The sequence below is a fragment of the Janibacter melonis genome (genome assembly GCF_003721155.3).
Classification (GTDB): domain Bacteria; phylum Actinomycetota; class Actinomycetes; order Actinomycetales; family Dermatophilaceae; genus Marihabitans; species Marihabitans melonis.
In genome coordinates, this window is the sequence record NZ_CP044548.2 from 2,312,141 (window position 1) to 2,366,092 (window position 53,952).

Consider the following 53,952-nt stretch of genomic DNA (forward strand, 5'->3'; position numbering starts at 1 on the left):
GACCTCGTCGAGCGCTGCGGCCGGCTGCCCCTCGCCGTGCGGGCGGTCGGTGGCCGGCTCGCGGCCCGTCCCGGGTGGTCAGTGCAGACCGCGCTCGACCGGCTCGTCGAGAACGACCGGCTCGTCGAGGGGATGCGGCTGGGCTCGCTCGACCTCAGCGCGTGCGTGGGGCGGGCCCTGAGACCCCTGACACCGGGCGCCCGCCGGCTGCACGCCCTGCTCGCCCTCGGCGGGCCGGCCGACCTGCCGGCCTGGGCGGCTGCCGCGCTCCTCGACGTCGCGCCGGCCGTGGCGGACGGGCATCTCGACGAGCTCGTCGACGCCCACCTGCTCACCACCTCGTGCGCCGAAGGCCGGCCGCGCTTCCGCCTCGACGACGTGCTGCTCCCCGATGCGGCGCAGCGGTGCGCCGGTCTGGGCGCCACGGTCGTCGACCCGGCCCTCGACCGGCTCCTCGCGACCTGGCTCGAGCTCGCCCGCCAGGCGACGCAGGCGCTGCCGCCGAACCCCTTCGCCCCGCCGAGAGGCGAGGACCTCGCCGAGGTCAGCACGCCCGCCGAGGCCATGGAGCAGGTCGCCGCGGGTGCGCTCGGCTGGTTCGACGCCGAGCGGGCCGGGCTCCTCGCCGCCGTGCGCACCGCGGCCCGGCACGACCGCCGGAGCACGTGCTGGCAGCTCGCCGTCGCGCTCGTGCCCTATCTCGACGCCCGGGCCCACCTCGTCGACTGGGCGCAGTGCCACGACGTCGCCGACGGTGTCACCGACGAGCCGCTCGGCCGGGCCGCTCTGCTGCGCTCGCGGGCCCAGCTGCACCTCTACCACTCGCGGATGCCCGAGGCGGCGCGCTGCGCGGACGAGGCGCTCGAGCTCTTCGAGTCCGTCGGGCACGAGCGGGGGGTCGCGATGGCCCTCGGCGCCCGGGCCGTGTGCCACCGCCTCACCGGACGACCCGATCTCGCGCTGCCCCTCCTGCGGCGCGCGGTGCGCATCGTCACCCCGACCGCGCCGGCCGCCGCCGCGCACCTGCGATGGGGCATCGCCCGGGCGCTCGCCGATCTCGGCGAGCTCGACGCCGCGGTCGCCGAGCTCGAGCGCGCACGACGCCTCGCCCGCGAGGTCGACGACAGCCACCGCGAGGCGGTCGTGCTGCGCGAGCTGGCCGTCGTGCACGGCCGGCAGGGGCGCCCCGCGCGGGCGCTCGCGGCGCTGGGCGAGGCCGAGCAGGTCTTCGAGGGGCTCGGCGACGAGCGCTGCCTCGCGCACGTGAGCCGGGTCCGGGGCCAGATCCTCTCCGAGCGCGCCGACCGCGACAGCGAGGACCTCGAGCACGCGGCCTTCGCGCTCGGGCGGGCGGCGAGCATCTTCGACCGCGGGTCGACCCGGCCCGACGCCGCCGAGTGCCTGCGCGGGCTGGCCCGGGTCGAGCTGGCCCGCGGGTCGGTCGCCGCGGCCCGGGCCCTGCAGGCGCGGGCCGACGAGCTGGACGCGCGGAGCGCCTGACCGCGGCGGCCTGCGCCGCACGCATCCCCCGTCGCCCCCCTCGCCTCTCCCACCCCGTCGCCTCTCCCCTTCGCCCCCCACTCACGACGACGGGCGCCCCGGCGATGCCGGGACGCCCGTCGCCGTGAGCCGTCAGCGGAAGCGGATGAAGGAGCTGAACTGGCTGTTCGCCGTCCCCACCGAGGTCGTGCGGTGGCTGTAGCGCGAGCCGCCGCCGTAGTTGTACTCGTCGACCTCGAAGGTGCCGTTCGCGTTGACCTTCGTGACGAAGGCGACGTGACCGAAGGTGCCGCCCTCGCGCACGGCGACGTCACCCGCCTTCGGCCGGGAGTAGACCGGCACCCCGACCGCACGGGCGGTGTTGTCCCAGTTCTTCGCGTGGCCCCAGCGGCTGGCGCCCTTGTACTGGTTGGTGAACTTCACGCCCATCCGCGAGTTGAGCGCCCAGGCCGCGAAGCTCGTGCACTCGCCCTTGTAGAAGTTCCACCGGTCGATGCCGCTGGACTGACCCTTGTACGGGTAGTCGTCGCCGGCCTTGACCCCGCCCGTGCTGCCGATGCGGTGCGAGGCGTTGTTGTTCTTCAGGGTCGCGTTGAGGTTGGCCTTGCCGCCCGCCGCGATCTTCTGCGTCGCACCGCCGTAGCCGGAGTTGTAGTAGACCGTCACGGTCTTGCTCGTGCGGTTCCACACGCTCGCGGCGTTGTTCTTCACGCACACGCCCTTGCCCGCCCCGGCGCCCTTGAAGTCGTAGCAGCCCGGCTGGCTCGTGCCGTAGTCACCGACCGAGGTCGTGAAGTCCGACACCGACCCGGCCTGGCCCGAGTTGTAGTAGTAGCAGAACTCCCCGCTCTGGCAGGTGCCGTCACGCCCCGCCGCCTGCGCCGTCGGGGCGGCGACGACCGGCGCGACGAGCAGCCCGAGGGCGGCGGCGCTCACCCCGGCCCGACGGGTCACGGCGCTCACGGGCACGAGCTCTTCCGCGCGAGGTTCTTGCTCCCGTAGTACACGGGGTTGCCGTCCTTGAAGGTCGCCTTCTTCACGACGCCGTTCTGCTTCTGCTCGTAGTGCAGGTGAGGTCCGGTGGAGCCGCCGGTGCTCCCGACGCGCCCGATCATCGTCTTCGCCGAGACGCTCTGGCCGACCGTGACGTTGAAGGACTGCAGGTGGGCGTAGAGCGTCTGCCAGCCACCGGAGTGGGTGATGACGACGTACTTGCCGTACGAGCTGCCGCCGAGGTCGCGCACCGTCGAGACGGTGCCCGGGGCGGAGGAGTAGACCTTCCAGCCCAGGTCGTCGGGGTAGTGGTTGAAGTCGACCGACAGCTGGGGGCTGTGGTTGGTCCGGGTGCCGGCCGCCCACGTCTCGCCGCAGGGGAAGGGCAGCAGGAAGCTGCCGGTGCCCGCCGGCGGGGAGCCGATGCGGTGCGAGGCGTTGTTGTTCTTCAGGGTCGCGTTGAGGTTGGCCTTGCCGCCCGCGGCGATCTTCTGCGTCGCACCGCCGTAGCTGGAGTTGTAGTAGACCGTCACCGTCTTGCTCGTGCGGTTCCACACGCTCGCGGCGTTGTTCTTCACGCACACGCCCTTGCCCGCCCCGGCGCCCTTGAAGTCGTAGCAGCCCGGCTGGCTCGTGCCGTAGTCACCGATCGAGGTCGTGAAGTCCGACACCGACCCGGCCTGGCCCGAGTTGTAGTAGTAGCAGAACTCCCCGCTCTGGCAGGTGCCGTCACGCCCCGCCGCCTGCGCCGGCGCGAGGGCGAGCGCCATCGGGGCCACGAGGGCTCCCGTCGCGGCGAGGACCGAGAGGTGTCGGGTGCGTGGTCGTCTCATCGTGCTGCCTTCCCTGGGTCTTCGGTGGTCCGCCGCCGGGCCTGTCCCGGCGACGAGGTGCGTGGGGTGTCACCGGGTGCGTCGGTACTGCTCCCAGGTGACCTTCGTGACGGCCGGGCCGTCGTCGGGGGCGTTGCTCGCCAGCCCGTTGCGGCCGAGGTAGTACCGGCCGACCTGGGTCTGGGCGGGCGTCGAGAGGTCGGTGTCGTTGATCGCGACCGCGTGGATGTGCAGCGGCCAGTCGCCCTGCGACGGGGTGCGCAGCCAGGCGGCGAAGCCCACACGGCGCAGGCTGCGCACGTGCCGGGTGCGCTGGGTCGCGGTGAGCGCCTCGGCGTCGAGGTCGACGGCACCGCCGCCGTCGTGGGTGCCCGCCGACGTCGGGTCGGTGCCGGGCGAGTACGAGCCCTGCTCGACACGCGGCTCGACCCCGGAGAGCCGGCTGGCCTCGACGAGCATCGCGACGGTGCGCGTGGCGAAGGGGTGGCCGTCGTACCTCGTGCGGGCGCCGGGCGAGATCTGCCGGGTCACCGTGAAGCGGCCGGACCCGAGGGCCACGAGCGAGGAGCGGCCGGGCAGGCCGTTGGCGCCGAGACCCGAGTGGCCCAGCGAGCGCTGCCACCGGGCGTACGCGGTGCGGGTCGCGGTGCCGAAGTGCCCGTCGACGTAGCTCGCGGCGAGCATCCCCTTCGCGAGGAGCGCCTGCTCGACGAGTCGCACGCTCGTCGCGGCGCCGGGCGTCAGCCCCGTCCCGGTCTTCACCGGGTCGAGCTGCGCGGCGAGGACGACCGCCTCCATGTCGACGGTGCCGGCGGCCGCGGCGGGCCCGACGGCGAGGGTGCCGAGGGCCCCGACGAGCGTCGTGCTCAGGACGGTGCGGCGTGCGATGTGCTCCATGGGTGGTCCTCCCCGGGGTCCGGCGGTGCTCGTGGGGACGACGCTGCCCGGTGGGGCTATCACCGGGCTGAAGCCTGGCTACACCCGCGTGCAGCCGTGCGACACACTGGCGCCGTGCCCCTCCCCCTCCCCTCGCCCGTCGGCGCGCTCGTCGTGCGTGACCGCCGCCCCGACGAGGACGGATGGGTCGCCCCCTTCGCCGCCCGGTATGACCTCGTGGCCGAGCGTGCCGGCGAGGTCGTCGGGTCGCTCGCGCTCGCCCTCGACGAGTCCCGCGCGACCGGCGAGCTGGCCTGGGCCTTCGCGGACGGGGTCGACGAGACCGAGGTGACCGGCGCCGTCGCGGACGTGCTCTCCCTCGCCCTGGACCACCACGGGCTGCACCGCGTCGTCGCGCGGACCGACCCGCGCGACGAGCGGGCGGGCCGCGTCGCCGAGGCGGTCGGCCTGAGGCGCGAAGGGGTGGCCCGTCACGACCGGTGGGTCGGCGGGCGGTGGCACGACAGCGTCGTCCACGCGGCGCTCGGCGCCGACGCGCCACGGCGGGCCGGTGCGATCGTCGTCAGCGCGGTGACCCTGCGCGACGCGGACGGCCAGGTCCTCACCGTGCGCAAGCGCGGCACCTCGCTCTTCATGCAGCCCGGCGGCAAGCCCGAGCCGGGCGAGAGCGCGCACGCGTGCGCGGTGCGCGAGGTCGAGGAGGAGCTCGGGCTGCGGCTCGACCCGGCGCTGCTGCGGCTCGTCGGCGTGCACCGGACCGCCGCCGCCAACGAGGCGGGTCGGGAGCTGCTCGCGACGGTCTTCGAGCACCCGGCGCTCGAGGGTCAGAGCGCCCCGGTCGTGCACCCGGCGGCCGAGATCGAGCAGGTCAGGTGGCTCGACCCACGAGACCCCCTGCCCGACGACCTGGCACCGCTGCTGCTCCTGCTCCTCGGGCGCTGACCGGGCCTGCCGTCAGGCGCTGACGGAGTCCGGGCGGGTGCCGATGAGCCGCAGCGAGGCCATGCCGCACGACGGGCACGGGTGGACGAGCGGGGCGTCGACCTCCGGCCAGATGACGCGGAAGGTCGTGTGCCGCCGGCAGCGGTAGGCGACGGCGCGGGCGGTGCGGAGCGATCGTGCGGAGCGTGTCCTGGCCATGCACGGGATCTCACACCCTCGGTGTTTCCCGTTGTGAGAGAACGTGTTTCGCGGGTGTTGCGTGATGACCGCCCAGGTCGGAGGCCGGAGAACCCCCGCGGGTGTGATGGGCTGGGTCCTGACCGACCCGCCCACCACCCGAGGTGACGACGATGACCCCTTCGAGCCGATCCGTGCGCTCCAGCCTCAGCGGCCCGGCCCGCACCGCCATCGGCACGAGCATCGCCGGCGGTGCGCTCGGCGCGCTGACCAACGGGCCGGGCCACCTCACCCACCTCTTCCGCGGCCGCTTCCCCACCGTCGCCGTCACCGGGATGACCGGTGTCGGCAAGACCCGCCTCGCCGACACCCTCGCCCGGCGCAGCCCGACCCTGGGCAGCGACGACGTCGGGTCGGCGACGATGGAGCGGCGCACCCGCAAGACGGCGAAGGGGCGTGGCTTCCGCTTCCGCGTCGTGCCCGGCGACAACGCGGCGACCCGGCTCAGCGCGCTCGACGAGGTCTTCCACGACGACCCCGTCGACGGGGTGCTCCACGTCGTCGCCTACGGGCACGCGACCCCGCGGCGCACCGGCGGCACCACCGGTGTCGCGCAGGCGACGCGCGAGGAGCTGCTCGCCGACGAGCTCGAGGACTGGTCGATCACCGCGCACCGCATCGCCTCGATGGCCGTGCGCCGCGACCGCCCGATCTGGCTCGTCGTCGTCGTGACGAAGACCGACCTCTTCGAGGACGAGCTCGACGAGGCGGTGCGCTACTACTCCCCCGGCAGCGGGTCCCCCTTCGCCCGGCGTCTCGACGAACTGCGCTCGCTCGCGGGCGGGGCGAAGCTGTCGATCGACGTGCTGCCGATGGCCGCGCCCGACGGGACGAAGCTCGGCAAGGGCTCGGCCGCCGAGCGCCAGCTGAGCGCCCTCGAGACGCGGATGGCGCAGCTGAGCGGGCACGTCTGAGCACACCCGCAGGGGTGGGGGCCGTGCGGCCCCACGCGCGGTCCGCGAGCGGTTGACTGACCTCATGGCGAAGTACCGCGTCCACGAGGCGGGGGTCGCACGCGCTCACGAGCGCATCGAGGCCCGCCAGTACGTCCTCGACAGCACCTGGACGGAGGTCCAGCCGGGTGCGGAGCGCCGCAACGCCTATCTCGAGCGGCACTCGTGGCAGGAGTACGCGCAGTGGCACCTCGGGCTGTGCGAGGGCGCGGGCGAGGAGACGAAGGGGAGGTACGCCTTCGCGTACGGCGACCTGCGTCGGGTGCACCGCTCGGCGCTCATCGCGTGCGTCTACCGGGCCTCCGAGTGGCACCACAAGTCCGTCGAGCTGGCCGCCCACGACCTCCTCCAGCACCTCGACGAGGTCGCCGGCATCGGCGACCACGAGTAGGGCTCTTCGCTGGTCGAGGTGCTGGGCGCCGGCCAGCCCCTTTCGCTGGTCGAGGTGCGAGCGCCGGCCAGCCCCTTTCGCTGGTCGAGGTGCGAGCGCCAGCGAGCCTCGAGACCACCACAGCCCCGTCAGTCGAGGCAGAACTCGTTGCCCTCGGGGTCCTGCATGACGACGAAGCCGGCCGACATCGGCGGTGCCGGCTCCTCGCGGCGCACGCGGGTCGCCCCGAGCGCGACGAGCCGCTCGCACTCGGTCTCGAGAGCCGCCATCCGCTGATCCCCCTCGAGCCCCGGCGCGGCCCGGACGTCGAGGTGCACGCGGTTCTTCACCGTCTTCGCCTCGGGGACCCGCTGGAAGAAGACCCGCGGACCGACCCCGTCGGGGTCCTCGACCGCCGACGCGTCACCCCAGCGAGCCTGCGGCACCCCGCGCGCCGCGAGGAAGGCGTGCCACGCCTCGAGCGGGTCCTCGCCCTCTGCGAGCTCGGGCCCGGGTGGCGGCGGGATCCGGTAGCCGAGGGCCTGCGCCCAGAAGCGGCTCAGCATCTCGGGGTCGGCGGCGTCGATCGTCACCTGGAGCGTCCTGGCCATCGACCGAGCCTGGCACGACGGCCGCGCGCTGACCAGACCTGGGCGAGCAGACCTGGCTACGGTGGCGGCATGCTCGTCGCCTTCTCCGTCGCCCCGTCCACCACGACCGACCCCGAGGGCTCGGTGAGCGAGGCCGTCGCCGCCGCCGTCCGGGTCGTGCGCGACTCGGGCCTGCCGCACCGCACCGACGCGATGTTCACGACCGTCGAGGGCGAGTGGCAGGAGTGCATGGACGTCGTGCGCCGCGCGTGCGAGGCCGTCCAGGCGCACAGCCCGCGCGTCTCGCTCGTGCTCAAGGCCGACATCCGCGAGGGCCACACCGGCATGCTCGACGCGAAGGTCCAGCGCGTCGAGGAGCACCTGCGCGACTGACCCGACCCGACCCGCTAGCACGCCCCCACCCGAGGAGATCCCCCATGGCTGCACCCCGCCGCGCTCTCGTCGTCATCGACGTCCAGCAGGAGTACTTCGAGGGTCTGCTGCAGATCCAGCACCCGCCGCGCGAGGAGTCGCGCGCCCGCGTCGTCGAGGCGATGACCGCCGCCGCGGACGCCGACGTGCCCGTCGTCGTCGTGCGGCACGCGGCACCTGCCGGCTCGCCGGTCTTCGACCCCGCGACCCCGACCTTCGAGCTCCACCCCGACGTCGCCGCCCTCGCGGAGGGCGCGACGCTCGAGATCACGAAGTCCTTCGCCAGCGTCTTCGCCGGCACCGGGCTCGAGGAGTGGCTGCGCGAGCGCGACCTCGACACCGTCACCCTCGTCGGCTACATGACGAACAACTGCGTCCTCGGGTCCGCGGCCGCCGCCGAGCCGCTCGGTCTGACCGTCGAGGTGATCTCGGACGCCACCGGCGCGATCGACATCGTCAACGCCGCCGGGTCGGCACCGGCGCGCCAGGTGCACGACACCCTCATGGCGCTGCTCGCCTCGAGCTGGGCTGCCGTGGCCACGACGCAGGAGTGGGTCGACGCGGTCCGCGCCGGCGCCACCCTGCCGGCGGACAACCTCGTCGAGTCGGCCGCGCGCGGGCGCGAGTCCCGCCCGGCGCAGGGGTAGCCGGAGGCGGCGAAGGGGGGACCGGTCCGGTCCCCCCTTCGCCCGCGCGGTCAGTCGACGCTGATCTCGCCCATGGGCTCCCAGCCGTCGCCGTCGACCTGCCGCGAGACGATGAGCGGGGTCGAGACGAGGTACTGGGGGAAGACCTCGCGCATCCTCGCGAAGTGCTCGGAGCGCACATGCGGCTCGGCGCCGTCGTCGTCGAAGGCCTCGAGCAGGACGTAGGTCGTCGGGTCCTCGACGCTGCGGGACCACTCGAACCACTTGTTGCCCGGCTCCGCGCGGGTCGCCTCGGTGAACTCGCGGCTGATCTGCGGCCACTCGTCGGCGTGCTCGGGCTTGATCGCGAACTTGACGTTGATGAGGATCATGGATCCCACGATGTCAGAGCGCGCAGGCCCGGGAGGCCGCGGCCCGGGGGTCTCGTCCCGACGATGGCACGCTGGCCCCATGCTCGACGTCCTCGTCGTCTCCGACACCCACGCCCCCCGCTTCTGGAAGGCGCTGCCAGGCCCCCTTCGCGCGCCGCTCGAGCGGGCCGACCTCGTCCTGCACGCGGGTGACGTGTGCACACCGGACGTCCTCGACACCCTCGCCGAGCACGCCCCGGTGCACGTCGTCCTCGGCAACAACGACGGTCCCGAGGTCGCCGCGTGGGGCGGCGGGGTGCCCGAGACCCTCGAGCTCGACCTCGACGGCTTACGGGTCGCGATGATCCACGACTCGGGGGCGAAGGGGGGTCGCGACCGCCGCATGCGGCGCCGCTTCGAGAGCGCCGACCTCGTCGTCTTCGGGCACTCGCACATCCCGATGGACGACGACACGGGCGCGGTGCACCTCTTCAACCCCGGCTCGCCGACGGACAAGCGCCGCCAGCCCCGCCCCACCTACGGGTGGCTGCGCGTCGAGGACGGGCGGCTCGTGAGCCACGAGGTCGTCGAGATCTGACCCCCGCGCCCCCCTCGCCGCGACCCTCGCCGCGACCCCAGCTACCACGCAGTACTGGTCGTGATCACGACCAGTACTGCGTGGTAGCTCGCGGGAGAGCCGGCCGGGTGGAGGTCAGCCGCGCAGCGCGCGCCCGAGCTCGGTGTACTGCTCGACGAGCCCGTCCATGTCGGCCTGCGTGTGCGCGAGCGAGACGAGCCACTGCTCGTCGAGCCCGGGCGGGGTGAGGACGCCGCGGTTGACGCCCCACAGCCAGGACAGCTCGGCGACGCCGAAGTCGGTCGCCTTGTAGTCGCGGTAGTTGCGCACCGGCCCGCTCGACCAGGTGACGCAGCCCTTGAGACCCATGCCGACGGTGTGCGCGGGCAGCTCGAGCTCGCGGATGACGTCGTCGATCCGGCCGAGCGTGCCGAGGTTGATGTCCTCGGCGGCCTGCAGCGCCTCGTGGGTGCACACCTCGTCGACGGCCTCGGCGGCCGCCATGACGAGCGGGTTGCCGTTGTACGTGCCGAAGTGGGCCATCCGGCCGTCGACGACGACCTGCATGACCTCCGCGGTGCCGCCGAAGGCCGCGAGCGGGAGCCCGCCGCCGATGCTCTTGGCGAGGGTGACGAGGTCGGGCTTGACCCCGATGCGCTGCGAGGCGCCGCCGTAGCCGGCGGTGAGCCCGGTCTTGACCTCGTCGAAGATCAGCAGGGTGCCGGCCGCGTCGCACGCGGCGCGCACGCCGGCGAGGTAGCCCTCGTCGGGCAGGACGATCGCGAGGTTCTCGACGACCGGCTCCATGACGACGGCCGCGACCTGGGAGCCGTGCTGCTCGAGGATGCGCTGCAGGTAGGGCAGGTCGTTGTAGGGCACGACGTGGACGGTGCCGGCCTCGACGTCGAAGGGGACCTCGGGCGTCGGCGCCTCGGCGGGACCGGCGTCGGCGAGGTCGGGCTTGACGGAGACCTGGAGGGCGTCGTACCCGCCGTGGTACCCCCCTTCGATCTTGATGATTGCCTTGCGCTCGGTGTACGCGCGGGCCGCGCGGACGGCGTACATGAGGGACTCGGTGCCCGACTGCGTGAAGCGCAGCATGTCGAGACCGAAGCGCTCCTGGTAGCGCTCGGCGACCCGCGTCGCCGTCGGCGACGGGGTGACGAAGAGCGTGCCGACCTCGGTGAGGGCGTGCTGGACGCGCTCGACGACGACGGGGTTGAGGTGGCCGACGAGCATCGCGCCGAAGCCCATCGACAGGTCGAGCAGCTGACGGCCGTCGACGTCGGTGAGGTGCGCCCCGCGCGCCGAGGTGATGGAGATCGGGTAGGGCTCCCAGTGCTGGAAGGACGAGGTGACGCCGAGCGGGAGCGACTTGCTCGCGCGGGCGTTGTGCTCACCGGACCCGGGGGTGTCCTTGGTGAAGCGCTCCCACTCCTGGACGAGCAGGGCCTGGACCCGGTCCTGGTCGAGCGGGGTGGAGCTGGACGGGAGCACCCGTCGAGCCGCCGGGTCCGCGGCCGGCCAGCTCGGGGTCGGGGTCGCGTCGGACATGTCATCGCCTCCTGACGGGGCGGCCGACGGCCGCCGTGGTGGGCTCATCATGACGCACGCGAGGACCCCGACGACGGGGGATCGAGCGCCCCCTGCGCGCCCGTCGCGGGCCGTCCCGCCGTCGGCGGGCGAGAAAAGAAGGTCACGGGCTGGTAAAGGCGGCGTCTCTGGCCTACTCTTCAGGCACCTCCTGACGACGGGAGGAAGGCCTCCAGGCACGCCGAGTCCCGCCAGCTCGGAGGTCCCCCTGATTTGCGATGGCGGGAGCGGGGGACCCAACTTCTACCGACCGGTCAGCCGGTCTCGGGGTGAAGCCGGGTCGTCCACCGTGACGACCGGCGGGGTGCATCTCCACCCTAATCCGACAGCTCACCTCGAAGGCGCTGGAGACACATGACCGCATATGCCGGCCGCCACCGCGCGCCCAAGAGCACCCCGTCCATCGCCCGTGCGGGCGCCACCGCCGCCACCTCCCTGGCCGCCGTCGCCGTCGCGGTCCCCGCCGCGGGCGCCGCGTCCGCCGCCCCTGCGAGCGTCGCCACCCCGGCCGCCACCGCCGCGTCGAGCACGAGCACCGCCACCATCCGCACGCTGTGGCAGGGCCACCGCGGCGGCCTCGTCAAGCAGGTCCAGCGCAAGGTCGGCGTGAGCGCCGACGGCGTCTTCGGCCCCCGCACGAAGTCCGCCGTCAAGAGCTGGCAGAAGCGTCACGGCCTCACCGCCGACGGTGTCGTCGGTCCGCGCACCGCCGCGAAGATGGGTCTGCGCGCCACGACCGCGAAGAAGAAGACCGCGTCGCGCACGAGCACCCGCACCTCGAGCATCGTCGCGACCGCCGCGCGCTACTACGGCACCCCCTACCGTTACGGCGGCACCTCGCCGTCGACCGGCTTCGACTGCTCCGGCTTCACCGGCTACGTCCTCAAGCAGCACGGCAAGTCGCTGCCGCGCACCGCCGAGGCCCAGCGCCGCGCCGCGTGGAAGACGAGCAACCCCCAGCCCGGCGACCTCGTCTTCTTCGGCGCCCCCGCCTACCACGTCGGCATCTACGCCGGCGCCGGCAAGATCATCGACTCGGGCCGCAGCGGCACGAGCGTGAGCAAGCGCGCCATCTGGACCAACCAGGTGAGCTACGGCCGCTTCTGAGCCGACCCACCGACGAAGGGGGACCCGTGGCGAGCGCCGCGGGTCCCCCTTCGTCGTCGGGGCCCCGGTGAGGCATCGTGGTCCCGTCAGCGAGCGAAGGGGTGTCACCGTGGGACGGTCGACGAGACGTGCAGGTGCGGGGGGCGCGCTGCGCCGGGCAGGGGCGCTCGGAGTGGTCGTCGGGGTGAGCCTGTCGGCCTGCTCGATGGTCTCGATCGGACGTGAGGAGCCCGAGGCCTCGGGCGAATCGGCGAGCTCGAGCGGCTCGTCGAGCCCGACGAGCTCCGCGGCCCTGCCGCAGGGCACCCAGAGCACGTCGTCGGTGACGACCTACCCGGTGACCGAGCCCGAGGGGCTCGAGTGGGTGGTGCTCGTCGACGACCCCGCCCAGACCCGTGCGGTCGCCGACCGCCTGCTCGGCGCCGGCGAGCCGGTCATCTCGGTCAACACCGCTGTCGGCATGGTCGCGGTGCGCACGAGCGACGAGGACTTCGAGGAGCGGGCCGCGCAGGTCGACGGCGTGAGCGCGGTCGCGACCGACCGCGACCCGGCGTGGCAGGGACCCGAGGAGGACGGCTCGGGCGCGATGTCGCTCCCGGCCGCCACCTCCGTGCCCGCCGTCCGGCGCGCGACCCCCGCCCCGGCCCGGCCGTCGGCTGCGTCGGCCGCGCCGAAGGCCGACCCCCTCGACGACCGGTTGTGGGGCATGAGCCTCATCGGGGCGCCGCAGGCCCAGGCCGCCGCGGGTGACGGCGACGAGGGCGTGACGGTCGCCGTCATCGACTCGGGCGTCGACGTCACCCACCCCGACCTGTCCGGTGTCGTCGACGTCGATCGGTCCCGCAACTTCGTCGTCGACCGGCCGGAGATCGACGGCGACTGCGAGCAGGACTCGTGCGTCGACCCTGTCGAGGAGGACCCGAGCGGTCACGGCACCCACGTCGCCGGCACCATCGCGGCCGCGCGCAACGGGCTCGGCGTCACGGGTGTCGCGCCCGGGGTGCGGCTGGTCAACCTGCGCGCCGGGTCCGACACCGGCATGTTCTACCTCGCGCCCACCGTCAACGCGATCACGGCCGCGGCCGACCTCGACGTCGACGTGGCGAACATGAGCTTCTACGTCGACCCGTGGCGCTACGCGTGCGCCGGTGGTGCCCCGGGCGACACCCCCGCGCAGGCCGCGATGCAGGACCTGACGATCGAGCTCGTCGGGCGTGCCCTCGCCGACGCCCACGACCGGGGCGTCACCCTCGTCGCGGCGGCCGGCAACGGGCGCGGCGACCACGGCGACCCGGGCACGGACACGACGAGCCCGAACTACGGCGCCGAGGCGCGCGAGCGCACCATCGACGCCGACGACTGCCTCAGCCTGCCCACGGAGGGCGAGCACGTCATCGCCGTGAGCTCCGTCGGCCCCGACCGCGAGCTCGCCGAGTACTCCGACATCACGGGCGACCCGAGCAGCGGCACCCTCGACCTCGCCGCCCCGGGCGGTCCCGCCACCGGCGGGCCGGACGCGGTGCTGTCGACCTACCCGGCAGCCGCGCTGCGCGACGGCGGTCTCGTCGACGGCGAGGGCCGGGTGACCGACGCCGGGGCCCAGATGGGCGTCGAGCGCTCCTGCCCGCGCGGCACCGGCGCCGACGACGCCGACCCCTCCGCCCGGTGCGGCTACTACCAGGGACTCGTCGGCACCTCGATGGCGAGCCCGCACGTCGCGGGCGCCGCGGCCCTCGTCATCAGCGCCGACCCCGACCTCACCCCCGACGAGGTGGCCGAGGTGCTCGGCGAGACCGCCCGCTCCCAGCGCTGCCCGGCGACCCCGAGCGCGGCCGGTCCGTGCGTCGGCGACCGTGACCTCAACGGCTACTTCGGTCGGGGGCTCGTCGACGCCGAGGCGGCGGTGGACGCCGCCGAGAAGCAGGCAGGCTGACGGTCGTGCGTGGGAGGGTTCGGGCATGAGCGACAGCGTCCGCCGAGCAGTGACCCGATACGCCGAGACCTACCCCGAGCTCGAGGTGCTCACCGGTGAGTGGGTCGCGCGCGTGACGGCGATGCTCGACGAGGCCGGGATCAACTACCTCACGGTGAGCGGTCGGGCGAAGGCGGTGGCGTCCTTCTCGGCCAAGGCGGCCCGGCGCCTGGACGGCGAGCTCGTCTACGACGACCCGCTCGTCGACATCACCGACCAGGTCGGGGTGCGGGTCATCACCTACGTCGCGAGCGACGTCGTCGCGGTGGCCGAGCTGCTCGCCGACCAGCTGACCGTCCTCGACGACCGCGACCTCGGTCTCGAGACGGCCGGCGAGGGCCGCTTCGGCTACGCGAGCCGGCACGTCCTCGTCACCCGTGACACCGGCGAGGGCGTGAGCTACGACCGGACCCGCTGCGCCTCGGTGCAGCTGCGCACCGTCCTGCAGCACGCGTGGGCCGAGTTCGAGCACGACATCCGCTACAAGGGCAGCGTCCCCGAGCAGCTCGTCGCCGACCTCGACCGCCGCTTCACCCTCGCCGCCGGGCTCATCGAGCTCGCCGACAAGGAGTTCTCGGCGATCCGCGACCGCCTCCAGCTCCAGCTCGGCTCGCAGCCGGCCGAGGCCGTCACCGACGACCCGCGCATCGGCGCCAGCGAGCTCACCGCCTTCCTCGCCGGCCGGTACTCGACCGCCGGCTGGTCGCGCACCGACCGCTACGCGTGGATCGGCGGGCTGCTCCTCGAGCTCGGCATCACCTCGCTCGACGAGCTGAGCGAGCTGCTCCAGGGCATCGACAGCGACGACGTCACCGCGCAGATGGGCTACCGCTACCCGCCGGGCGCCGTGCGCCGTCTCGACGACGACCTCCTCCACCACTTCGGCCGGCTCTACCTCGACCTGCCCGGCAACGCCCACCGCCGCGACGCCCTGTCCGCCCGGATGGCCAAGCTCACGACGCCCCCACCCCCCGAGGCCTGACCCCCTTCGCCCCCCCGTCCCTCGCCCCACCCGCCCCAGGTTTCTCGGGTCACCCGATAAACCCCCACTTCGCATGAGTCAGGTACTCGTGCGAAGCCGGGGTAAGTCTTGCTGAGCGGGGCGAAGGGGGGAGCCCGTCACCCCTTCGACGGGAGGGTGGGTACCCCTCGCCTAGGCCCAGACCCTCGCCCCGCCTCACCCGCCCCGGGTTTCTCGGGTCACCCGATAAACCCCCACTTCGCATGAGTCAGGTACTCGAGCGAAGCCGGGGCAACTCTTGCTGAGCGGGGCGAAGGGGGGAGCCCGTCACCCCTTCGGCGGGAGGGTGGCCACCCGGCGCAGGGCCATCTCGACGAGCTCGGCGAGGACGTCGTCGGCGATCTCCGCGCCGGCCGCCGTCTCGTACCAGCCGCTCATGGTGCGCCCACGCATCTGCATCGGGGCGAGCAGCGGGTGGGCGCCGTCGGTCTCGTCGGCTCGCACCATGAGCGCCCCGCGGCTGCCGGCGGCGACCGCCAGGTGCCCCTCGACCATGAAGCCCAGCCCGCCGAACATCGCCCGCTCGGTCGTGCCCGGCTGGTCCGCGAGCAGCTGTCTGATCCGTCGCGCGAGCACCTCGTCGTAGGCCACGGGGCCAGTCTGCCGAGAGGGCGCCGTCCCCGCCAGGGTCCGACTCAGCCCAGCGCGCCGGCGGCCAGGTAGAGCGCGAGGCCGATGCCGCAGATGCCGACGGCCCACCGCATCGGCGTCTCCGGCACGACCCGGACCACCGCGGGTCCGACGAAGGCGCCGATGACCGAGCCGACCATGACGGCGACGGCCGCGCGGTAGTCGACGGGGGCGAGCAGCACGTAGCCGATGGACCCGGCAGCGTTGGCGGCACCGGTCGCGACGTTCTTCACCGCGTTGGTCACCGCGAGCGGCTCGACCCGCTCGAGCGAGAGCAGCGCGAGCGCGATGACCCCGGCACCCGCCCCGAAGTACCCCCCGTAGATCCCCATCGCGAGCAGGGCGACGAACCACGCGCCGCGCCGACGCCGCGCGTGCGGGTCGGGCTGCAGCGAGTGCGGGTCGGAGTGTCGGGCCGACCACACCCGGATCCGGTCTCGAAGGAGCAGCAGCACCGCGCCGAGGAGCACCATCCACGGCACGACGAGCTCGAAGACCCCGGCCGGCGCAGACAGCAGGAGCGCCGCCCCGATCGCCCCGCCGACCGCCGTCACCGGGATGAGCCGGACGAGCCGGGCGCCCTGCCCGGCGAGCTCGCGCTGCGACCCGGCGACCGACCCGACCGTGATGCCGAAGAGCGAGACCGTGTTCGTCACGTTGGCGACGACCGGCGGTAGCCCGGCGGCAAGCAGGGCGGGATAGCTGATGAGCGAGGCCAGCCCGGTCATGGACCCGACGAGACCGGCACCGACGCCGGCCAGGACGAGCCACAGGAGGTCGGCGCTCACTCCCCCGTGGCCCAGGAGCCGCGGTCGCCGTACCAGCCACCGAAGCGTCCGCCGCCGAACCTGCCGTACCCGTCGTCCTCCGGGCCGAGGTTCGAGAAGCCTGTCCGCGAACGCAGGTAGGACCCGACGACGGCCGCGCCGAGGTCGTCGAGCTCGGGGGCGACGACCGAGCCGTCGACCCGCCGGGCCATGGAGTCGACGAAGCGTGCCAGGCCCGGGTCCTCGCCGAGGCGGAAGAAGGTCGTCTGCGCACCGAGGCGGCGCGACGTCTCGAGCTCGGTCACCGTCAGCGACAGGGTCAGCGGGTGCGGCGGGTAGTCGAAGAAGGGCTCGCCCTGGGGCATGAGGTGCGCGGTGGGCTCGCCGTCGGTGACGACCAGCAGCACCGGCTGGCTCGCCGGGTGCTTGCGGAAGAAGCGGTTCGCCAGGAGCAGCCCGTGGTGGAGGTTCGTGCCCTTGTCGTACATCGCGTCGAGACCGGTGAGCTCCTCGATCTCCATCGAGCGCGCGTACCGCCCGAAGCCGATGAGCTGCAGGTCGTCGCCGCGGAAGCGCGTGCTCACCAGCTGGTGCAGCGCGAGCGCGGTCCGCTTCATCGGCACCCAGCGCCCGTCCATCGCCATCGAGAAGGAGGTGTCGACGAGCAGGGCCACGGCCGAGCGGGTCCGTGCCTCGGTCTCGGTGACCTCGACGTCGCGGATGTCGATGCGAAGGGAGGTGAGGTCACCCCCTTCGCCCGCGGTGCGGCGCACGGCGTTGCCCACCGTCGCGGTGACGTCCCACGGCTCGGTGTCGCCGAACTGCCACTCCCGGGTGCCGCCGGTGCGCTCGCCGGCCGCGCCGGACGTGCGGTTGTCGTGCTGGCCGGTGCGGCGCGAGAGCCGCTCGGTCGCGTCCTTGAGCAGGCTCTGACCGAGCCGGCGCATCGCGGTCGGCGACAGGCGCAGCTCGCCGTCGGCGCCACGCCGCAGGTAGCCGCTGTCGCGCAGCGCGCGCTCGAGCTCGGCGAGGGTCCGGGCGTCGACGACGGAGTCGTCGCCGAGCTGGCGCTGGAGGGCGTCGAGGTCGACGTCGTCGAGGCGCGCGCCCTCGTGGGCCTGTGCCAGCTGGTCGGCGAGGGCGTCGAGGTCGGCGAGGTCCTGCAGCACCCCGGTGCCGTCGCCGAGCCCGACCCCCTGGTCACCACTGAAGCGCTCCGAGCCCGACCAGTCCTCGCCCGGTCGCAGCGACTGCAGCGCCCCGTCGATGCGCTGCAGGCTCTCCGCGAGCTGCGGCGACCCGAAAGCCTGGGCGGAGAGCTGCATGAGCTCGTCACGCTGCTCCTGCGTCATCGACGCCATCATCCGAGCGGCCGCCGCGGAGCGCGCCGCGAGGGCGTCGATCAGCTCGTCGACGTCCTGCGGGTCCTCGGGGAAGAAGTCGCCGTGCTTGGCCATGAAGTCGGCGAAGTCCTGCTCGGTGTCCGCACCCTGCGCGTGCTTGTCGAGCAGCTCGCCGAGGTCGTCGAGCATCTCCTGGACCTGCTGGCGGTCCTGCTCGGTCGCCCCTTCGAGCGCCTGCTTCATCCCGGCGAAGCGCTGGTCGAGCATCTCGCGGCCGAGGAGGTCCTTGATCCGCTCGAAGTCGGCGCGCGCCTGCGGCGAGCGCCACTCGTAGTCGGAGAGCTCGCTGACGGCCGCGGCCGGCGAGTCGGGCAGGCCGTCGAGGCGCATCTGCGCGAAGGCGCGGTCCGTGTCGTCCATGTCGACGTCACGGGCGAGCTGCCCGCGCTCGGCGAGCACCGCGGACTCGAGCAGCTCGGAGATCTCGGCGAGGGTGCCGCCGAGATCGGTCTCCTCGAGCAGCTCGCGGCGGCGCTCGGCGACCCGACGGGCGAGGTCGTCGAGACCGCGCTGGTCGACGCTGCCGCGACGCAGGTACTCGCGCATCGCCCGCTCGGGCGAGGAGCCGGCCATGACGTCCTCGCCGATGGCCTGCAGCGCGTCGCCGAGGTCGACCGGTGGCGCGAGCGGGTCCGGGCCGCCGGTGTAGCGGCCGTAACGAGAGCGGTGCCGGCGTGCCACGGTCAGGCCCCGTAGACGACGCTCGAGCCGTCGCTGTCCTTGTCGACCTTGCGCGCGAGGTAGAGCCCTTCGAGGGCGAGCTCGACGGCACCGGCGCGCTCCCCCGCGTCGGTGGCGGCGAAGCGGTCGGCGATCTCGTCGTAGAGCGCGTCGTCGTCGTCGAGGTCGGGCAGCGAGGAGAGCAGCTCGTCCGCGGTCACCCGGTCGCCCGTGGTGACTGACGCGCCGTCGGCGATGGCCTCGACGAGGGCGGCGAGGTCGACCCCGCGCAGCCGCTCGCGGACGGCGTCGACGGTCGCGCTGCGCAGCAGGTGGGTGAGGATCGCGTCCTCGCGGCCCTCCTCACCGGCCTCGAACTCGATCTTGCCGCCGAGGACGTCGACGGCGGTCTCGATGTCGACGAGACGGGCGACCGGCTCCCCTTCGCCGCGCACGCTCGCCCGGTGCAGCGCCGCGGCCGCGACGGTCTCGGCGCCGGCGATGGAGAAGCGGGCCGAGACGCCGGAGCGCTGGTCGACCGAGGAAGACTCGCGCAGCGCGCGGGTGAAGCGGGCGAGGATCTCGACGAGGACGTCGGGGACGCTTGCGACGAGGTCGGCCTCCTGACGCACCACGGCCATCTCGTCCTCGAGCTCGACGGGGTAGTGCGTGCGGATCTCGGCGCCGAAGCGGTCCTTGAGCGGGGTGATGATGCGCCCGCGGTTCGTGTAGTCCTCGGGGTTGGCGGAGGCGACGACGAGGACGTCGAGCGGCAGCCGCAGGAGGTAGCCGCGGATCTGGATGTCGCGCTCCTCCATGACGTTGAGCATCGCGACCTGGATGCGCTCGGCGAGGTCGGGCAGCTCGTTGATCGCGACGATGCCGCGGTGGCTGCGCGGGATGAGCCCGAAGTGGATGGTCTCGGGGTCGCCGAGCCGGCGCCCCTCGGCCACCCGCATCGGGTCGACGTCGCCGATGAGGTCGCCGACGGAGGTGTCGGGGGTCGCGAGCTTCTCCGCGTAGCGCTCGTCGCGGTGGCGCCACACGACGGGCAGGTCGTCGCCGAGCTCGGCGGCACGGCGCTGGGTCTCGACGGCGATCGGCTCATACGGGTGCTCACCGATCTCAGAGCCCTCGACGACGGGGCTCCACTCGTCGAGCAGCCCGACGAGACTGCGCAGCAGCCGGGTCTTGCCCTGGCCGCGCTCGCCGAGGAGGACGACGTCGTGGCCGGCGAGGACCGCCCGCTCGAGCTGGGGGATGACCGTGTCCTGAAGGCCGTGCATGCCGGGCCAGGGGTCACGCCCCTCGCGCAGCGCGGAGAGCAGGTTGTCCCGCATCTCCTGGCGAAGGGGGCGCAGCGTGTGGCCGCTGCGGCGCAGCTCGCCGAGGGTCGTAGGTGCCGGCCGGGTCGTGCCAGCGGACTCGAAGGGGTGGGGCGTCGCGATCTCGAGCGGGTCCGTCACTTCTTGAACGCTACTCCGCGGATCCGACAGCGCTAAGAGCGCCGGGTGGTCTGTCCAGGGTCCGGACCTCGTCTGGAGTGCGACGAAGGGGTCCCGGCGGGCCGCCCCACCCGCTAGCGTCTCCCCACCGGGTCGTCGGGGACGGGGTGATGGCATGACGTGGACGCGGACGGTCCTCGCCGTCGCCCTCGCGCTGCCGCTCCTCACGGCCTGCGGCAGCTCCAGGCCCTGCCCCGAGCCGGTCTCGGTCGATGGCTCGCGACAGGTCTACGCGGCGCAGGACGCCGACGGCGTCGTCGTCGTGGACTGCGAGATGGTCGGTGACTGGGTCGCGGTCGGCGACGTCACCCTGGCCATCCCCGAGCCCGGCCACCGCGTCGGCGGGCAGGGCGCGGGAGGCGGGAGCGACCCCGGCCGGGGCGGCAGCGCCACGACCTCGTCCAGCGGGGTGCTCACGACCGAGGTGCTGGAGTAGGGCGGCGGGGGGGTGTGCCGGTGGTCTCGAGGCTCAGGCCCAGGGGGGCCTTCGCACCTCGACCACCACGGGCCTTCGCACCTCGACCACTAAGGGCCTTCGCACCTCGACCACCAAGGGCCTTCGCACCTCGACCACCACGGGCCTTCGCACCCTGACCACCAGGCCTCTGCCCCTCGACCACCGAGGAGGAGCGGCGCCTCAGCGGCGCCGGTCGGCGAGGAGGTAGGCGGTGGCGGCAGCGCCGAGGGAGACGGCGGCGACGGAGGGCCAGGTGCCGATCTTCTTCGCGAGCGGGTGCGAGACGCCCATCGAGGCCCAGTAGCCCGCGGTGAGACCGGCGGCGAGCGGGGTGCCCCCGGCAGCCCGCCAGGCGGGGACCGAGAGCGCGTTCGCGGCCGCCATGACGGCTCCCCCGAGCGGGCGCACCCCGGTGCGCTGGGCGAGCGTGAAGCCCCCGGCGAGGCCGACGGCGAGGAAGGGTGCGGTGGGCAGGCTGCGCAGGTCGGGCATGCCCGCCAGCGTATGCCTCGCCCCGCGCCCCGCCCGGGGTGGGCACACTGGGCCCATGGCGATCTCCGAGCCCCCGGCCGATGCCCCCTTCGTCGACGCCTGGCTGACCGACATGGACGGCGTGCTCGTCCACGAGGAGCAGGCGATCCCCGGCGCGGCCGACTTCATCGCCGCGCTGCGCGACAGCGGCGTGCGCTACCAGGTCCTGACGAACAACTCGATCTACACCCCGCGCGACCTGCGGGCGCGGCTGCTGCACAGCGGCATCGACGTGCCCGAGGAGGCGATCTGGACCTCGGCGCTCGCGACGGCCACCTTCCTCGCCGAGCAGCGCCCGCACGGGTCCGCCTTCGTCGTCGGCGAGGCGGGGCTGACGACGGCCCTGCACGAGGCGGGCTACACGATGACGCCGCGCGACCCGGACTACGTCGTCCTCGGCGAGACCCGCACGTACTCCTTCGAGGCGATCACGGCGGCGATCCGGCTCGTCGAGCGCGGCGCCCGCTTCATCGCGACCAACCCCGACGTCTCCGGGCCCTCTCCGCAGGGCACCCTCCCCGCGACCGGCTCCGTCGCCGCGCTCATCACCGCCGCCACCGGCCGCCAGCCGTACTACGTCGGCAAGCCCAACCCGCTGATGATGCGCACCGCGCTCAACCGGATCGAGGCGCACTCCGAGCACACCGTCATGGTCGGCGACCGCATGGACACCGACGTCATCGGCGGCCAGGAGGCCGGGATGCGCACGGTCCTCGTCCTCACCGGGTCCACGAGCCGCGACCAGGTCGAGACCTACCCCTACCGTCCCACCCGCGTCGCCGACTCGATCGCCGACCTCGTCCCCCTCGTCACCGAGCGGCTCCGCCGCTCCGACCAGCACGAACGGCTCCGCCGCGAGGACTGACCCGAGCGGCTCCGCCGCGAGGACTGACCCGCCCACGCAGGCACGAGCGGCGCCGCCCAGATGACCCGGACGGCGCCGCTGCGCGTGGACGAGGGACGACGGGGGTCAGTCGACCCCGGCCATGAGCCGCTTGATGGGCTTGCTGATCGCGACGACGACGAGCCCGGTGATGACCGCGACGAGCCCGACCCAGAAAAAGAAGGGTCCCTCCGAGCTCTCGTCGTAGTACCCGGCGAGCGTGCCCGCCATCGCGGTGCCCAGCGAGATCGAGAGGAAGAAGAGCGCCATCATCTGCGTCGTGTACTTCGGCGGCGCGAGCTTCGTCGTCATCGACAGGCCCACCGGCGAGATGAGCAGCTCGGCGATGGTGAAGACGAGCAGGATCCCGACGAGGCCGAGCAGCGGGGCCGAGCCGGCACCGGCGGGCATGAGCAGGAAGAGGAAGAAGGCCAGACCCATGACGACCGTGGCGACGCCGAACTTCAGCGGCGTCGAGGGCTGACGCCGGCCGAGCCGGGTCCACAGCGCGGCGAAGACACCCGCGAGCGCAATGATGAAGACCGGGTTGATCGACTGGACCCACGACACCGGCATCTCCCACCCGAAGAGGTCGCGGTCGAGCCGCTTGTCCGAGTAGATCGTCACGACGGTGAACTGCTGCTGGTAGAGCGACCAGAAGACCGCGTTGCACACGAAGAGCGGGATGAAGGCGAGCACGCGGGTGCGCGCGACCCCGGTGACGTCCTTGTCGCGCAGGATGATCGCGAAGTACGCGACCGTCGCGACGACGACGGCGCCGATGACGATGTTGGCCAGGCGCTCCGCCGAGATGACGCCGGTCGCGACGAGCGCGGCGACGACGACGAGCGCGACGACGCCCCCGACGACGTAGCCGCGACGCTTGGCGGCGGGCAGGGGGTTGGCGACGTGGTGCGAGTGCTCGGGCAGCCCGCGACGGCCGATCGTGTACTGCACGAGACCGAGCGCCATGCCGACCGCGGCCGCGAGGAAGCCGGCGTGGAAGCCCCACTCCTTCTGCAGCACGCCGGTGAGCAGCGGACCGATGAGCGCACCGATGTTGATGCCCATGTAGAAGAGCGAGAAGCCGGCGTCACGGCGCGTGTCGCCCTCGTCGTAGAGGGTCCCGACGAGCGAGCTCGCGTTGGCCTTGACCCCGCCCGAGCCGATGGCGATGAGCACGAGGCCCACCCCGACGCCGAGCAGACCGGGCAGCAGCGACAGCGCGATGTGGCCGAGCATGACGACGACGGCCGAGTAGAAGAGCGTGCGCTCCGGCCCGAGGACGCGGTCGGCGAGCCACGCGGCGAGGACGGTCGAGAGGTAGACCGCGCCGCCGTATGCGCCGACGATCTGCGTCGCGGTGCCCTCGTCGATCCCGAGCCCGCCCTGGGCGGCCGAGTAGTACAGGTAGATGAGCAGGATGCCCTGCATGCCGTAGAAGCTGAAGCGCTCCCACAGCTCGACCCCGAAGAGGTTGGCCAGCACTCCCGGCTGACCGAAGAAGCGGGTGTCCCGGGGGTGGTCCGTCACGGTTGCTTGCTGACTTGGCACTCTCTCCACGATGCCACCACCGGCTCGATCTGCGAAGTCGGGGGGTCACCCCCGTCGGCGGCCGCGGCCTGACGACGGGGGTGCGAAGGGGTCAGATCGCGCAGCCGTCGGGGCCGCAGGCGGCGGCGTCGCCGCCGATCGGCTGCAGCGGGTTGCCCTCGCGCCAGGCCTGCTCGAGGGCCTGGGTGAAGACCTCGGCGGGCTGGGCGCCGGACACCGCGTACTTCATGTCGAGGACGAAGAAGGGCACGCCCTGGATGCCCAGCGAGCGCGCCGTGTCGAAGTCGCCCTGCACCTCGCGACCGATCTCGGGGTCCTCGAGGCCGGCCCGCACGGTCGCCTCGTCGACGCCCGCGGCCCCGCCGATCGCGACGAGCACGTCGTCGTCACCGATGTCGAGACCGCGCACGAAGTGGGCGTCGAGCAGCGCCTCCTTGACCTCGTCCTGCACACCGGCGCGGGCGGCGACGTGCAGCAGGTGGTGGGCACGCAGGCTGTTGGCCACGACGAGGGAGTCGAAGTCGTAGGTCAGGCCCTCGCCGGCCGCCTGCTCGGCGACGTGCGCGGTCATCTGGCGCACCTGCTCGGCCGCCATGCCCTTGCGCTGCACGAGGTAGTCGACCTCGGTGCCGTCGTAGTGCCGCGGCAGGCTCGGGTCGAGCTGGTAGCTGTGCCAGGTGACGGTGACGTCGTCCTTGTGGGCGAAGCCGGCGAGCGCGCTCTCGAAGCGGCGCTTGCCGATGTAGCACCACGGGCAGGCGATGTCGGACCAGATGTCGATGTGCAGGGCCATGCCGGGGTCAACCCGGCCCGGCCCCCGGATGTTCCGGGCGAAGGGGGGTCAGCCCTCCGTGGCCGCGAGCTCGGACTTCCACTCGCGGAAGCCCTCCTCGGTGCGCCCGCGACGCCAGTACCCGGAGATCGACAGGTCGGCGCGGGGCACCTCGCGCTCGCGCACGAGGTAGGGCCGGATGCCGTGCATGACCTCGTGCGCCTCGCCGTGGACGAAGACCTGGACGCGCCCCTCGCGCCACGGCAGGGCACGCACCGCCTCGGCGAAGGGCTCGCCCGGCCCCTGCCGGTGCACGACGGTGACCCGCACGTGCTCGGGCGCCTCGAGGTGCGGCGGGGCGTCTGGTCCCTCGACGACGACGACGCACTCACCCGTCGCGTCGTCGGGCAGGGCCGCGAGCGCCGCGGAGATCGCGGGCACGGCGGACTCGTCGCCGGCGAGCAGGTGCCAGTCGGCGTCCGGGTCGGGCGCGTACGCCCCGCCGGGCCCGTTGGCGAGCAGGGTGTCGCCGGGCTCGGCCCGGGTGGCCCACGGGCCGGCGACGCCCTCGTCGCCGTGGACGACGAAGTCGATGGCGAGCGTGCCGGCGGCGACGTCGGGCTCCAGCGCCGTGTACGTGCGCACGACCGGCATGTCCTGCGGGTCCGCGCTCGCGCGGGCTGCACGCATGTCGAAGTCGGCCGGCAGGGTCGTGCCCGGCCTCGGGAAGATCAGCTTGACGTAGCGGTCCGTGTGGACGCTGCCCTCGAAGGCAGACAGGTCGTCGCTGCGGAAGTGCACGCGGCGCAGGTGCGCGGTGAGGTCCTCGGTGCGGGTGACGGTGAGATGGGTGGGCACGAGCGCTCCTCGGTGACGGTGTTAGGCCAGCCTAACTGCGCCCCCTTCGTGGATCTCGTGGGGCGTCAGGCCGCGGTCATCGCGTCGACGACGTGCTCGGCGATCGCCAGACTCGACGTCGCCGCGGGCGAGGGCGCGTTGAGCACGCACGTCACCTCGCCGACCGTCGTGATCCGGAAGTCGTCGACGAGCGAGCCGTCGCGCTCGATCGCCTGCGCCCGCACCCCCGCACCCCCGCGCTCGACGTCGTCGACGCCGATCTCGGGCACGTAGCGCTGAGCCCCGGCCATGTAGGCCCTCGTCGACAGGGACCCGCGGACCTCCTGGATCCCCGTGCGCCAGTTGGCCCGCGCCAGCTGCCAGAAGCCCGGCCAGGTGGCCGTCTCGGCGAGATCGCGAAGGGAGACCTGCCGCCACCCGTAGCCCTCGCGCCGCAGCGCGAGGACGGCGTTGGGGCCGACCTCGAGACCGCCGCCGACCCGGCGGGTGAAGTGCACGCCGAGGAAGGGGTAGCGGGGGTCGGGCACCGGGTAGACCATGCCGCGCACGAGATCGGCCTTCGCGGGCGTGACCTCCATGTACTCGCCGCGGAAGGGGATGATCCGCAGCTCGCGCTGCCCGTCGACCCGCTGCGCGAGCCGGTCGCCGTGCAGCCCTGCGCAGACGACGAGCTCGTCGACGACGACCTCGTCGGCGCCCTGAGCGGACCCGAGGACGAGACGCACGCGGCCCCGCTCGCGGCGGATGTCAGACACCTCGGCACCCAGGCGCACCTCGCCGCCGGCCGCACGGACCTCGGCGGCCATCGCCTCGGACATGCCGACGTAGTCGGTGATCGCGGTGGCCGGCGAGTGCAGGGCCGCCAGGCCCTGGGCGTGCGGCTCGACATCACGGATGCCGACGGCGTCGACCCGGCGCAGACCCGGGACGGCGTTGGCGCTCGCCGTGCGCTCGAGCGCGTCGAGACGCGCGACCTCGTCGGGCTCGACGGCGACGACGAGCTTGCCGCACTCGTCGTAGGCGATGCCGTGCTCGGCGCAGTAGTCCTTGAGCAGCTGACGACCGCGCGTGCACAGGCGGGCCTTGAGCGAGCCGGGGGCATAGTAGATACCGGCGTGGACGACCCCGGAGTTGTGCCCGGTCTGGTGAGCGGCGATCCGCTCCTCCTTCTCGAGCACGACGACGCGGTCGTCGGGCCGGCGGCGGGTCAGCTCGCGGGCGACGGCCAGGCCGACGATCCCGCCCCCGATGACCCCGACGGTGCGCTGGGCCACGATCACACCCCCGTCGCGAGGAGCTCGGCGTACCGGGCGAGGTCGACGTTGCCCCCGGTGAGGACCACCCCGACCCGTTGCCCGGGCGAGACCGGCACGGCGCCGGTGAGGACCGCGGCCAGGCCGAGGACACCGGTGGGCTCGACGACCTGCTTGAGCGTCCCGGCCATGTGCCGCATCGCGTCGACGAGCGCGGCGTCGCTCACGGTCGCGATGCCGGCGACGTGCTCACGGATGATCGGGAAGGTCAGCGACCCGAGGTAGGCGGTCTGCGCCCCGTCGGCGATGGTGCGTGGAGGCTCGATGCGCACGACCTCGCCGGCCTCGAGCGAGCGCCGGCCGTCGTCGCCCGCCTCGGGCTCGACGCCCCAGACGGCCGCCGTCGGCGCGAGCTCCTGGGCGGCGAGGATCGAGCCCGCGAGCATGCCGCCGCCGCCGAGCGGGGTGACGACGACGTCGAGGTCGGGCACCTCCTCGAGCAGCTCGCGCACGGCAGTGCCCTGACCGGCGATGACGTGCCGGTGGTCGTAGGGCGGGACGACGGCGGCACCGGTGCGCTCGGCGATGGCTACCCCGATGGCCTCGCGGTCCTCGGTGTAGCGGTCGTACCCGACGACGGTGGCGCCGTACCCCTTCGTCGCCTCGACCTTCGTCTGCGGGGCGTCGTGGGGCATGACGATCGTCACCGGCATGCCGAGCTCGCGCCCGGCGAGGGCGACGGCCTGGGCGTGGTTGCCCGAGGAGTAGGCGACGACGCCGGCCGCGCGGCGGTCGGGGTCGACGGCGCTGAGCGCGGTGTACGCGCCCCGGAACTTGAAGGCGCCGATGCGCTGGAGGTGCTCGGACTTCAGGTGCAGCTCGCACCCGGCGAGCGCGTCGAGCCGGTGCGAGCGCAGGACGGGGGTGCGGTGGGCCACGCCGTCGAGGAGGGCGGCGGCCGCGCGGACGTCCTCGACCGTGGGCGGGGCGGTGGTCACGAGGGCAGGACCTCGAGCAGCCGCTGCGCGAGGGGGCGTGAGGAGGCGGGGTTCTGGCCGGTGAGCAGCATGCCGTCGACGACGACCTTCGGCTCGAAGGCGGGCCCGGTCTCGACCTCGAAGCCGGCCTCGCGCAGCCGGTCCTCGAGCAGCCACCTCGCCTGGTCGGCCTTGCCTCCGGCGCGCTCCTCCTCGTTGGTGAAGCCGGTGACGGTGCGCCCGGTGACGTCGCTGGCGAGCAGCGCGGCCGGCCCGTGGCACACGATGGCGAGCGGCACGTCGCGCTCGACGGCGGCGGTGATGAGGGTGCCCGAGGTCTCGTCGACGGCGAGGTCCTCCATCGGCCCGTGGCCGCCGGGGTAGAAGACCGCGTCGTAGTCGGCGAGGTCGACGTCCTCGAGGCGAAGGGGGGCGCTCAGCTCCTCGAGGTCGTCGAGGACCTCGCGCAGGTCGCGCCCGCCCGTGGCCTCGGGGGTGAGGCTGCGCTCGTCGGCGACCGGTCGCACCCCGCCCGGGGTGGCGAAGCGGACGGTGTGCCCGGCGTCGGCGAGGACCTCGAAGGGGGCGACGAGCTCCTCGGCCCAGTAGCCGGTGGGCACGCTCGACCCGTCGGCGAGGGTCCAGCTGCGGGCGCCGGTGACGACGAAGAGGACGGTGGCCATGAGGACTCCTGCGTGCTCGGTCGGGGACGTCCCCCCGACCTTACGACCCGTCGTGGGGCACGCGGTCGGCGAGCACGCGCATCCGCCCGCCGCGGCGGAAGCCGTGGTCGACGCCCCAGAGCACGGCCTGGCTGCGCGACGTCACCCCCATCGTCGCGTAGGCGGCGCGGATGTAGGACTTCACGGAGTTGATGCTGAGGTAGCAGGCGCGGGCGATCTCCTGGTTGCTCAGCCCCTCGGTGATGAGTGCGACGACCTCCGACTGGCGCGGGGTGAGGCCCTCGGCGCGTCCCGGCCAGTCGGCCGGCCGGGGCTGGTCGTCGACGGGCTCGGTCTCGGCGGTGAGGACGACCCGCTCGCCGGCCTGCACCCGCTCGACCGCGTCGACGAGCTCGCGCGCTGACGCGGACTTGCGCACGACGCCCGACAGCCGCGCGTCCTGCGCGACCTCGTCGACCCAGGGCCCGACCTCCCACGTGTAGAGCACGGTGTGCCCGACCATGTCGTCGGCGGTGAGCAGGTCGAGGTCGCGGTGGCCCGAGCTGGTGATCGCATAGGCGTCGTACAGCGCGACGTCGACGGGTTGGGAGACGAGGACCCCGCAGTCGACCTCGACGACGTGCACGCGGTCGGCGAAGGGGGCGAGCATCGCCGCGACACCGCGGGCGACCACCTCGAAGTCGTTGAGGACGGCGAGACGGATCGGCTGGCGTGCGTCGGGGTCGGGCATCTCTCGACCGTAGCGGCGAAGGGGTCAGCCCGGGCCGGGGAGCAGCTGCAGCTCGTTGTCGTCGGGATCGGTCAGGGCGACCCCCTCGGGGTCGTCGGCGACCCCGGTGCGAGTGGCGCCGAGACCCACGAGCCGCTCGACCTCCTCCTCGAGGGGGCCGTCGGCGACGAGGTCGAGACGCAGGCGGTTGCGCCCGTGCTTCGGGGCGACCGGGGCCCCGCCCCACGTGATCTTCGGCCCGCCGTGCGGTGACTGGACGGCGGTCTCGTCGTCCTCGTCCCACACGAGCGGCCAGCCGAGCGCCTCGCTCCAGAAGACCCCGGTCACCCGGCGACCGTCTCCGGAGAGCGCCCCCACCCGGCCGGTGCCGGCGAGGAAGCGGTTGCCCTCCTCGACGACGCACAGCTCGCCCCCTTCGGGGTCGGCGAGCACGACGTGCGTCGCGTCGTCGCCCTGCCCGACGTCGAGATAGGTCGCGCCGAGCGACAGGGCGAGCTCGACGACATGGGCCTGCCCGCCGGGCACGTCGCTCGTGAGGTCGAGGTGCGTGCGGTCGAGGCCGCGCCGGGGCTCGGTGCTGCGCCGGAAGCGGATCGCGAGATCGCCCGGGCCGGCGGCGGGCAGCAGGTCGCCGCGCACCTCGCGCTCGAGGACCGCGCCCCAGAAGGCGGCCAGCCGCTCGGGGTCGGCTGCGTCGATGCTCAGGGCCTGCAGATGTGCCGTCATCGCCCACTCCTTCGTCGTCCCGCCAGCCTAGGACCGCCGCCTAGCCTCGTGGGGTGGACGAGGAGAGCGAGCACGAGGTCGTCCGACGGGTCGACGCGGCGATGGCGGCCAGCCCGCGGGCGGCTCACCTGCGGCCGGCGGAGCGGGACCGGGCCGCGGTGGACGCGCCGCTCGCCATCGGGTCGGGGCAGACGAGCTCTCAGCCGCGCACCGTGCGCGACATGCTCGTGCTTCTCGACGTCCGTGCGGGCCAGCGCGTCCTCGACGTCGGCGCGGGGTCGTGCTGGACGACGGCGATCCTCGCCCGTCTCGTCGGCCCCGACGGCCGGGTGCTCGGCGTCGAGCGCCTGCCCGAGGTGCTCGCGCTCGGCCGGGCCGCCCTCGCGCGCGCTGACCTGCCGCAGGCCTGGGTGCGGCTGGCTGACCCCCGCCACCTCGGGGCACCCGGCGACGTCCCCTTCGAGCGCGTCCTCGTCTCCGCGATGGCGGGGCGGCTGCCCGAGGAGCTGGTCGCGCAGCTGACGCCGGACGGCGTCATGGTCGTGCCGGTGGCCGGTGAGATGCTCCGCGTGCAGCGGCGGGGCGAGGACGACCCTCTCGTGACGACCCACGGGCGCTACCGCTTCGTCCCGCTCGTCACCTGAGCCCCCACCTGAGCCCCCCCACCTGACGCCCCGCTCAGACCCCCCGCGGTACCCCCCAAGGGGTGGTCCCGCTCCCCGGCCGTCGGTGCTGGTCCGGCGGTTACTGTCGCCAGATGAGCTTCGAGCTGACCAAGACCATGCAGGCGGCGAGCGCCGGCTACGGGCTGTACTGCCTGGCCAAGCCGTCGCACCTCGCGAGCGCCCTGCGCGAGCCGCGCAACCAGCGCGCGCTCGACCGGCTCGCCCGCACCTTCGCCGTCCGCGACATCCCCATCGCCGCGCTCGCCCTCGCCGGCCCGCCCGCCGCCCTGCCGTGGGCCGTCGGCGGCCGGGTGGCCTCCGACGTCGGCGACGCCCTGGTCCTCGGGGCGAGCACGAAGGGGTCGATCCGCACGAAGGTCCTCGCAGTCACCCTCGGGTGGGCCGCCCTCAACGCCCTCGCCTACGCAGCCGACACCCGTCGCCGCTGACTCAGCCGTAGTGCCGACCCAGCCGCGAGACGTACTGCGCCTCGAGATCACCACGACCGCACTCGTCGAGCAGACGCAGGCAGCGCCGGGCCAGCCCCCGGTGCCGGTAGCCGATGTCGGCGACGAGCGCGAGCACCGCGAGGTCGCGCACGGCCAGACCGGCAGGGTCTCGCACGTACAGCACGTCGGACTCGACGATCTGGCGCGAGTCGTGCTCCCACGGGTCGGCCCACTGGGTCGGGGCGAGCGGCCAGGTCCGGTGCTGGACGACCTGCAGGGGCATCAGCCCCATCGAGCGCAGCTGGGCGTCGAGCTCGCCGGCGGTCGGCTGGCCCTCGTACAGCGGCCAGAAGCCCATCTCGAGCTGCACCGCGAGGACCCGCTCGAGGGCGTGCTCGCCGCTGCGCAGCACGGCGAGCTCGCTGCCCTGCACGTCGACCTTGAGCAGGTCGACCGGCCCGAGGTCGGGCACGTCGTCGAGGCGCACCGTGTCGATCTCGACCTCGTCGACGACGCGGCCCAGCCGCTCGAAGTCGACGAGGTTCGCGAGCCGCATCGGGTCGGGGCGCAGCAGGCTCGAGAAGCCCTGCTCCTCGCACACGTGGAGCACGTGCCGACCTCCGTCGCCGACGGCGTGCGGCAGGTAGCGCTCGTGCGGACCGGCCAGCCCGCGCAGCCGCTCCATGGCCTCGGGCAGCGGCTCGAAGCCGGTGACCCGCGCCAGTCCCGCGTCGAGCAGGTCGACGTACGGCACCTCGTCGTCGAGGGGGTTGGCCCCCACGTCGAGGACGTGCACGGGCGCGTGCTCGAGCACCCTCTCGGGCAGCATCGGTCGGTCCACGATCAGGTCCCCTGTCGTCTCGGAGTCGGCGCGACTCACCCTAGGACCAGCCCCACATCGACCCGGCGCCCGGGGGCGCCCGCACGGAAGGCGGCGACGTCATCAGCGAGATCGTCCTGAGCGAGGTGCGCAGCAACCGGCTGCGCGCCACCGGCCCGGTCGTGCGGCACGTGCCGCGGGGCCATGCCTACGTCGACGCCCTCGTCGGCGCCGAGCCCGCTCACCTCCACCCCGCGGACCCGCCCGTGCCCGGCGCCCCGGCCGGTCAGTGGTGGCCCCACCCGGCGCTCACCCCGCGCTGGGTCGCCGACCACGCGCACGAGATCGACGTCCTGCACGTCCACTTCGGCTTCGAGCACCTCGGGGTCGACGACGTCCGTCACCTCGTCGCGAGCCTGCGCGCCCATGACATCCGGCTGGTCCTCACCGTGCACGACCTCGTCGACCCGCACGGCACCGGCGAGCGCTACGGGCGCGTCCTCGGCGAGCTCGTCGGCTCCGCCGACGCCCTGACGACCCTCACCCCGGGCGCGGCCGCCGAGGTCGAGCGCCGCTTCGGCCGGCGGCCCCAGGTCATCTCGCACCCGCCGCTCGTGCCCGCCGGGGTGCTCCCGGCCCGCCGGACCGGGTCCCCCTTCGTCGTCGGTCTGCACCTGAAGTCGTTGCGCGCCAACGTCGCCGCCCTGCCGGTCCTCGACGCGTGCGCCGACGCCGTCGCCGGCCTCGACGACGCGCAGCTGCGCGTCCACCTCCACGAGGACGTCACCCGACCCGACCACCCGCGCCATGACCCGGAGGTGCTGCGGCGGCTCGCCCGGGCCCGCGCCGACGGTGCCGACGTGCGCGTGCACGCCCCGCTCGACGACGCCCAGCTGTGGCGCGACCTCGCCCAGACCTCGCTCGCCGTGCTGCCCTACACCGACGGCACCCACTCGGGCTGGCTCGAGATGTGCCACGACCTCGGCACCCGGGTGCTCGCGCCCGACCTCGGCTTCTACGCCCAGCAGCGTCCCGTCCTCACCTACCGTCACGACGACCTCACCGCCAGCGTCGAGCGCGCCGTGCACGAGGCCCACGCCCGGTGGGCGCAGGGCGAGCCGGCCCCGGGAGGCGACGCCCGCGTCCTCGCGGCGGAGCTCGAGAGCGCCCGGGCCGCGCACCGCGAGGTCTACCTGGGCGTCGCCGAGGACCGCGTCGTGCGCGGGGCATGAGCGTCGTCCACCTCGTGCCCGGCCCGGGGTCTCACGGCGTCGTCCGGCACGCGCTCACCCTCCTCGCCCAGCCGCCCCTGACGGGCAGCCCCGTCGTGCGCGGGCGGCACCTCGGCTCGCCGCCCGGTCTGCACCCCCGCCTGGCGCACCTCCACGTCACCGACCACCTCTGGGGCGAGAGCCCCGACGCCGCCGCGGCGGCGGTCGAGCGGGTGGCGCAGCGCTGCCCGGTCTCCCTGACCCTGCACGACCTGCCCCAGGAGGGCGAAGGGGCAGAGCGCCGCGCCCGCCGGGCGGCGGGGTACCGGCGGATGGTCGCGGCTGCCCGCGGCGTCGTCGTCGCCTCTGAGCACGAGCGCGAGCTCCTCCTCGCCTGCCTCGACGGCGGGCCGGTGCCTCCGGTCGAGGTCGTGCCGCTGCCGCTCGACGCGCCGGACCTCAGCCCCTCGCGGCCGCCCGGCAGCGGCGAGGTCGCCGTCCTCGGCTACCTCTACCCCGGAAAGGGGCATCTCGACGTCCTCGACGCGATGGCGGGCCTGCCGCCGAGCACCGGCTTCGCCGCGCTCGGCGCGCACTCCCCCGGTCATGACGACCTCGTCGGCGCCGTCGTGGCCACCGCGCGCGCCCAGGGTCGCGTCGCCCGCGTCACCGGCTGGCTCGCCGACGCAGCGATGCACGAGGAGGCCCGCCGGGTCGCGGTGCCCGTCGTCGCCCCGGTGCACGTCTCCGCCTCCGGCTCGGTCGGGTCCTGGATCGCGGCCGGTCGCCGTCCGCTCGCGACGACGAACCCCTACGTCGTCGAGCTCGCCCGGCGCTGCCCCGGCTCGGTGACGCTCGTCGAGCGCGACGACCTGCCCGCCGCGATCGCCCGGGCCCTCGCCGACCCGACCTCGACCTGGCTCGAGCCCTCGGTGCCGATCGGCCCGAGCACCGCCGAGGTCGCGCAGACCTACTCCGACGTGCTCGCCGGCTGGGCACGATGACCCCCGACATCGGGGTCGTCGTCCCGTACTACGACGACCAGCGCGGGCTCGACCTGCTCCTCGCCGCCCTCGACCAGCAGGACTGCGCCGGCCGCTTCGAGGTCGTCGTCGCCGACGACGGGTCGCCGGTCGCCCCGACGGTGGGCGAGCACCCCTTCGCCGTCCGCGTCGTGCGCCAGGCCGACGCCGGCTTCCGCGCGGCCGCCGCGCGCAACCTCGGCGCTGCGCACACCGACGCCCCGGTCCTGTGCTTCCTCGACGGCGACACCCTGCCGACGCCGGGCTACCTCGGTGCGCTCGCCGCGGTCGTCGCGGCCGGTGACGAGCGCGGTGTGCTCGCCGTCGGGCGACGCCGGCACGCCGAGCTCTCCGGCCATGCCCCCGAGGACGTCGTGCGCTGGCTGGCAGGCGAGCCGGTCGACGTGACGGCGCTGCCGGACCCGCAGTGGCTCGCCCGGGGCTACGCCGAGACCGACGACCTCGCGAGCGCGGATGCCGGCGGCTTCCGGCTCGTCATCTCCGCGGTCCTCGCCTGCGACGCGGAGCTCTTCGCCCGGGTCGGCGGCTTCGACGAGGACTTCGTCGGCTACGGCGGCGAGGACTGGGAGCTGGGCCACCGGGCCTGGCTCGCCGGCGCCGCCCTGCGGCACGTGCCCGGCGCCGTCGCCTGGCACGACGGCCCCGACGCCGGCGGCCGCGCCCCCGACCACCTCGCGAAGACCGTCGAGACCCTGCGGGTGGCCTCCCGGGTCGCCGCGCCCGGTGCGCGCCACCCCGGTCTCGTGTGGCCCCACCCCGCCGTGAGCGTCGAGCTCGACGACACCGGGTGCGACCCGGCCGCCGTCCTCGCCTGCTGCGCCGACCTGCTCGCCGTGCCCGACGTCCGGGTGCACCTGCGATCCGGCGAGTGCACCACCACCCCCGGGTGGCCGATCTCGGACCCCCGCGTCGTGAGCGGCCCGGAGCCGGCGGCGACAGCCGCGCGCCGGGCCTGGCACGTGCAGGTGACGCGCCCGGTCCTGCTCGACGTCGACGTGCACGCGCTGTGCGCGCGCGGCGAGGCAGCCTACGACGACGCGCTCGTCGTCACCGAGACCCGCAGCCGCGCGCTCGGCCTCCCCCCGCCGCCAGCCCGGTCGGGCGCGGGGGTGCTCCGCGACCTGCCCGCGAGGGTGAGCCTCGAGGGCCTGTGGGGATGGGGCGACCCGAGCGCCCCGTGACCCCGAGTCAGTTCGCGTCGCCGGTCGTCAGCCCTCGCCGACGGTCACCGCCTCGACCGCCTCCCACACGGTGCGGATGGTCTGCGCGACCGCGACGTCGTCGGTCGTGTAGCCGCTCACCGAGAAGCGCATGACCGCCCGGTCGTGCCACCTGCTCGCGCTGGGGTAGACGAGCCCGTCCTCGTGCAGCCGGGCGAGGACCGCCAGGGTCGTCTCGTCGTCGACGGCCGCGACGGTGACCTGGGTGTAGACGACGTCGTTGAGCACGGTGAGACCCGGCACCTCGGCCAGACCCATCGCCAGGCCACGGGCGGAGCGCACGAGACGGTCGACGAGGTCGACGAGACCGGACCTGCCGAGCGAGCGCAGGGCCGCCCACACGGGCACGCCGCGGGCCCGGCGGGACATCTCGGGGACGAGCTCGTGGGGGTCGGGCTCCTGCGAGTGCAGGAGGTAGTCGGCGGAGTGGCCGAAGGCGCGGCGCAGGGCACCCGCGTCACGGACGACGGCGATGCCGCTGTCGTAGGGCGTGCTCAGGGTCTTGTGGGCGTCGGTCGCCCAGGAGTCGGCGTCGGCCAGCCCGACGACGAGGTGGCGCAGGGCGGGCGAGGCCGCGGCCCACAGGCCGAAGGCGCCGTCGACGTGCACCCAGGCGCCGGCGTCGTGCGCCGCCGCGCAGATCGGGGCGAAGGGGTCGAAGCCCCCGGAGTGGATGTTTCCGGCCTGGGCGCAGACGACCGTCGGGGCGTCGTCCTGCCCGAGGGCCGCGCGCAGGGCGTCGGGGTCCATCCGGCCCTGGGCGTCGGCGGCGACCGGGGTCGGCGCCCCGAGCCCGAGGTAACGCAGGGCGAGGTCGACCGAGCCGTGCCGCTCGGCGCCGACGAGGGCCCGCAGGCGAGGTGCCCCCTGGATGCCCTGCGTCGCCACGTCCCACCCACGGGCGGCGAGCAGCGCGTCCCGGGCGGCGGCGAGCCCGGCGAGGTTGGCCGTCGTGCACCCGGTGACGAAGCCGACGGCGCTCGAGGACGGCAGGTCGAGCGCCTCGAGGAGCCACTGCCCCGCGACCTCCTCGACGGCGACGACGCCCGGGGTCGCGTCGCGCATGCCGGCGTTCTGGTCCCACGCGCTGACGAGCCAGTCGGCCCCGAGCGCGGCGGGGAGGGTGCCCCCCATGACCCACCCGAAGAAGCGGGGCGAGCCGATCGTCAGCAGACCCGGCTCGACGACGTCGACGAGCTCCTCGACGACGTCGACGGCGGGCATCCCCTGCTCGGGCAGGGACTCGGGCAGACGAGCGCGACCCGCGCCGACCGGCTGGGTCGCCGGGATCGGCCGGGTCGCGAGATCTGCACGCCAACGACGGGCCGCAGCCAGGGCCGCGGTCAGCTCGGGCGTGCGCTCGGGCGCCACCCACCCACGGTCCTCCTGCGGGGCGTCACCGCGCAAGAGGACCGTGGGCCGGGGTCACGGCAGCTTGTCGCCGCCCGGGCCGAAGCCGCTCGTGTCGGCGTGCAGCTCGCCGTCGTCGCCGCGGTGGATCGTGTCGGGCAGGTCCTCGCCACGACCGGGCAGGTGAGCGCTGCCCGCCTTGTCCTTGACGGTGCCGGCGGCGTCCTTCGCCGCGCCGGTCACCTTGTCGGCGACGACCGGTGCCTGAGTCTTCGCGGTGTCCTTGGCCTGGTCGACGGTGCGCTGCACCTTCGGGCTCGACCACAGCTGGCCGGCCTGGGTCTTGATCTGCTCGTAGCGCTGGCGCCCGGCGCGGGCACCGAGGACGTATCCGACGCCGACACCGGCGAGGAAGGAGATGCGGGCCATGAGATGCCTCCATGGGGTTGGGGAGGTCCCCACGATTACAGGTCGGAGGGGGCCGCGACGACCTTCGAAGGGGGGTGATCCGCCAGACCCTGGACGAGGCCGGCGCGATCGGGTCCCCCGCACCGCACCGTGCGCCACAGTGGGCTCATGACCACCTACGGACTCATCGTCATCGGCAGCGGACCGGCGGGGGTCGCCGCCGCTGCGTCCTACCTCGAGGCCGGCGGCGAGGGGCCGGTGCTGCTCCTCACCGCCGACGAGCACCCGCCCTACGAGCGTCCTCCGCTGAGCAAGGAGTCGCTGCGCGGCGGGGAGCCCGAGCTCACCCCCAACGCCTCGGCCGACGGGCTCGACGGGGTCGAGATCCGTCTCGGCACGACCGTCGACGCCGTCGATCTCGACGCCCGTGCCGTGCGGGCCGGGGGCGAGGAGATCCCCTTCGCCTCGCTCGTGCTCGCGCCCGGCGCGCACCCCCGGGTCCTCGACGGGGTGGACGCCGACGCGGAGGTACGCGTGCTGCGCACCTACGCCGACCTCGAGCGGCTCGCCGAGTCGGCCGGTCACGCCCGCACCGCGCTCGTCGTCGGGTCGGGCTTCATCGGCTGCGAGGCAGCGGTCTCCCTCGCGCTGCGAGGTCTCGACGTCACCGTCGTCTCGAGCGAGGCGACGCCCCAGGCCGACCGGCTCGGCGAGCGCGCGGGCGCGCTCGTCGAGGACCTGCTCGTCGGGCACGGCATCACGCTGCGCGGCGGGGTCCAGATCAGCGGCATCCGCGCCCCGCGCACCGTGCACCTCGACGACGGCACGACGATCGAGCCCGATCTCGTCCTCCTCGCCGTCGGCGTCGAGCCCTCGACGGGCTGGCTCGAGGGCAGCGGTCTGCAGCTGCACGAGGGCCGGGTCGTCGTCGACGAGCACCTCCGGGCGGAGGAGGGGGTCTTCGCCGCGGGCGACGCCGCCCGCGCGCACAACGCGACGGCCGGGCGGCCGATCCCCGTCGAGCACTGGTTCGACGCCGAGACGATGGGTTCGGTGGCCGGCACCTCGGCCGCGGGCCAGGACGCGACGTGGGACTCCGTGCCCGGCTTCTGGAGCCAGATCGGCGAGCACTGGCTCAAGTACGCCGCCTGGGGCGACGGCCACGACGAGCTCGAGGCCGTGGAGCGTCCCGGTGGGCTGACCGTCTGGTACGGCCGCGAGGGCACCCTCGTCGGCGTCCTCACCTACAACGCCGACGACGACTACGAGCGCGGCGAGCAGCTCGTCGCCCAGGCCGCCCCCTTCGCCGCAGGTCCCCGGGGCGACCAGACCGAGGGCGACGAGGAGGGCGAGGGCTGATCTCCCCCTTCGTCCCACCCGCCACAGCTTTCCCGCCCAGGGCGGGAAAGTCCGACGTCGGGAAAGAACATTTCCTTCCCGACGTCGAATGTTCCCGCCCTGGGCGGGAAAGCGCGGACACCGGCCGCGGGAGGATCGGCCCATGACCGTCGCACGCTCGATCCTGCTCTTCGTCCTCGCCGCGATCGCCGAGATCGGTGGCGCCTGGCTCGTCTGGCAGGGCATCCGCGAGCACCGCGGGCTGCTGTGGGTCGGCGCGGGGTTCGTCGCGCTCGGGATCTACGGGCTCGTCGCGACGCTGCAGCCCGATGCGAGCTTCGGGCGCGTGCTCGCGGCCTACGGCGGCATCTTCGTCGCCGGCTCGCTGCTGTGGGGCATGGTGGTCGACGGCTTCTGCCCGGACCGCTTCGACGTCGCGGGCGCGCTCGTGTGCCTCGTCGGGGTCGGGCTCATCATGTACGCGCCGCGCGGGGCCTGAGCGGGACACGACACGAGCGGTGGGTGGCTGAGGCGTGAGGTGCCGTCCCCTGGATGAGGTGACCATCGACCTGCACGCCGTGGCCCGGGGGACGAGACGGCCTGACCTGGCGTCGGCCGCGCCCGGCTCACCCGCCGAGGACCACCTCGTCGAGCGGGTCACCGGTGTCGAGGTAGAGCCGAGCGCCGGGCACGAGGGCCTCGGCGAGCCTGGCGAGCGCCCGGTCGCGGCCGCTTGGGTGACGACCGTCGAGCACGCCGACCCGGCAGGCCAGGGCGAGGTCGAAGGGGACGGTGCCCGGGGGCAGCTCGAGGTCCTCGACCGCCGCGCAGAGCACGCTCATCGTCCCCGCGGCGATCTCGTCGGCGCAGGCCGCGCGCGCGAGCTCGACGCCCCGGACCGAGCGGTCGACGACGAGGACGTGGCCCTGCGGACCCACCCGCTGCGCGACGAGGCGGGCGGCCGCACCGGGAGCACCCCCGATCTCGAGCACGCGCATCCCGGCGTGCAGCGGCAACGCGTCGACGACCGCGCGCAGCCGGGGCGAGACCGAGGAGGTCATATGAGGACCGTAGGCCCCTGCGGTGACAGCGCCGACCCATAGGCTCGCCGTCGTGGACGACGTGACGCGCACCGACTACACCGGCACCGGCATCAGCGAGGACGAGCTCGCCCCGACCCCCTTGCAGCAGGTGCGCCGCTGGGTCGACGAGGCCGTCGAGCGCTCTCGGGCGCAGCCCGACGTCCCCGAGCCGCACGCGCTGTCCGTCGCGACGGTCGACGCCGACGGCATGCCAGACGTGCGCACCGTCCTCATGCGCGTGCTCGACGAGCGCGGGCCGGGCTTCTACACCGGGACGACGTCGACGAAGGGCGTGCACCTCGCCGCCAACCCGCAGGTTGCCGCCTCCCTCGTCTGGCCGGCGATGTTCCGCGCGATCCGCTTCCGCGGACGGGCCGAGCTGCTCGAACGCGACCTCGTCGAGGACTACTTCACCAGCCGCCCCTGGGGGTCGCGCATCTCCGCGTGGGCCTCGCACCAGTCGCAGCCCGCCGCCTCGCGTGCCGAGCTGCAGCGCGCCTACGACGAGGCGGCGGCACGGTGGCCCGACACGGGCAGCCGCGACGACGTGCCGGTCCCGGACTTCTGGGGCGGGTATCGCATCGTGTGCGACGAGGTCGAGCTGTGGGGCGGGCGCCGAGACCGGCTGCACGACCGCCTCGTCCTCACCCGTGTCGCCGAGGGCTCGCTCGAGGACGCCGCGGCCTGGCGTCTGCACCGCCGTCAGCCGTGATCGCCCACGTCGCCGGCTCGGGCACCTAGGTGCCGAGCGCCGGCGGCGGGTGGTCGCCCTTGACGACGTAGTAGGAGCCGCGGATCGTCCCCGCGAGCTTCGAGCGCTGGCGGGCGAACTTGAAGGCGCCGAGCTCGGCGGGCACCTCCATGCCGTCGGAGAGCTTGAGCCCGACGGCGCGCTTGCCGCCCTCGTCAAGCGTCCACAGCGCGTTGACCGCGAGCCCGCTCTCGTAGAAGACGTGCGACCACCGCACGCCGTCGACCTCGAGGTCGCTCACCTCGAGGGCTGGCGAGGCGACGGCGATCTCGCGGAGGGCGAGCAGGTCGGTGACCCAGGCGAGGACCTCGGGGGCCTGCGCTGCGGGCACCGTGACGAAGGTGTGGCCGAACTTCGTCGAGAAGTACCGGGCCTCGTTGGCCCTCAGCCCGGCGAGAGCGTCGGCGACCGGCGAGGACTCCAGGCCGACCGTGGAGACGTCCGAGAAGTCGACGACGTAGCTCATGCAGGTCAGGCGAGACCCGCGAGGAAGGCGCGGAGCGTGCTCACGAAGTCGGCGGGCCGGGCGGCGTGGACCTCGTGACCGGCGTCGATCGTCACGACCCGGCCGTCGGGCAGCAGCTCGACGAGATCGGTGATGCTGTCCTGGGGGACGAAGCTCGCCGCGCCGCCCGCGACGACGAGAGTCGGCGCGGTGATCGCCGCGACCGTGGCCGGCCAGTGCGCGGCGGGCGAGTCGATCTCGGGGCGGACCTGCTCGACGACCCGCCAGTCGAAGTCCAGCACACCCTCCGGGCGCTGCGGGGTCGCCGGCTCGCGGGGTCGCAGCAGACCGACGTCCTCGAGGACGAGCCGGCGCACGAGGGCGGGGTCGCCGGCAGCGACCCGGCAGGCGACGAGGCCCCCGAGCGAGTGCCCGACGAGGTCGACGGGCGCACCGAGAGCGGGCAGGAGCCGGCGCACGTCCTGCGCCATGAGGTCGACCGAGTAGCGGCCGGGCCAGCTGCTGCGACCGTGGCCGCGCAGGTCGACCGCGTGGACGACCCGGTCGCCGGCGAGGTCATCGGCCACGACGCCCCAGTCCTGCGCCGTGAGCCCGGTGCCGGGCAGCAGGACGAGCGAAGGGAGGTCGCCGGGCTCTCCCCGGCTCACCACCGAGATCTCGACCTCGCCGACGCGGTACGCGCTCCTGTGCGCCATCTCGCGACCCTACGACGGGTGGTGGCCTCTGCCCGTCGGTCCAGGTCGACCTCGGTTCGACCGCCCGCCCGTGTTGGATGGTCCCGTGCCCGTCATCACCCGCGCCGACCTCGACGACGTCCGCCTGCTCACCTTCCTCCAGGAGCACCTCGACGACCTCGCCCCGACCGCGCCGCCCGAGAGCCGGCACGCCCTCGACGTCGACGGGCTGCGTGGACCCGGGGTGCGCATGTGGGTCGCGCACGACGGCGGCGACATCGTCGGCACGATCGCCCTCGCCGAGCTCGCCCTCGGGCACGACGAGCTGAAGAGCATGCGCACCGCCCCGCACCGCCGCGGGTCGGGGATCGGCCGCCTCCTCCTCGGGCACGCGCTCGACGACGCGCGGGAGCGCGGGGTCGGGCGGGTCTCGCTCGAGACGGGCAGCGCCGACTTCTTCGCGCCGGCCCGAGCGCTCTACCGCCGGGCCGGGTTCGTCGAGTGCGCCCCCTTCGCCTCCTACGTCGAGGACCCCCACAGCGTCTTCATGACGACCACCCTGCGCTGACCCCCTTCGCCTGGTCTCAGGCCTGCGCGACGGCGAGCACGACGACCGGGATGTCGAGGACCGCGTGGCACAGGACGCACGCCCACAGCGTGCGCCGCCACAGCAGGAGGGCGTACAGGACCGCGGCGCCGGGCAGGCCCGTGACGAGCCACGTCGGGCCGAAGTGGACGACGTGCGGGAGGGCGAAGACCGCGAGACCGACCGCCGCCGCCAGGCGCGGGTCGACCCGGGCACCGAGCCGCTCGACGACGTAGCCGCGCCACAGCACCTCCTCGGTGATCGCCACGGTGACGACGAGGGCCAGCGAGAGCCCGACGCCGAGCCGCACGAGCTCGCCCTCGGCGCTCGCGGCCTGATCTGCGGGCAGCAGGAGCGACGCGACCCACTGCCACGCGAGGGCGGCGCCGCCGAGGTAGCCCGCCCACGACAGGTCCTGCTCGGTCGGGCGCACGAGGCGCAGGGAGGTGAGGTCGAGGCGCTCGACACGCACGACGTAGAGCAGCAGCGCGGCGACGGCTAGCCAGTTCCACACGAGCACCCGCGAGGGACCGGGCAGGGGGACCTCGAGACCGACGAGACGGGCCAGGGCGGGCAGGTAGGTGGGCAGGTAGGCCAGCAGCAGACCGCCCGCGAGCACGGGCAGGGAGACCACCGGGCGGGTGGCCCGGTCGGCACGGGTGGTGGTCACGTCGTCCCCCTTCGTCCTCAGCAGAACACACACTAGAGCAGATCACTATATTTGCTCTAGTGTGGGTCTCGTGACCCCCGACCGACCCACCCCTCGCACTGCCCGAGGCGCGCCCGGGGTGATGCGCGAGGCGATCCTGCGGGCTGGCCTGACGACGATCGGCGACCGGGGCTACCGGCACGCGACAACCCGCGAGATCTGCCGGCGGGCGGGGGTGTCGAGCGGCACCTTCTTCCACTACTTCCCGACGAAGGCCGACCTCCTGCTCGCCCTGCTCGACCGGGGCGAGGACCAGCCCGCCGCACCGGACCTGCGAGCGTTCCTCGACGAGGTCGTCGCCGAGGCCGCCGACCCGGTCGTGCGCGCCTTCGTGCGCGAGGTGTCGACCCTGGCGGACGTCCCCGGGCTGGCCGAGGTGCTCGAGGCGGAGGAGACCGGGCGCCGGGCACGGCTCGTCGCCGCGCTCGTGACCGAGCGGGCGGCCGGGCGGGCCGGCACCGCCGTCGCCCTCGAGGAGCAGGTGCGCCGCGTCGAGCTGCTCGTCGCGGGCTACGAGTCGCTCGTCGCGACGAGCGAGGTCGACGCGCGCGCGCTCGGTCGCACGCTGCACGAGATGGCCCGGCTGACCCTGGCTACGCTCGCGCCATGACCTCCGACGTGGCCAGCGACCTCGCACCGACCGGCGTCCTGCGCGCCTCGATCAATCTCGGCAACTCGGTGCTCGCGCAGGGCACGCCGACCGATCCGTGCGGGGTCACCGTCGACATCGCCCGCGAGATCGGCGCCCGTCTCGACCTGCCCGTCGAGCTGGTCTGCTTCGATGCCGCCCGCAAGTCCTTCGAGGCGCTGACGAGCGACGCCGCCGACATCTGCTTCATGGCCGTCCAGCCCGCCCGGGCCGACGAGGTCGCCTTCACCGCGCCCTACGTCGTCATCGAAGGGGTCTTCGCCGTCCCCGTCGACTCCCCGGTCACCACGCCCGCCGAGGTCGACCGCCCCGGGGTGCGCATCGGGGTCAAGAAGGGCTCCGCCTACGACCTCTACCTCACCCGCACGATCGAGCACGCGACGCTCGTCCGCGGCGAGGACGGCGTGCAGGCCTTCCTCGACGAGGGCCTCGACGTCGCCGCCGGCATCCGCCAGCCGATGACCGCCTTCGTCGAGGGTCACCCGCAGACGCGTCTCGTGCCTGAGCGCTTCATGCAGATCCAGCAGGCGGTCGGCACGACGAAGGCGCGTCGCCCCGAGACCGTCGCCTGGCTGAGCGGGGTCGTCGAGGAGCTCAAGGCCGGCGGCTTCGTCGCCGAGGCGCTCGAGCGGTCCGGGCGCGGGGACGTCACCGTCGCCCCTCCCGCCTGACGCATCACGCTGCGCCGGTGCCACGACGGGTCTAGGTTCGCGGGCATGGACATGCTCAGGGGCGAGCAGATCGCCGAGGCCGCACTCACCGACTGGCGCAAGCTCGCCCAGGGCCTGCACGCCCGCTACGTCGTGCCGGACTTCGCGGCCGCCGTGCGGCTCGTCGCCGCCATCGGCGAGTCGGGCGATGCGATCGGGCACCACCCCCGGGTGCAGATCGGCGACGGGCACGTCGACCTCGAGCTAGTGACGCCCGACGCGGTCTACCGAGACGAGGACGACGGCAGCGAGCTCGTCGTCGAGTGGGTGACCCAGCAGGACGTCGACCTCGCCCGCGAGATCGAGCGCCTGGCGGCCGAGCAGGGCCTGCACGCCGACCCCGCCGCGGTGAGCGAGGTCGAGCTCGGTCTCGACGTCGTCGCCTCAGGCGCCGTCGCCCCGGTGTGGGCCGCCCTGCTCACCGGCGACCCCGGTGCGCAGGGCCGCGGCACCCCGGGCGACGAGATCCGCGACGCGACCGTGCGGGTGCCCAACCTGTGGTTCGGCGACCTCGACGAAGGGGGAACCCCCGCGCAGCGCGTCCACGTCGAGGTCTATGTCGCCCCCGAGGTGGTGCAGGCCCGGGTCGACGCCGCGGTGGCCGCCGGGGGCACGGTCGTCGACGACAGCCAGTCGCCCGGCCTGACCGTCATCGCCGACCAGGAGGGCAACCGCGGCGTCGTCGTCGCGGACACGTCCGCCGCTCGCCTGGGCTGACCCGCCGCCGGTCAGGCGGAGAGCACCTCGACGACGCGCTCGGCGAAGGGGTCGGCTCCGGCGTGGTCGTCCGCCGTCACCGTGACGACCGCGTCACCGCGGAAGATGAGCATCTGGCCGTAGGCGCCGTGCAGGCGCCACGCGTCGCCCGGGCCGCCCCACCCGGCGAGCGAGTAGCGCGAGTACGCCGGCGAGGCGTCGCGCTCGACCCAGTCCGAGCGCATCGCCCGCGGCCACCGCGGCGCGACGAGGCTGCGCCCCTGCCACAGCCCGTCGTCGCGGATCAGCCGGCCGATGCGGGCGAGCTCGTCGACGGTCAGCAGCAGGCCGTCGGCCGCGGCGATCGCCCCCTTCGGGCAGCGCACCCACGCCGGGTTCTCGATGCCGAGCGGCTCGAAGAGCCGCGGGGTCAGCCAGGCCTGCACGTCGCCGACGGCCGCGGCGAGCGCCCGCATCGCCGTGTACGTGCTCGCCGTGGAGTACTGGAAGACCCGGCCCGCTGACGGGCGCGACAGGTACTCGTGGGCGAGGTCGGGCCAGTCGGTCATCCACGTGGGGGTCCACGGTAGGTCGATGCCGCTCGTCATGCTCAGCAGGTGGCGGGTGGTGACGGACTCGACCCCCGCGCCGAGCTCGTCGTCGCCGAGCTCGGGGAGGTAGCGGCGCACCGGGGCGTCGATCTCGAAGACCCCCTCGTCGTCGGCCATCCCTGCGGCGAGGACGCACACGCCCTTCGCGACGGAGTGGATGTCTCGGCGCACGTCCGGTGACCAGTGGTGCACCGCCGAGTCGTCGCCGACGAGCACGTGCACGGCGTGCGCCCCGAAGCCCTCCTCGCGGACCGCGCGGACGAGCTCGTCGAGGACCTGCTGCGCGCCAGACACGCGAGCAGTATGTCGAGGCGCCGGGTCGACCTCTCGGGCGCCCCGGCTAGAAGCCCGAGTCCTTCTCGAGGTTGGAGAAGCGGGCGTAGTGGCCCTGGAAGCCCAGGACGATGTCGGCGGTGGGGCCGTTGCGGTGCTTGGCGACGATGACGTCGGCCTCGCCCTCGCGCTCGGAGCTGGGGTCGCGGTCGCGGTGCAGGAGGATGACGAGGTCGGCGTCCTGCTCGATCGAGCCGGACTCACGCAGGTCGCTCATCGCGGGGCGCTTGTCGGTGCGCTGCTCCGGGCCACGGTTGAGCTGGCTGATCGCGATGACCGGGACCTCGAGCTCCTTGGCGAGCAGCTTGAGCGCTCGGGAGAACTCCGAGACCTCCTGCTGGCGCGACTCGACCTTCTTGCCGCTCGTCATCAGCTGGAGGTAGTCGATGACGATGAGCCGCAGGTTGTGCTGCTGCTTCATCCGGCGCGCCTTGGCCCGGATCTCCATGAGCGCGAGGTTGGGGCTGTCGTCGATGTAGAGCGGGCTGTCGCTGATCTTGCCCATGACGCGGCTGAGCTTGGCCCACTCCTCGTCGCGCAGGCGACCACGGCGCAGCGACTGCAGCTGGATCGCCGCCTCGGCCGAGAGGATGCGCATGGTGATCTCGGTGCGGCTCATCTCGAGCGAGAAGACGGCGGTGGCCATCTTGTGGTGGATCGCGGCGGCCCGGGCGATGTCCATGCCCATCGTCGACTTGCCGACGGCCGGTCGGGCCGCGAGGACGATCATCTGGCCGGGGTGGAGGCCGTGGGTGAGCTCGTCGAGCTCGGTGAAGCCGGTCGGCACGCCGATGAGCTCGTCGGTGCGACCGGCCGCGACCTCGATCTCGGCCATCGTCTCGTTGAGCGTGTTCCACAGCGGCACGTAGTCCTCGCCACCGCGCTTCTCCGCGACGCCGTACACCTCGGCCTGCGCGGCGTTGACGATCTCCTCGACGTCGCCGCCGCCCTGGGCGTAGCCCATCTGCGCGATGCGGGTGCCCGCGTCGACGAGGCGGCGCAGCACGGCCCGCTCGGCGACGATCTGCGCGTAGAAGCCGGCGTTCGCCGCCGTCGGCACCGACTGGATGAGGTCGTGGATGTAGGCCTGGCCGCCGACACGCTGAAGGTCGCCGCGCTTGCTCAGCTCGTCAGCGACGGTGATCGCGTCGGCCGGCTCGCCGCGGCTGTAGAGGTCGATGATCGCGTCGTAGATCGACTCGTGCGCCGGCTTGTAGAAGTCGGGGCTGCGCACCGTCTCGATGACGTCGGCGATGGCGTCCTTGCTGAGCAGCATGCCGCCGATGACGGACTGCTCGGCGACGAGGTCCTGCGGCGGGGTGCGGTCGAGGAACCCAGCAGCCCGCTGGCCCCCGCCGGGCGCCCCGGAGGACAGCTCGGCGTCGGGCATCGAGGCGAACATCGACTCCAGGTCACTGCTCAACTGCGTCCTCCATCCATGATCTGCCCACTGTCGCACCGGCCGGGGACAACCCCCTAATGCGCCTGTGGACCGACCTGGGGACGGGCTGTGGAGGACACGCCACGACGTTGTGCACAGGCGGTGGACAACGCTGTGGAGGACGAGATCCGTCGACCCTCGACACACCCTGACATCCCCCGCTGGAGCGGGCCGCGCGTCACCCACACCATGTGCACAGCACAAAGTCGGGCGTCCGCGGCGACGATCCACACCCGCCGTGGACCGCACCGCCCGCCGAAGGGCTCAGCCGGTGGCCGCGTACCGCGTGCGAGCCCGCTCCCGGGCCTTGGCCGCCTCGACCTCGCGGTCCTTCGGGGCCGCGCTCGTCGTGAGGTGGTCGAGCAGGTGCTGGGTGGCGACGGCCACCTCCTGCACGGCTTGGGCGAAGGCCTCCTCGTTGGCCCGCGACGGCTTGCTCGCGCCGCTGATCTTGCGCACGTACTGCAGCGCCGCGGCCCGCACCTCCTCGGACGTGGCCGGGGGCTCGAAGTTGTGCAGCTGTCGGATGTTTCGGCACATGCCCCCATCGTCCTCCGGGCGGCGGCACGCGGCCACCCCTTCGCCGTCACCCTCGACAGGTCGGACGCGGGGACGAAGGGGGAACCCCCGCCGTGCCAGAGTGAGGCCATGCCTGAACTCGTGCTCGGCCCGCTCGTCCGCTGCGCCGAGGCGACCTCCGTCGCCGTCTGGGTCGAGACCGACGTGCACACCCGCGTCACCGTCCGGGCCGGCGACGTCGAGGCGAGCGCCCCCACCTTCGCCGTCCACGGCCACCACTACGCCCTCGTCGTCGTCGACGGACTGCCGGTCGGCGAGCCGACGCCCTACGAGCTCAGCCTCGACGACACCGTCGTGTGGCCGCTGGCCGACTCGCCCTACCCCGCCCCCGTCCTGCCGACGATCGACCCCGAGACGCCGCTGCGCATGGCCTTCGGCTCGTGCCGCACGAGCGTGCCGCACGACGAGGAGGGCAACTCCACCCACGGCATCGACGCGCTGCGCGCCTACGGGCTGCGGATGGCCGGGGTCGCCCGCTCCGCCGACGACCCCGAGGAGGGCGAGATCCGCTGGCCGGACCTCGTGCTCTTCCTCGGCGACCAGGTCTACGCCGACGAGACCTCGCCGCAGATGCGCGAGTTCATCGCCTCTCGCCGATCGCTCGAGGAGCCGCCGGGCACCGAGCTCAAGGACTACGAGGAGTACGCCCACCTCTACCGGCTCGCGTGGAGCGACCCGGCGACGCGGTGGCTGCTGTCGACCCTGCCGAGCGCGATGATCTTCGACGACCACGACGTGCGCGACGACTGGAACACCTCGTTGTCCTGGCTGCGCGACATGCAGGCGACGTCGTGGTGGCACGAGCGGATCGTCTCCGGGCTCACCTCGTACTGGGTCTACCAGCACCTCGGCAACCTCGGTCGCGAGGAGCGTGACGACGACCCGGTGTGGCAGCACGTCGTGCGGCACGACGGACCGGACGAGCTCGACCTCACGGCCGTCCTGGACGCCCTCTCCGAGCGCGTCCAGGGCGACCCGACGGCCTACCGCTACAGCTACTCGCGCACCTTCGGCACGCAGGCCCGCCTCGTCGTCGTCGACTCGCGCGCGGCGCGCGTCCTGCAGCCCGAGCGGCGCTCGATCGTCGACGACGGCGAGCTGGCCTGGCTCGACGAGCGGCTGCGGGGCGATGTCGACCACCTGCTCATCGGCACCTCGCTGCCCTTCTTCCTCGCCTCCGGGCTGCATCACCTCGAGGCCTTCAACGAGGCCCTGGCCTCGGGCCGGTGGGGCCGGCGGGCCGGCCGGGTCGGCGAGCGGCTGCGACGGGCCGTCGACATGGAGCACTGGGCGGCCTTCCAGGAGGGCTTCCGCCGGGTGTCCGACATGGTCATCGAGGTCGCCGCGGGTCAGCGCGGCGAGGCGCCGGGCACGGTGACCTTCCTGTCCGGCGACGTCCATCACAGCTACGTCGCCGAGGCCTTCTCGACTCGCGCCCGCGAGCGCGAGGGCGCCCCCGCCCTGCGCAGCCGTCTCCTGCAGGCCGTCTGCTCACCGATCCGCAACCCCCTCCCGCGCGGCGTCCGGGTCGGCACCGCCTTCCTCTCCCGACGGGTCGCCGCACCCATCGGCCGGACTGCGTCGCTGGCGATCGGGGTGCCCCCGGCACCGCTGCGCTGGGGCTACGTCGAGGGCCCGTGGTTCGACAACAACCTCGCGACGCTCGAGGTCCAGGGGCGTGGGCTGCGCATGTGGTGGGCCCGGGGCGAGGTCGTCGACGACCACCACGACCTGCCCTCGCTCGTCGAGGTCGCCGACATCACGGTGGACCCGCCCGCGGCCGCGCCGTCGCCGGTGCGGCGTGAGGTCGCTGCGTCCTGAGCCGACCCCGGCTCGCTGCTGATCGGTCGGACCGGCTTCGGGTCAGGTCAGCGCTGCCGGACGTAGGAGAGCAGCTGGTACATCGCGAGGAGCAGCACGGCGCTGATCGCGACGGCCCCGGCCCCGGCGGCCATGCCCGTGGCCATGGCGTCGACCATCGTCTCGCCGCGCCCGACGAGGGTGACGATCGAGACGACGAGCGCCACGGCCCCGGCGAGGACGCTGCTGATGATGACCTGGCTGTACGGCGTCTCGTGCGTCGCCGCCCGTGACCTGCCCATCTCGACCGCTCCCTCGCGTCTGCGCCCGGCCCGTCCGGACCAGTCTCGAGCGACGCTACCGGCGCCCGCCTCCTCTCGCCTGCTGGGAGAGGGGGTCGCTCGACCGCGTCGTGCCGCGACCCTAGGACCGCCCGGCCGGGTCCACCATGGGGAGCGCTCCCCGGTCGTGCGACGCGGGTGGTGGCGAAGGGGGAGCCGTCGGCCCGGCCCTTCGCGATCGGGGGTCAGCGCGGTCCGAGCCGCCCGGGCACGTTGTGCCGGGTGACGACCTGGACCCCGGCGGGCACGGAGGTCGGCGCGCCGGGCACGAGGCGGTGGTGGCGCAGCAGCTGGCGCAGCGCCGCGCGGGCGTCGGCCCGCAGGTCGTGGTGGAGCACGAGGTCGATCGCGCCCGTGCGCAGCAGCTCGAGGTTGTTCTCGTCGAGGTCGTGCGCGACGAAGGTGGCGGGGTGCTCCCCGGCGGCCGCCAGCGCGGCGAGGATCGCGCGGTTGCCGCCGCCGGCCGAGTAGACGGCGCGCACCGGGGACCGGAGGCCGCGCAGCGCCGTCGCCACGGCCTCGCGCGTCGGCCGGTCGAGCCCGTCGGCCTCGGCCGCCGTGATGACCTCGAGACTGGGCGCGTCCTCGCGCAGACCTGCGACGAAGGCCTGCAGCCGCTCTCCCTCGCCGGTGAAGGCCGAGCGGCTCACCGAGGCGAGGACGACCCCCTTCGCCGGTCTCGTCCCGAGGGCGACGAGGTGGGCGGCCGTGCGGCCTGCCGCCCAGTTGTCGAGCCCGACGTAAGCGACCCGGGACGACTCCACGTCCGTGACGAGGGTGACGGTCGGGATGCCCCGCGCGGCGAGGTCGTCGACGGCCCGGCCGACCGCCGGGTCCGACGGCGCCTTGAGGACGACGCCGTCGCTGGTACGCCCGCGCCGGCCGACCCGGTCGAGGGCCGCGAGGAGGTCGGCGACGTCGCCGCTCTCGCGCAGGTCGAAGCGGGCCCGGACCGCGGTGGGCCCGACGGCCCCCAGCTGGCTCTCCACGGCCGTCCGCACGGCGTCGCTGAAGCGCGCGGGCGCCTGCATGACGACGTCGACGACGAGCGAGCGCGCCCCGAGGCGCACGGAGCGCGCCTGCCGGTCGAGCTCGGCGACCGCCTGCTCGACGGCGCGCACCGCCCGCGGGCTGGCTCCGGGGCGGCCGTGCAGGACACGGTCAACCGTCGCCGAGGACAGCCCGCTCTGCTCGGCGATGTCGCTCACCCGGTGCGCACGCACATGCCCACCGTAGGCGGGCCTGAGGTCTTTCTGAGGTGATGAGGGCCTGGTGACGTCCTGCCGGTCGCGGCAGCGTGGGAGCCATGACCACCACGACGACCACCGGGTCCGCCACCCCCCACCTGCGCACCGAGGACTGCCGCGTGGCCGACCTCGTCGGGCTGCTCGAGCGCGAGCGCACCGACGTCGGCGCGTACCCGCACGCCGAGCGCGTCGAGCAGGGGGTCCTCGTCTACGCGGCGAGCACCGTCCTCGACGCCGACGCGGGCCGCCGCGAAGAGCGTCTGGCGCTCGAGGCCGAGCTCGCGCACGCCTGGCTGCACGGGCCGGGCATCGTCGTCGTCGAGGGCGCTCTCGACGCCGAGGTCGTCGACCGGGTCACCGTGCGCTTCGAGGAGCTCATCACCCAGCAGCGCGCCGAGGGACGGACGGCCGGCGACCACTTCGCCGCGCCGGGGGCGAACGACCGGGTGTGGGGGGCGCTGGAGAAGCTCGCCGTCGCGGACCCGCACGCCTTCGTCGACTACTACTCCTCGCCCGTGATCGCCCTCGCCGCCCGGGCCTGGCTCGGCCCGGGCTACCAGGTGACGAGCCAGGTCAACGTCGTCGGCCCGGGCGGAGCCGGGCAGACCGTGCACCGCGACTACCACCTCGGCTTCACCTCGCCGGAGGTCTCGGCCGCCTACCCGGCGCACGTCCACGCGCTCTCGCCGCAGCTCACCCTCCAGGGCGCGGTCGCCCACGGCGACATGCCCGTCGAGTCCGGCCCGACCCTCTACCTGCCGCACTCGCAGAAGTACCCGCACGGCTTCCTCGCCTACTGGCTGCCCGACTTCCAGGAGCACTTCGCCGCGCACCACGTGCAGCTGCCCCTTCGCCTGGGCGACGCCGTCTTCTTCAACCCCGCCCTCTTCCACGCCGCGGGGAGCAACAGCACCCGGAGCACCCGGCGGATGGCGAACCTGCTGCAGATCTCCTCGGCCTTCGGCCGGACGATGGAGTCCACCGACCGCCGGCGGGTCGTCGAGGCGGTCTACCCGGCCCTCCTCGAGGCGGGCACGAGCGGTCACGACGAGCGGCTGCTCCACCATGCGGTCGCGGCGAGCGCCGAGGGCTACGCCTTCCCGACCAACCTCGACCGCGACCCGCCCGTCGACGGCATGTCACCGACCACCCAGGCGGAGGTCGTGCGTGCCGCTCTCGCCGAGCGCGCCGCACCGGCCGAGCTCGGCCGTCGCCTGGCCGAGCACGAGGAGCGCCGCCGCACGTCGTGAGGTGCGGCTCCCCCCTTCGTCCTGGGTTGGCGAAGGGGGGAGCCGAGATCCCCTTCCGTCGTCCGCCGCCCTCGGCTACAGTCCCCTTTGTCCTGACATACGGACATCCTCGACGACGAGAGGTCACCACGCATGGAGGCGTTGCTCACCGACCGGGTCGTCCTCGTCGTCGGCGGCACGGCCGGTCTCGGCGCGGGCATCGCCCGAGCCGCTCTGCGCGAGGGCGCCAGCGTCGTCGTCACCGGGCGGCACGCCCACCGGGCCGAGGCGCTCGTCGAGCAGCTCTCAGGGCTCGGGCCCGTCTCCTTCGTCGTGGCCGACCAGGCCGACGTCGCCCAGGCCCAGGACGCCGTGGCCCAGACCGTCGCCCGTCACGGACGGGTCGACTGCCTCGTCAACGCCGCCGGCCTGACCACGCGGGGCACCCTGCTCGACACGACGCCCGAGCTCTTCGACGACCACGTCGCCGTCAACCTGCGCGGGCCCTTCTTCACGATGCAGGCGGCCGTCGCCGACATGGTCGGTCGCGGGGCCCCCGGCAGCGTCGTCAACATCATCACCATGTCCTCCCACGGGGGGCAGCCCCACCTCGCCGCGTACAGCGCCACGAAGGCCGGCCTCGCCGGCCTGACGAAGAACGTCGCGCACGCCCACCGCTTCGACCGCGTCCGGGTCAACGGGCTCAACATCGGCTGGACCGAGACCGAGGGCGAGGACGCGATCCAGCGCCGCTTCCACGGTGCTGGCGACGACTGGGTCGAGCGGGCTGCCGCCTCCTCGCCCATGGGTCGCCTCGGCCAGGTCGACGAGATCGCCGACGCCGTCGTCTTCCTCCTGTCCGACCGGTCAGGAGTTGTCACGGGTTCCGTCATCGACTGGGACCAGACCGTCCTAGGAGCTCACGACTGATGCGTATCGGACTCATCGGCCTCGGCCGGATCGGTGCCTTCCACGCCGACACCCTCGCCGCCCTCGACGCCGTCGACGAGCTCGTCGTCACCGACCCGGTGGGCGCCGCCGTCGACGCCGTCACCGGCCGGATCCCGAAGGCTCGCGCCGTCGACTCGCCCCAGGCCCTGCTCGACGCAGGTGTCGACGGAGTCGTCGTCGCCGCCGCGACGAACGTCCACGCCGAGCTGCTCGAGGCGGCGCTGGCACGCGGGGTCGCGACCTTCTGCGAGAAGCCGGTCGCCGGCACGATCGGCGAGGCCGTGCGCATGCAGGAGCTCGCCGCCCAGGCCGGCGCACCGGTGCAGATCGGCTACCCCCGCCGCTTCGACCCCGCCTTCGTCGCCGCCCGGGACGCCGTGCGGGACGGCTCGCTGGGCCGGGTGCACACCGTGCGCTCGACGACGCTCGACCCGGCGCCGCCCCCCGCCGCGTACCTCGCCGTCTCCGGCGGCATCTTCCGAGACTGCTCCGTCCACGACTTCGACGCGGTGCGCTGGGTGACCGGCCAGGAGGTCGTCTCCGTCTACGCGGTCGGGGTCACCGACCCCGACGCGCCCGCGGAGATGTACCGCGACCACGGCGACCACACGAGCGTCTCGACGCTGCTCACGATGAGCGACGGGGCGATCGGTGTCGTGTCGAACACCCGGACCAACGCCCGCGGCTACGACGTGCGTCTCGAGGTACACGGCGTCTCCGACGCGGTCGCCGCCGGGCTCGACGACGGCCTCCCCCTTCGTCCGACGCAACCCGGCGTCGCCTGGCCGGCCGGCCCCCCGCACACCTTCTTCATGGACCGTCTCGCCGAGGCCTTCCGCGTCGAGCTCGCGACCTTCTGCCGGGTGGCGGCGGGCGAGATCCCCTCGCCGTGCACCGTCGACGACGCGATGGGCACCGCCTGGGCCGCCGAGGCCGCGACGCTCTCCGCGATCGAGGGTCGTCCGGTCACCATCGCCGAGGTGCAGGACCGGGCGCTCGTCTGAGCCGTGATGCGAGGTTTGCCTCCGACCGGCGCGAGGCGTTGGATCGAGGCATGACCTCTCAGCTCCGCGTCGTCGTCGTCGGCGCCGGCGAGTGCGGCGCCCGCGTCGCCCACGACCTCGCGACGAGCGACCTCGACGCCCGGGTGGTCCTCGTCGGGCGCGAGGCGCGACCGCCCTACGAGCGAC

Annotated in this window: 61 protein-coding genes and 1 riboswitch (2 of these 62 only partly in view); of the genes, 29 read left to right on the top strand and 32 right to left on the bottom strand. The window is 74.0% G+C overall.

The annotated features are described in order from the left end of the window. Positions 1-1,500, top strand: partial view of an AfsR/SARP family transcriptional regulator gene (locus EEW87_RS11000; protein ID WP_123092908.1) — the 3' portion only. Its footprint begins 1,437 nt before the window's first position; only the last 1,500 of its 2,937 coding nucleotides appear in the window; its start codon lies beyond the left edge, outside the window; it ends in the stop codon at positions 1,498-1,500. Positions 1,501-1,632: 132 nt separating this feature from the next. Here the strand turns inward: EEW87_RS11000 and EEW87_RS11005 are convergent, their stop codons facing one another. The 3 genes from EEW87_RS11005 to EEW87_RS11015 form a co-directional block, all read right to left on the bottom strand. Continuing rightward, positions 1,633-2,463, bottom strand: coding sequence for a CHAP domain-containing protein (locus tag EEW87_RS11005; RefSeq protein ID WP_163562436.1), 831 nt, complete (start codon positions 2,461-2,463; stop codon positions 1,633-1,635). Next, positions 2,460-3,326 carry a peptidoglycan DD-metalloendopeptidase family protein gene (locus EEW87_RS11010; protein WP_163562437.1) on the bottom strand — a complete coding sequence of 289 codons (867 nt, stop codon included), beginning with the start codon at positions 3,324-3,326 and terminating at the stop codon, positions 2,460-2,462. Before EEW87_RS11010 ends, EEW87_RS11005 begins: the two co-directional genes overlap by 4 nt. Positions 3,327-3,395: 69 nt before the next feature. After that, entirely contained in the window at positions 3,396-4,223 is an 828-nt protein-coding gene (locus tag EEW87_RS11015; protein ID WP_123093423.1) for a peptidoglycan-binding protein, read from the bottom strand. A 114-nt stretch (positions 4,224-4,337) separates the two neighbouring features. Between EEW87_RS11015 and EEW87_RS17225 the strand changes: the two genes are divergently transcribed. Then, positions 4,338-5,165: a GNAT family N-acetyltransferase gene (locus EEW87_RS17225; protein WP_318825914.1), complete on the top strand. Its 828-nt coding sequence runs from the start codon at positions 4,338-4,340 to the stop codon at positions 5,163-5,165. A 12-nt stretch (positions 5,166-5,177) separates the two neighbouring features. Here EEW87_RS17225 and EEW87_RS11025 read toward each other — a convergent pair whose 3' ends face one another. After that, positions 5,178-5,363, bottom strand: coding sequence for a hypothetical protein (locus EEW87_RS11025; protein WP_068270527.1), 186 nt, complete (start codon positions 5,361-5,363; stop codon positions 5,178-5,180). A 152-nt stretch (positions 5,364-5,515) separates the two neighbouring features. On the opposite strand from EEW87_RS11025, the gene EEW87_RS11030 reads away from it, so the two are divergent. Both EEW87_RS11030 and EEW87_RS11035 read left to right on the top strand, forming a co-directional pair. Then, positions 5,516-6,316 carry a GTPase domain-containing protein gene (locus tag EEW87_RS11030; protein WP_123093424.1) on the top strand — a complete coding sequence of 267 codons (801 nt, stop codon included), beginning with the start codon at positions 5,516-5,518 and terminating at the stop codon, positions 6,314-6,316. Positions 6,317-6,380: 64 nt separating this feature from the next. Then, positions 6,381-6,746, top strand: coding sequence for a hypothetical protein (locus EEW87_RS11035; RefSeq protein WP_068270532.1), 366 nt, complete (start codon positions 6,381-6,383; stop codon positions 6,744-6,746). Positions 6,747-6,874: 128 nt separating this feature from the next. On the opposite strand, the gene EEW87_RS11040 is transcribed toward EEW87_RS11035, so the two are convergent. Then, positions 6,875-7,336 carry a VOC family protein gene (locus tag EEW87_RS11040; protein WP_123093425.1) on the bottom strand — a complete coding sequence of 154 codons (462 nt, stop codon included), beginning with the start codon at positions 7,334-7,336 and terminating at the stop codon, positions 6,875-6,877. 69 nt (positions 7,337-7,405) lie between these two features. On the opposite strand from EEW87_RS11040, the gene EEW87_RS11045 reads away from it, so the two are divergent. Both EEW87_RS11045 and EEW87_RS11050 read left to right on the top strand, forming a co-directional pair. Then, complete coding sequence (locus EEW87_RS11045) at positions 7,406-7,708, top strand: thiamine-binding protein (protein WP_068270538.1); 303 nt, start codon at positions 7,406-7,408, stop codon at positions 7,706-7,708. 44 nt (positions 7,709-7,752) lie between these two features. Continuing rightward, on the top strand, positions 7,753-8,394 hold the full coding sequence (locus EEW87_RS11050; protein ID WP_123093426.1) for an isochorismatase family protein: 642 nt from the start codon (positions 7,753-7,755) through the stop codon (positions 8,392-8,394). Between the two features lie 50 nt (positions 8,395-8,444). Here EEW87_RS11050 and EEW87_RS11055 read toward each other — a convergent pair whose 3' ends face one another. After that, entirely contained in the window at positions 8,445-8,765 is a 321-nt protein-coding gene (locus tag EEW87_RS11055; RefSeq protein WP_068270544.1) for a putative quinol monooxygenase, read from the bottom strand. A gap of 79 nt (positions 8,766-8,844) precedes the next feature. On the opposite strand from EEW87_RS11055, the gene EEW87_RS11060 reads away from it, so the two are divergent. Beyond that, the gene (locus EEW87_RS11060) at positions 8,845-9,342 is read left to right on the top strand and encodes a metallophosphoesterase family protein (RefSeq protein ID WP_123093427.1); all 498 of its coding nucleotides are present in this window, start codon (positions 8,845-8,847) and stop codon (positions 9,340-9,342) included. Between the two features lie 114 nt (positions 9,343-9,456). On the opposite strand, the gene EEW87_RS11065 is transcribed toward EEW87_RS11060, so the two are convergent. After that, the gene (locus EEW87_RS11065; protein ID WP_123093428.1) at positions 9,457-10,875 is read right to left on the bottom strand and encodes an aspartate aminotransferase family protein; all 1,419 of its coding nucleotides are present in this window, start codon (positions 10,873-10,875) and stop codon (positions 9,457-9,459) included. 234 nt (positions 10,876-11,109) lie between these two features. Then, a riboswitch (cyclic di-AMP (ydaO/yuaA leader) is annotated at positions 11,110-11,273 on the top strand. Here EEW87_RS11065 and EEW87_RS17165 point away from each other — a divergent pair. The 3 genes from EEW87_RS17165 (at position 11,269) to EEW87_RS11080 (ending at position 14,975) form a co-directional block, all read left to right on the top strand. Then, positions 11,269-12,021 carry a C40 family peptidase gene (locus EEW87_RS17165; RefSeq protein ID WP_123093429.1) on the top strand — a complete coding sequence of 251 codons (753 nt, stop codon included), beginning with the start codon at positions 11,269-11,271 and terminating at the stop codon, positions 12,019-12,021. (Overlaps the previous riboswitch by 5 nt.) A 109-nt stretch (positions 12,022-12,130) precedes the next feature. Beyond that, positions 12,131-13,954 (top strand): S8 family serine peptidase, encoded by a 1,824-nt coding sequence (locus EEW87_RS17170; protein WP_163562438.1) that lies wholly within the window; start codon positions 12,131-12,133, stop codon positions 13,952-13,954. A 25-nt stretch (positions 13,955-13,979) separates the two neighbouring features. After that, entirely contained in the window at positions 13,980-14,975 is a 996-nt protein-coding gene (locus tag EEW87_RS11080) for a GTP pyrophosphokinase (RefSeq protein ID WP_123093431.1), read from the top strand. Between the two features lie 306 nt (positions 14,976-15,281). On the opposite strand, the gene EEW87_RS11085 is transcribed toward EEW87_RS11080, so the two are convergent. From EEW87_RS11085 to EEW87_RS11100, 4 genes are read right to left on the bottom strand one after another with little or no spacing between them, the layout of a single operon-like run. Beyond that, complete coding sequence (locus EEW87_RS11085; protein ID WP_123093432.1) at positions 15,282-15,605, bottom strand: TfoX/Sxy family protein; 324 nt, start codon at positions 15,603-15,605, stop codon at positions 15,282-15,284. A 44-nt stretch (positions 15,606-15,649) separates the two neighbouring features. After that, positions 15,650-16,432: a sulfite exporter TauE/SafE family protein gene (locus tag EEW87_RS11090; protein ID WP_123093433.1), complete on the bottom strand. Its 783-nt coding sequence runs from the start codon at positions 16,430-16,432 to the stop codon at positions 15,650-15,652. Beyond that, positions 16,429-18,495: a vWA domain-containing protein gene (locus EEW87_RS11095; RefSeq protein WP_068270561.1), complete on the bottom strand. Its 2,067-nt coding sequence runs from the start codon at positions 18,493-18,495 to the stop codon at positions 16,429-16,431. Before EEW87_RS11095 ends, EEW87_RS11090 begins: the two co-directional genes overlap by 4 nt. A 2-nt stretch (positions 18,496-18,497) precedes the next feature. Beyond that, complete coding sequence (locus EEW87_RS11100) at positions 18,498-19,940, bottom strand: magnesium chelatase ATPase subunit I (protein WP_404812083.1); 1,443 nt, start codon at positions 19,938-19,940, stop codon at positions 18,498-18,500. Between the two features lie 154 nt (positions 19,941-20,094). Here EEW87_RS11100 and EEW87_RS11105 point away from each other — a divergent pair, with 154 nt between their 5' ends. Continuing rightward, positions 20,095-20,415, top strand: coding sequence for a hypothetical protein (locus EEW87_RS11105; RefSeq protein WP_123093434.1), 321 nt, complete (start codon positions 20,095-20,097; stop codon positions 20,413-20,415). Positions 20,416-20,616: 201 nt separating this feature from the next. On the opposite strand, the gene EEW87_RS11110 is transcribed toward EEW87_RS11105, so the two are convergent. After that, entirely contained in the window at positions 20,617-20,928 is a 312-nt protein-coding gene (locus tag EEW87_RS11110) for a hypothetical protein (RefSeq protein ID WP_123093435.1), read from the bottom strand. 55 nt (positions 20,929-20,983) lie between these two features. Here EEW87_RS11110 and EEW87_RS11115 point away from each other — a divergent pair, with 55 nt between their 5' ends. After that, entirely contained in the window at positions 20,984-21,832 is an 849-nt protein-coding gene (locus EEW87_RS11115) for an HAD-IIA family hydrolase (RefSeq protein ID WP_123093436.1), read from the top strand. A gap of 105 nt (positions 21,833-21,937) precedes the next feature. Here the strand turns inward: EEW87_RS11115 and EEW87_RS11120 are convergent, their stop codons facing one another. From EEW87_RS11120 to EEW87_RS11155, 8 genes are all read right to left on the bottom strand, one after another. Then, positions 21,938-23,383, bottom strand: a complete 1,446-nt coding sequence (locus EEW87_RS11120; protein ID WP_123093437.1) for a peptide MFS transporter — start codon at positions 23,381-23,383, stop codon at positions 21,938-21,940. Positions 23,384-23,495: 112 nt separating this feature from the next. Continuing rightward, the gene (locus EEW87_RS11125; protein ID WP_123093505.1) at positions 23,496-24,191 is read right to left on the bottom strand and encodes a DsbA family oxidoreductase; all 696 of its coding nucleotides are present in this window, start codon (positions 24,189-24,191) and stop codon (positions 23,496-23,498) included. 54 nt (positions 24,192-24,245) lie between these two features. Next, positions 24,246-25,034 (bottom strand): siderophore-interacting protein, encoded by a 789-nt coding sequence (locus tag EEW87_RS11130; RefSeq protein ID WP_123093438.1) that lies wholly within the window; start codon positions 25,032-25,034, stop codon positions 24,246-24,248. A 65-nt stretch (positions 25,035-25,099) separates the two neighbouring features. Further along, positions 25,100-26,308, bottom strand: a complete 1,209-nt coding sequence (lhgO, locus tag EEW87_RS11135; RefSeq protein WP_123093506.1) for an L-2-hydroxyglutarate oxidase — start codon at positions 26,306-26,308, stop codon at positions 25,100-25,102. A 2-nt stretch (positions 26,309-26,310) separates the two neighbouring features. Next, entirely contained in the window at positions 26,311-27,285 is a 975-nt protein-coding gene (locus EEW87_RS11140) for a threo-3-hydroxy-L-aspartate ammonia-lyase (protein WP_123093439.1), read from the bottom strand. Beyond that, the gene (locus EEW87_RS11145) at positions 27,282-27,947 is read right to left on the bottom strand and encodes a type 1 glutamine amidotransferase domain-containing protein (protein WP_123093440.1); all 666 of its coding nucleotides are present in this window, start codon (positions 27,945-27,947) and stop codon (positions 27,282-27,284) included. Before EEW87_RS11145 ends, EEW87_RS11140 begins: the two co-directional genes overlap by 4 nt. A gap of 40 nt (positions 27,948-27,987) precedes the next feature. Then, a complete protein-coding gene (locus tag EEW87_RS11150; RefSeq protein WP_123093441.1) occupies positions 27,988-28,677 on the bottom strand; it encodes a response regulator transcription factor in 690 nt (229 codons plus the stop codon). 24 nt (positions 28,678-28,701) lie between these two features. After that, positions 28,702-29,403, bottom strand: coding sequence for a VOC family protein (locus EEW87_RS11155; protein ID WP_123093442.1), 702 nt, complete (start codon positions 29,401-29,403; stop codon positions 28,702-28,704). A gap of 53 nt (positions 29,404-29,456) precedes the next feature. Between EEW87_RS11155 and EEW87_RS11160 the strand changes: the two genes are divergently transcribed. Both EEW87_RS11160 and EEW87_RS11165 read left to right on the top strand, forming a co-directional pair. Then, positions 29,457-30,047: a protein-L-isoaspartate O-methyltransferase family protein gene (locus EEW87_RS11160; protein WP_123093443.1), complete on the top strand. Its 591-nt coding sequence runs from the start codon at positions 29,457-29,459 to the stop codon at positions 30,045-30,047. Positions 30,048-30,160: 113 nt separating this feature from the next. Then, the gene (locus EEW87_RS11165; RefSeq protein ID WP_123093444.1) at positions 30,161-30,517 is read left to right on the top strand and encodes a hypothetical protein; all 357 of its coding nucleotides are present in this window, start codon (positions 30,161-30,163) and stop codon (positions 30,515-30,517) included. A gap of 1 nt (position 30,518) precedes the next feature. Here the strand turns inward: EEW87_RS11165 and EEW87_RS11170 are convergent, their stop codons facing one another. Beyond that, positions 30,519-31,358, bottom strand: a complete 840-nt coding sequence (locus tag EEW87_RS11170) for an FkbM family methyltransferase (protein ID WP_123093445.1) — start codon at positions 31,356-31,358, stop codon at positions 30,519-30,521. 125 nt (positions 31,359-31,483) lie between these two features. Here EEW87_RS11170 and EEW87_RS11175 point away from each other — a divergent pair, with 125 nt between their 5' ends. From EEW87_RS11175 to EEW87_RS11185, 3 genes are read left to right on the top strand one after another with little or no spacing between them, the layout of a single operon-like run. Continuing rightward, positions 31,484-32,569, top strand: coding sequence for a glycosyltransferase family protein (locus EEW87_RS11175; RefSeq protein WP_123093446.1), 1,086 nt, complete (start codon positions 31,484-31,486; stop codon positions 32,567-32,569). Further along, positions 32,566-33,552, top strand: a complete 987-nt coding sequence (locus EEW87_RS11180; RefSeq protein WP_123093447.1) for a glycosyltransferase — start codon at positions 32,566-32,568, stop codon at positions 33,550-33,552. The genes EEW87_RS11175 and EEW87_RS11180 overlap by 4 nt, the downstream gene beginning before the upstream one ends. Next, the gene (locus EEW87_RS11185) at positions 33,549-34,772 is read left to right on the top strand and encodes a glycosyltransferase (RefSeq protein ID WP_123093448.1); all 1,224 of its coding nucleotides are present in this window, start codon (positions 33,549-33,551) and stop codon (positions 34,770-34,772) included. Before EEW87_RS11180 ends, EEW87_RS11185 begins: the two co-directional genes overlap by 4 nt. A 27-nt stretch (positions 34,773-34,799) precedes the next feature. On the opposite strand, the gene EEW87_RS11190 is transcribed toward EEW87_RS11185, so the two are convergent. After that, complete coding sequence (locus EEW87_RS11190; protein WP_123093449.1) at positions 34,800-36,182, bottom strand: pyridoxal phosphate-dependent decarboxylase family protein; 1,383 nt, start codon at positions 36,180-36,182, stop codon at positions 34,800-34,802. Positions 36,183-36,236: 54 nt separating this feature from the next. Next, a complete protein-coding gene (locus tag EEW87_RS11195) occupies positions 36,237-36,590 on the bottom strand; it encodes a hypothetical protein (protein WP_123093450.1) in 354 nt (117 codons plus the stop codon). Positions 36,591-36,737: 147 nt separating this feature from the next. Here EEW87_RS11195 and EEW87_RS11200 point away from each other — a divergent pair, with 147 nt between their 5' ends. Both EEW87_RS11200 and EEW87_RS11205 read left to right on the top strand, forming a co-directional pair. Next, a complete protein-coding gene (locus tag EEW87_RS11200) occupies positions 36,738-37,928 on the top strand; it encodes an NAD(P)/FAD-dependent oxidoreductase (RefSeq protein WP_123093451.1) in 1,191 nt (396 codons plus the stop codon). A 142-nt stretch (positions 37,929-38,070) separates the two neighbouring features. Next, positions 38,071-38,406 (top strand): YnfA family protein, encoded by a 336-nt coding sequence (locus EEW87_RS11205; protein WP_123093452.1) that lies wholly within the window; start codon positions 38,071-38,073, stop codon positions 38,404-38,406. A 127-nt stretch (positions 38,407-38,533) separates the two neighbouring features. Here the strand turns inward: EEW87_RS11205 and EEW87_RS11210 are convergent, their stop codons facing one another. After that, positions 38,534-38,968 carry a class I SAM-dependent methyltransferase gene (locus EEW87_RS11210; RefSeq protein ID WP_123093453.1) on the bottom strand — a complete coding sequence of 145 codons (435 nt, stop codon included), beginning with the start codon at positions 38,966-38,968 and terminating at the stop codon, positions 38,534-38,536. 52 nt (positions 38,969-39,020) lie between these two features. On the opposite strand from EEW87_RS11210, the gene pdxH reads away from it, so the two are divergent. Continuing rightward, entirely contained in the window at positions 39,021-39,701 is a 681-nt protein-coding gene (gene pdxH / locus EEW87_RS11215; protein ID WP_123093454.1) for a pyridoxamine 5'-phosphate oxidase, read from the top strand. A gap of 25 nt (positions 39,702-39,726) precedes the next feature. Here the strand turns inward: pdxH and EEW87_RS11220 are convergent, their stop codons facing one another. Together EEW87_RS11220 and EEW87_RS11225 are read right to left on the bottom strand one after the other, a co-directional pair. Beyond that, entirely contained in the window at positions 39,727-40,206 is a 480-nt protein-coding gene (locus EEW87_RS11220) for a phage tail protein (protein WP_123093455.1), read from the bottom strand. Between the two features lie 5 nt (positions 40,207-40,211). Next, positions 40,212-40,901, bottom strand: a complete 690-nt coding sequence (locus tag EEW87_RS11225) for an alpha/beta fold hydrolase (protein ID WP_123093456.1) — start codon at positions 40,899-40,901, stop codon at positions 40,212-40,214. Positions 40,902-40,986: 85 nt separating this feature from the next. Between EEW87_RS11225 and EEW87_RS11230 the strand changes: the two genes are divergently transcribed. Continuing rightward, positions 40,987-41,448 carry a GNAT family N-acetyltransferase gene (locus tag EEW87_RS11230; protein ID WP_123093457.1) on the top strand — a complete coding sequence of 154 codons (462 nt, stop codon included), beginning with the start codon at positions 40,987-40,989 and terminating at the stop codon, positions 41,446-41,448. A 16-nt stretch (positions 41,449-41,464) separates the two neighbouring features. Here the strand turns inward: EEW87_RS11230 and EEW87_RS11235 are convergent, their stop codons facing one another. Further along, positions 41,465-42,136 carry a CPBP family intramembrane glutamic endopeptidase gene (locus tag EEW87_RS11235; protein WP_163562439.1) on the bottom strand — a complete coding sequence of 224 codons (672 nt, stop codon included), beginning with the start codon at positions 42,134-42,136 and terminating at the stop codon, positions 41,465-41,467. Between the two features lie 70 nt (positions 42,137-42,206). Between EEW87_RS11235 and EEW87_RS16830 the strand changes: the two genes are divergently transcribed. The 3 genes from EEW87_RS16830 to EEW87_RS11250 are packed head-to-tail and all read left to right on the top strand — an operon-like array spanning position 42,207 to position 44,251. Further along, positions 42,207-42,785 carry a TetR/AcrR family transcriptional regulator gene (locus tag EEW87_RS16830; protein WP_205473712.1) on the top strand — a complete coding sequence of 193 codons (579 nt, stop codon included), beginning with the start codon at positions 42,207-42,209 and terminating at the stop codon, positions 42,783-42,785. After that, positions 42,782-43,495, top strand: coding sequence for a transporter substrate-binding domain-containing protein (locus tag EEW87_RS11245; protein WP_123093459.1), 714 nt, complete (start codon positions 42,782-42,784; stop codon positions 43,493-43,495). The genes EEW87_RS16830 and EEW87_RS11245 overlap by 4 nt, the downstream gene beginning before the upstream one ends. 45 nt (positions 43,496-43,540) lie before the next feature. Further along, on the top strand, positions 43,541-44,251 hold the full coding sequence (locus tag EEW87_RS11250; protein WP_123093460.1) for a 4a-hydroxytetrahydrobiopterin dehydratase: 711 nt from the start codon (positions 43,541-43,543) through the stop codon (positions 44,249-44,251). An 11-nt stretch (positions 44,252-44,262) separates the two neighbouring features. Here the strand turns inward: EEW87_RS11250 and EEW87_RS11255 are convergent, their stop codons facing one another. The 3 genes from EEW87_RS11255 to EEW87_RS11265 all read right to left on the bottom strand — a co-directional run bounded on the left by EEW87_RS11255 (position 44,263) and on the right by EEW87_RS11265 (position 47,155). Beyond that, positions 44,263-45,135 carry a serine hydrolase domain-containing protein gene (locus EEW87_RS11255; protein WP_123093461.1) on the bottom strand — a complete coding sequence of 291 codons (873 nt, stop codon included), beginning with the start codon at positions 45,133-45,135 and terminating at the stop codon, positions 44,263-44,265. A 46-nt stretch (positions 45,136-45,181) separates the two neighbouring features. Next, complete coding sequence (gene dnaB, locus EEW87_RS11260; protein ID WP_068272272.1) at positions 45,182-46,564, bottom strand: replicative DNA helicase; 1,383 nt, start codon at positions 46,562-46,564, stop codon at positions 45,182-45,184. A gap of 315 nt (positions 46,565-46,879) precedes the next feature. Further along, positions 46,880-47,155, bottom strand: coding sequence for a DUF2277 domain-containing protein (locus EEW87_RS11265; protein ID WP_123093462.1), 276 nt, complete (start codon positions 47,153-47,155; stop codon positions 46,880-46,882). Positions 47,156-47,263: 108 nt separating this feature from the next. On the opposite strand from EEW87_RS11265, the gene EEW87_RS11270 reads away from it, so the two are divergent. Further along, on the top strand, positions 47,264-49,015 hold the full coding sequence (locus tag EEW87_RS11270) for an alkaline phosphatase D family protein (RefSeq protein ID WP_123093463.1): 1,752 nt from the start codon (positions 47,264-47,266) through the stop codon (positions 49,013-49,015). 47 nt (positions 49,016-49,062) lie between these two features. Here the strand turns inward: EEW87_RS11270 and EEW87_RS11275 are convergent, their stop codons facing one another. Together EEW87_RS11275 and EEW87_RS11280 are read right to left on the bottom strand one after the other, a co-directional pair. After that, positions 49,063-49,296 (bottom strand): hypothetical protein, encoded by a 234-nt coding sequence (locus EEW87_RS11275; protein ID WP_123093464.1) that lies wholly within the window; start codon positions 49,294-49,296, stop codon positions 49,063-49,065. 224 nt (positions 49,297-49,520) lie between these two features. Next, entirely contained in the window at positions 49,521-50,558 is a 1,038-nt protein-coding gene (locus EEW87_RS11280) for a LacI family DNA-binding transcriptional regulator (protein WP_123093465.1), read from the bottom strand. 83 nt (positions 50,559-50,641) lie between these two features. Here EEW87_RS11280 and EEW87_RS11285 point away from each other — a divergent pair, with 83 nt between their 5' ends. The 4 genes from EEW87_RS11285 to EEW87_RS11300 form a co-directional block, all read left to right on the top strand. Further along, a complete protein-coding gene (locus EEW87_RS11285; protein WP_123093466.1) occupies positions 50,642-51,832 on the top strand; it encodes a phytanoyl-CoA dioxygenase family protein in 1,191 nt (396 codons plus the stop codon). Positions 51,833-51,964: 132 nt separating this feature from the next. Further along, positions 51,965-52,741 carry an SDR family oxidoreductase gene (locus tag EEW87_RS11290; protein WP_123093467.1) on the top strand — a complete coding sequence of 259 codons (777 nt, stop codon included), beginning with the start codon at positions 51,965-51,967 and terminating at the stop codon, positions 52,739-52,741. Next, positions 52,741-53,766, top strand: a complete 1,026-nt coding sequence (locus tag EEW87_RS11295; protein ID WP_123093468.1) for a Gfo/Idh/MocA family protein — start codon at positions 52,741-52,743, stop codon at positions 53,764-53,766. The genes EEW87_RS11290 and EEW87_RS11295 overlap by 1 nt, the downstream gene beginning before the upstream one ends. A 50-nt stretch (positions 53,767-53,816) precedes the next feature. Next, a protein-coding gene (locus tag EEW87_RS11300; RefSeq protein ID WP_123093469.1) for an NAD(P)/FAD-dependent oxidoreductase crosses the window boundary here: on the top strand, positions 53,817-53,952 show its 5' portion. Its footprint extends 1,085 nt past the window's final position; the window shows 136 of its 1,221 coding nt (coding positions 1-136); it begins with the start codon at positions 53,817-53,819; its stop codon lies beyond the right edge, outside the window.

Excerpts from the sequence above, each read along its gene's own strand:
- EEW87_RS11045 (WP_068270538.1), top strand. The coding sequence starts at position 7,406 with ATGCTCGTCGCCTTCTCCGTCGCCCCGTCCACCACGACCGACCCCGAG.
- EEW87_RS11295 (WP_123093468.1), top strand. The coding sequence starts at position 52,741 with ATGCGTATCGGACTCATCGGCCTCGGCCGGATCGGTGCCTTCCACGCC.
- EEW87_RS11200 (WP_123093451.1), top strand. The coding sequence starts at position 36,738 with ATGACCACCTACGGACTCATCGTCATCGGCAGCGGACCGGCGGGGGTC.
- EEW87_RS11040 (WP_123093425.1), bottom strand. The coding sequence starts at position 7,336 with ATGGCCAGGACGCTCCAGGTGACGATCGACGCCGCCGACCCCGAGATG.
- EEW87_RS11145 (WP_123093440.1), bottom strand. The coding sequence starts at position 27,947 with ATGGCCACCGTCCTCTTCGTCGTCACCGGCGCCCGCAGCTGGACCCTC.
- EEW87_RS11245 (WP_123093459.1), top strand. The coding sequence starts at position 42,782 with ATGACCTCCGACGTGGCCAGCGACCTCGCACCGACCGGCGTCCTGCGC.
- EEW87_RS11220 (WP_123093455.1), bottom strand. The coding sequence starts at position 40,206 with ATGAGCTACGTCGTCGACTTCTCGGACGTCTCCACGGTCGGCCTGGAG.
- EEW87_RS11060 (WP_123093427.1), top strand. The coding sequence starts at position 8,845 with ATGCTCGACGTCCTCGTCGTCTCCGACACCCACGCCCCCCGCTTCTGG.
- EEW87_RS11290 (WP_123093467.1), top strand. The coding sequence starts at position 51,965 with ATGGAGGCGTTGCTCACCGACCGGGTCGTCCTCGTCGTCGGCGGCACG.
- EEW87_RS11110 (WP_123093435.1), bottom strand. The coding sequence starts at position 20,928 with ATGCCCGACCTGCGCAGCCTGCCCACCGCACCCTTCCTCGCCGTCGGC.
- EEW87_RS11265 (WP_123093462.1), bottom strand. The coding sequence starts at position 47,155 with ATGTGCCGAAACATCCGACAGCTGCACAACTTCGAGCCCCCGGCCACG.
- EEW87_RS11205 (WP_123093452.1), top strand. The coding sequence starts at position 38,071 with ATGACCGTCGCACGCTCGATCCTGCTCTTCGTCCTCGCCGCGATCGCC.
- EEW87_RS11025 (WP_068270527.1), bottom strand. The coding sequence starts at position 5,363 with ATGGCCAGGACACGCTCCGCACGATCGCTCCGCACCGCCCGCGCCGTC.
- EEW87_RS11195 (WP_123093450.1), bottom strand. The coding sequence starts at position 36,590 with ATGGCCCGCATCTCCTTCCTCGCCGGTGTCGGCGTCGGATACGTCCTC.
- EEW87_RS11185 (WP_123093448.1), top strand. The coding sequence starts at position 33,549 with ATGACCCCCGACATCGGGGTCGTCGTCCCGTACTACGACGACCAGCGC.
- EEW87_RS11270 (WP_123093463.1), top strand. The coding sequence starts at position 47,264 with ATGCCTGAACTCGTGCTCGGCCCGCTCGTCCGCTGCGCCGAGGCGACC.
- EEW87_RS11180 (WP_123093447.1), top strand. The coding sequence starts at position 32,566 with ATGAGCGTCGTCCACCTCGTGCCCGGCCCGGGGTCTCACGGCGTCGTC.
- EEW87_RS11010 (WP_163562437.1), bottom strand. The coding sequence starts at position 3,326 with ATGAGACGACCACGCACCCGACACCTCTCGGTCCTCGCCGCGACGGGA.
- EEW87_RS11285 (WP_123093466.1), top strand. The coding sequence starts at position 50,642 with ATGACCACCACGACGACCACCGGGTCCGCCACCCCCCACCTGCGCACC.
- EEW87_RS11055 (WP_068270544.1), bottom strand. The coding sequence starts at position 8,765 with ATGATCCTCATCAACGTCAAGTTCGCGATCAAGCCCGAGCACGCCGAC.
- EEW87_RS11065 (WP_123093428.1), bottom strand. The coding sequence starts at position 10,875 with ATGTCCGACGCGACCCCGACCCCGAGCTGGCCGGCCGCGGACCCGGCG.
- EEW87_RS11150 (WP_123093441.1), bottom strand. The coding sequence starts at position 28,677 with ATGCCCGACCCCGACGCACGCCAGCCGATCCGTCTCGCCGTCCTCAAC.
- EEW87_RS11250 (WP_123093460.1), top strand. The coding sequence starts at position 43,541 with ATGGACATGCTCAGGGGCGAGCAGATCGCCGAGGCCGCACTCACCGAC.
- EEW87_RS11030 (WP_123093424.1), top strand. The coding sequence starts at position 5,516 with ATGACCCCTTCGAGCCGATCCGTGCGCTCCAGCCTCAGCGGCCCGGCC.
- EEW87_RS11210 (WP_123093453.1), bottom strand. The coding sequence starts at position 38,968 with ATGACCTCCTCGGTCTCGCCCCGGCTGCGCGCGGTCGTCGACGCGTTG.
- EEW87_RS11105 (WP_123093434.1), top strand. The coding sequence starts at position 20,095 with ATGACGTGGACGCGGACGGTCCTCGCCGTCGCCCTCGCGCTGCCGCTC.
- EEW87_RS11015 (WP_123093423.1), bottom strand. The coding sequence starts at position 4,223 with ATGGAGCACATCGCACGCCGCACCGTCCTGAGCACGACGCTCGTCGGG.
- EEW87_RS11225 (WP_123093456.1), bottom strand. The coding sequence starts at position 40,901 with ATGGCGCACAGGAGCGCGTACCGCGTCGGCGAGGTCGAGATCTCGGTG.
- EEW87_RS11035 (WP_068270532.1), top strand. The coding sequence starts at position 6,381 with ATGGCGAAGTACCGCGTCCACGAGGCGGGGGTCGCACGCGCTCACGAG.
- EEW87_RS11050 (WP_123093426.1), top strand. The coding sequence starts at position 7,753 with ATGGCTGCACCCCGCCGCGCTCTCGTCGTCATCGACGTCCAGCAGGAG.
- dnaB (WP_068272272.1), bottom strand. The coding sequence starts at position 46,564 with ATGCCCGACGCCGAGCTGTCCTCCGGGGCGCCCGGCGGGGGCCAGCGG.
- EEW87_RS11275 (WP_123093464.1), bottom strand. The coding sequence starts at position 49,296 with ATGGGCAGGTCACGGGCGGCGACGCACGAGACGCCGTACAGCCAGGTC.
- EEW87_RS11155 (WP_123093442.1), bottom strand. The coding sequence starts at position 29,403 with ATGACGGCACATCTGCAGGCCCTGAGCATCGACGCAGCCGACCCCGAG.
- EEW87_RS17165 (WP_123093429.1), top strand. The coding sequence starts at position 11,269 with ATGACCGCATATGCCGGCCGCCACCGCGCGCCCAAGAGCACCCCGTCC.
- EEW87_RS11115 (WP_123093436.1), top strand. The coding sequence starts at position 20,984 with ATGGCGATCTCCGAGCCCCCGGCCGATGCCCCCTTCGTCGACGCCTGG.
- EEW87_RS11165 (WP_123093444.1), top strand. The coding sequence starts at position 30,161 with ATGAGCTTCGAGCTGACCAAGACCATGCAGGCGGCGAGCGCCGGCTAC.
- EEW87_RS11080 (WP_123093431.1), top strand. The coding sequence starts at position 13,980 with ATGAGCGACAGCGTCCGCCGAGCAGTGACCCGATACGCCGAGACCTAC.